The sequence below is a fragment of the Micromonospora sp. ATLC16 genome, assembly GCF_057196645.1.
The window spans coordinates 1-57671 of the sequence record NZ_JBXUOW010000007.1 but is presented as its reverse complement, the minus strand read 5'-3'; the positions used below and the strand labels follow the sequence as shown (position 1 = coordinate 57671).

At 70.1% G+C, this 57671-nt stretch carries 50 protein-coding genes; 33 read left to right on the top strand and 17 right to left on the bottom strand.

Going from position 1 to position 57671, the window contains the following annotated elements:
- The first annotated feature begins 32 nt into the window (after nucleotides 1–32).
- Nucleotides 33–890, top strand: a complete 858-nt coding sequence (locus tag AC2CHE_RS05110; RefSeq protein ID WP_484503724.1) for a DUF4253 domain-containing protein — start codon at nucleotides 33–35, stop codon at nucleotides 888–890.
- A 12-nt stretch (nucleotides 891–902) separates the two neighbouring features.
- On the opposite strand, the gene AC2CHE_RS05105 is transcribed toward AC2CHE_RS05110, so the two are convergent.
- Nucleotides 903–1715 (bottom strand): endonuclease/exonuclease/phosphatase family protein, encoded by an 813-nt coding sequence (locus AC2CHE_RS05105; RefSeq protein WP_484503723.1) that lies wholly within the window; start codon nucleotides 1713–1715, stop codon nucleotides 903–905.
- 98 nt (nucleotides 1716–1813) lie between these two features.
- Nucleotides 1814–3208: a short-chain fatty acyl-CoA regulator family protein gene (locus tag AC2CHE_RS05100; RefSeq protein ID WP_484503722.1), complete on the bottom strand. Its 1395-nt coding sequence runs from the start codon at nucleotides 3206–3208 to the stop codon at nucleotides 1814–1816.
- Between the two features lie 216 nt (nucleotides 3209–3424).
- On the opposite strand from AC2CHE_RS05100, the gene aceA reads away from it, so the two are divergent.
- Together aceA and aceB are read left to right on the top strand one after the other, a co-directional pair.
- Nucleotides 3425–4696 carry an isocitrate lyase gene (gene aceA, locus AC2CHE_RS05095; RefSeq protein WP_484503721.1) on the top strand — a complete coding sequence of 424 codons (1272 nt, stop codon included), beginning with the start codon at nucleotides 3425–3427 and terminating at the stop codon, nucleotides 4694–4696.
- Nucleotides 4693–6303 carry a malate synthase A gene (gene aceB, locus AC2CHE_RS05090; RefSeq protein WP_484503720.1) on the top strand — a complete coding sequence of 537 codons (1611 nt, stop codon included), beginning with the start codon at nucleotides 4693–4695 and terminating at the stop codon, nucleotides 6301–6303. The genes aceA and aceB overlap by 4 nt, the downstream gene beginning before the upstream one ends.
- A gap of 231 nt (nucleotides 6304–6534) precedes the next feature.
- On the opposite strand, the gene sthA is transcribed toward aceB, so the two are convergent.
- Both sthA and AC2CHE_RS05080 read right to left on the bottom strand, forming a co-directional pair.
- The gene (gene sthA / locus AC2CHE_RS05085; protein WP_484503719.1) at nucleotides 6535–7938 is read right to left on the bottom strand and encodes a Si-specific NAD(P)(+) transhydrogenase; all 1404 of its coding nucleotides are present in this window, start codon (nucleotides 7936–7938) and stop codon (nucleotides 6535–6537) included.
- A gap of 344 nt (nucleotides 7939–8282) precedes the next feature.
- Nucleotides 8283–9242 (bottom strand): TIGR03557 family F420-dependent LLM class oxidoreductase, encoded by a 960-nt coding sequence (locus AC2CHE_RS05080; RefSeq protein ID WP_484503718.1) that lies wholly within the window; start codon nucleotides 9240–9242, stop codon nucleotides 8283–8285.
- Nucleotides 9243–9304: 62 nt separating this feature from the next.
- Here AC2CHE_RS05080 and AC2CHE_RS05075 point away from each other — a divergent pair, with 62 nt between their 5' ends.
- A complete protein-coding gene (locus AC2CHE_RS05075; protein WP_484503717.1) occupies nucleotides 9305–9433 on the top strand; it encodes a hypothetical protein in 129 nt (42 codons plus the stop codon).
- A 103-nt stretch (nucleotides 9434–9536) separates the two neighbouring features.
- Nucleotides 9537–11789, top strand: a complete 2253-nt coding sequence (locus AC2CHE_RS05070; protein WP_484503716.1) for a catalase — start codon at nucleotides 9537–9539, stop codon at nucleotides 11787–11789.
- A 404-nt stretch (nucleotides 11790–12193) separates the two neighbouring features.
- On the opposite strand, the gene AC2CHE_RS05065 is transcribed toward AC2CHE_RS05070, so the two are convergent.
- The 3 genes from AC2CHE_RS05065 to AC2CHE_RS05055 form a co-directional block, all read right to left on the bottom strand.
- Nucleotides 12194–13420: a multidrug effflux MFS transporter gene (locus tag AC2CHE_RS05065; protein ID WP_484503774.1), complete on the bottom strand. Its 1227-nt coding sequence runs from the start codon at nucleotides 13418–13420 to the stop codon at nucleotides 12194–12196.
- 273 nt (nucleotides 13421–13693) lie between these two features.
- A complete protein-coding gene (locus tag AC2CHE_RS05060) occupies nucleotides 13694–15379 on the bottom strand; it encodes a sodium:solute symporter family protein (RefSeq protein WP_484503715.1) in 1686 nt (561 codons plus the stop codon).
- Nucleotides 15376–15729 carry a DUF4212 domain-containing protein gene (locus AC2CHE_RS05055; protein WP_484503714.1) on the bottom strand — a complete coding sequence of 118 codons (354 nt, stop codon included), beginning with the start codon at nucleotides 15727–15729 and terminating at the stop codon, nucleotides 15376–15378. Before AC2CHE_RS05055 ends, AC2CHE_RS05060 begins: the two co-directional genes overlap by 4 nt.
- Nucleotides 15730–16122: 393 nt before the next feature.
- On the opposite strand from AC2CHE_RS05055, the gene AC2CHE_RS05050 reads away from it, so the two are divergent.
- From AC2CHE_RS05050 to AC2CHE_RS05010, 9 genes are all read left to right on the top strand, one after another.
- On the top strand, nucleotides 16123–16536 hold the full coding sequence (locus tag AC2CHE_RS05050; protein WP_484503713.1) for a hypothetical protein: 414 nt from the start codon (nucleotides 16123–16125) through the stop codon (nucleotides 16534–16536).
- Nucleotides 16537–17053: 517 nt separating this feature from the next.
- Entirely contained in the window at nucleotides 17054–17563 is a 510-nt protein-coding gene (locus tag AC2CHE_RS05045; RefSeq protein ID WP_484503712.1) for a sigma-70 family RNA polymerase sigma factor, read from the top strand.
- Nucleotides 17563–18336, top strand: a complete 774-nt coding sequence (locus tag AC2CHE_RS05040) for an RICIN domain-containing protein (protein ID WP_484503711.1) — start codon at nucleotides 17563–17565, stop codon at nucleotides 18334–18336. Before AC2CHE_RS05045 ends, AC2CHE_RS05040 begins: the two co-directional genes overlap by 1 nt.
- Before the next feature lie 222 nt (nucleotides 18337–18558).
- Nucleotides 18559–19320 (top strand): DeoR/GlpR family DNA-binding transcription regulator, encoded by a 762-nt coding sequence (locus AC2CHE_RS05035; RefSeq protein WP_484503710.1) that lies wholly within the window; start codon nucleotides 18559–18561, stop codon nucleotides 19318–19320.
- 56 nt (nucleotides 19321–19376) lie between these two features.
- On the top strand, nucleotides 19377–20744 hold the full coding sequence (locus AC2CHE_RS05030; protein ID WP_484503709.1) for an ABC transporter substrate-binding protein: 1368 nt from the start codon (nucleotides 19377–19379) through the stop codon (nucleotides 20742–20744).
- Between the two features lie 59 nt (nucleotides 20745–20803).
- The gene (locus AC2CHE_RS05025) at nucleotides 20804–21736 is read left to right on the top strand and encodes a carbohydrate ABC transporter permease (RefSeq protein ID WP_484503708.1); all 933 of its coding nucleotides are present in this window, start codon (nucleotides 20804–20806) and stop codon (nucleotides 21734–21736) included.
- Entirely contained in the window at nucleotides 21733–22575 is an 843-nt protein-coding gene (locus AC2CHE_RS05020; protein ID WP_484503707.1) for a carbohydrate ABC transporter permease, read from the top strand. The genes AC2CHE_RS05025 and AC2CHE_RS05020 overlap by 4 nt, the downstream gene beginning before the upstream one ends.
- Nucleotides 22572–23558 carry a zinc-dependent alcohol dehydrogenase family protein gene (locus tag AC2CHE_RS05015; protein WP_484503706.1) on the top strand — a complete coding sequence of 329 codons (987 nt, stop codon included), beginning with the start codon at nucleotides 22572–22574 and terminating at the stop codon, nucleotides 23556–23558. Before AC2CHE_RS05020 ends, AC2CHE_RS05015 begins: the two co-directional genes overlap by 4 nt.
- A gap of 143 nt (nucleotides 23559–23701) precedes the next feature.
- Entirely contained in the window at nucleotides 23702–26497 is a 2796-nt protein-coding gene (locus tag AC2CHE_RS05010; RefSeq protein WP_484503705.1) for a DEAD/DEAH box helicase, read from the top strand.
- Nucleotides 26498–26550: 53 nt separating this feature from the next.
- On the opposite strand, the gene AC2CHE_RS05005 is transcribed toward AC2CHE_RS05010, so the two are convergent.
- From AC2CHE_RS05005 to AC2CHE_RS04980, 6 genes are all read right to left on the bottom strand, one after another.
- A complete protein-coding gene (locus tag AC2CHE_RS05005) occupies nucleotides 26551–26772 on the bottom strand; it encodes a hypothetical protein (RefSeq protein ID WP_484503704.1) in 222 nt (73 codons plus the stop codon).
- Complete coding sequence (locus AC2CHE_RS05000) at nucleotides 26769–27959, bottom strand: helix-turn-helix domain-containing protein (protein WP_484503703.1); 1191 nt, start codon at nucleotides 27957–27959, stop codon at nucleotides 26769–26771. The genes AC2CHE_RS05005 and AC2CHE_RS05000 overlap by 4 nt, the downstream gene beginning before the upstream one ends.
- A gap of 82 nt (nucleotides 27960–28041) precedes the next feature.
- A complete protein-coding gene (locus tag AC2CHE_RS04995; protein WP_484503702.1) occupies nucleotides 28042–29157 on the bottom strand; it encodes a helix-turn-helix domain-containing protein in 1116 nt (371 codons plus the stop codon).
- 258 nt (nucleotides 29158–29415) lie between these two features.
- A complete protein-coding gene (locus tag AC2CHE_RS04990; RefSeq protein ID WP_484503701.1) occupies nucleotides 29416–29940 on the bottom strand; it encodes a hypothetical protein in 525 nt (174 codons plus the stop codon).
- Nucleotides 29941–30078: 138 nt separating this feature from the next.
- The gene (locus AC2CHE_RS04985) at nucleotides 30079–30885 is read right to left on the bottom strand and encodes an SDR family NAD(P)-dependent oxidoreductase (protein ID WP_484503700.1); all 807 of its coding nucleotides are present in this window, start codon (nucleotides 30883–30885) and stop codon (nucleotides 30079–30081) included.
- Nucleotides 30882–31730 (bottom strand): fumarylacetoacetate hydrolase family protein, encoded by an 849-nt coding sequence (locus AC2CHE_RS04980; RefSeq protein ID WP_484503699.1) that lies wholly within the window; start codon nucleotides 31728–31730, stop codon nucleotides 30882–30884. Before AC2CHE_RS04980 ends, AC2CHE_RS04985 begins: the two co-directional genes overlap by 4 nt.
- 239 nt (nucleotides 31731–31969) lie before the next feature.
- Here AC2CHE_RS04980 and AC2CHE_RS04975 point away from each other — a divergent pair, with 239 nt between their 5' ends.
- The 7 genes from AC2CHE_RS04975 to AC2CHE_RS04945 all read left to right on the top strand — a co-directional run bounded on the left by AC2CHE_RS04975 (nucleotide 31970) and on the right by AC2CHE_RS04945 (nucleotide 38804).
- Nucleotides 31970–32434, top strand: coding sequence for a universal stress protein (locus tag AC2CHE_RS04975; RefSeq protein ID WP_484503698.1), 465 nt, complete (start codon nucleotides 31970–31972; stop codon nucleotides 32432–32434).
- A gap of 43 nt (nucleotides 32435–32477) precedes the next feature.
- Nucleotides 32478–33098, top strand: a complete 621-nt coding sequence (locus AC2CHE_RS04970) for a M23 family metallopeptidase (RefSeq protein WP_484503697.1) — start codon at nucleotides 32478–32480, stop codon at nucleotides 33096–33098.
- A gap of 270 nt (nucleotides 33099–33368) precedes the next feature.
- Complete coding sequence (locus tag AC2CHE_RS04965; protein ID WP_484503696.1) at nucleotides 33369–34904, top strand: ABC transporter substrate-binding protein; 1536 nt, start codon at nucleotides 33369–33371, stop codon at nucleotides 34902–34904.
- Nucleotides 34905–34922: 18 nt separating this feature from the next.
- Nucleotides 34923–35867: an ABC transporter permease gene (locus AC2CHE_RS04960; protein ID WP_484503695.1), complete on the top strand. Its 945-nt coding sequence runs from the start codon at nucleotides 34923–34925 to the stop codon at nucleotides 35865–35867.
- Nucleotides 35864–36754: an ABC transporter permease gene (locus tag AC2CHE_RS04955; RefSeq protein WP_484503694.1), complete on the top strand. Its 891-nt coding sequence runs from the start codon at nucleotides 35864–35866 to the stop codon at nucleotides 36752–36754. Before AC2CHE_RS04960 ends, AC2CHE_RS04955 begins: the two co-directional genes overlap by 4 nt.
- Complete coding sequence (locus tag AC2CHE_RS04950; protein WP_484503693.1) at nucleotides 36751–37734, top strand: ABC transporter ATP-binding protein; 984 nt, start codon at nucleotides 36751–36753, stop codon at nucleotides 37732–37734. Before AC2CHE_RS04955 ends, AC2CHE_RS04950 begins: the two co-directional genes overlap by 4 nt.
- A complete protein-coding gene (locus tag AC2CHE_RS04945; RefSeq protein ID WP_484503692.1) occupies nucleotides 37731–38804 on the top strand; it encodes an ABC transporter ATP-binding protein in 1074 nt (357 codons plus the stop codon). The genes AC2CHE_RS04950 and AC2CHE_RS04945 overlap by 4 nt, the downstream gene beginning before the upstream one ends.
- Before the next feature lie 110 nt (nucleotides 38805–38914).
- Here AC2CHE_RS04945 and AC2CHE_RS04940 read toward each other — a convergent pair whose 3' ends face one another.
- The gene (locus tag AC2CHE_RS04940; RefSeq protein WP_484503691.1) at nucleotides 38915–39940 is read right to left on the bottom strand and encodes a LacI family DNA-binding transcriptional regulator; all 1026 of its coding nucleotides are present in this window, start codon (nucleotides 39938–39940) and stop codon (nucleotides 38915–38917) included.
- 12 nt (nucleotides 39941–39952) lie between these two features.
- Complete coding sequence (locus AC2CHE_RS04935; protein WP_484503690.1) at nucleotides 39953–40135, bottom strand: hypothetical protein; 183 nt, start codon at nucleotides 40133–40135, stop codon at nucleotides 39953–39955.
- 86 nt (nucleotides 40136–40221) lie between these two features.
- Between AC2CHE_RS04935 and AC2CHE_RS04930 the strand changes: the two genes are divergently transcribed.
- Nucleotides 40222–41373, top strand: coding sequence for a serine hydrolase domain-containing protein (locus AC2CHE_RS04930; RefSeq protein ID WP_484503689.1), 1152 nt, complete (start codon nucleotides 40222–40224; stop codon nucleotides 41371–41373).
- Between the two features lie 77 nt (nucleotides 41374–41450).
- Nucleotides 41451–42251 (top strand): inositol monophosphatase family protein, encoded by an 801-nt coding sequence (locus tag AC2CHE_RS04925; protein WP_484503688.1) that lies wholly within the window; start codon nucleotides 41451–41453, stop codon nucleotides 42249–42251.
- Nucleotides 42252–42275: 24 nt separating this feature from the next.
- Here AC2CHE_RS04925 and AC2CHE_RS04920 read toward each other — a convergent pair whose 3' ends face one another.
- Complete coding sequence (locus AC2CHE_RS04920; protein ID WP_484503687.1) at nucleotides 42276–42737, bottom strand: VOC family protein; 462 nt, start codon at nucleotides 42735–42737, stop codon at nucleotides 42276–42278.
- A 609-nt stretch (nucleotides 42738–43346) separates the two neighbouring features.
- On the opposite strand from AC2CHE_RS04920, the gene AC2CHE_RS04915 reads away from it, so the two are divergent.
- The 4 genes from AC2CHE_RS04915 to AC2CHE_RS04900 all read left to right on the top strand — a co-directional run bounded on the left by AC2CHE_RS04915 (nucleotide 43347) and on the right by AC2CHE_RS04900 (nucleotide 48422).
- Nucleotides 43347–44414 (top strand): sugar ABC transporter substrate-binding protein, encoded by a 1068-nt coding sequence (locus AC2CHE_RS04915; protein WP_484503686.1) that lies wholly within the window; start codon nucleotides 43347–43349, stop codon nucleotides 44412–44414.
- On the top strand, nucleotides 44411–45952 hold the full coding sequence (locus tag AC2CHE_RS04910; protein ID WP_484503685.1) for a sugar ABC transporter ATP-binding protein: 1542 nt from the start codon (nucleotides 44411–44413) through the stop codon (nucleotides 45950–45952). Before AC2CHE_RS04915 ends, AC2CHE_RS04910 begins: the two co-directional genes overlap by 4 nt.
- Nucleotides 45945–46988, top strand: a complete 1044-nt coding sequence (locus tag AC2CHE_RS04905) for an ABC transporter permease (protein WP_484503684.1) — start codon at nucleotides 45945–45947, stop codon at nucleotides 46986–46988. The genes AC2CHE_RS04910 and AC2CHE_RS04905 overlap by 8 nt, the downstream gene beginning before the upstream one ends.
- Nucleotides 46989–47063: 75 nt before the next feature.
- The gene (locus AC2CHE_RS04900; RefSeq protein ID WP_484503683.1) at nucleotides 47064–48422 is read left to right on the top strand and encodes an enolase C-terminal domain-like protein; all 1359 of its coding nucleotides are present in this window, start codon (nucleotides 47064–47066) and stop codon (nucleotides 48420–48422) included.
- 235 nt (nucleotides 48423–48657) lie between these two features.
- Here the strand turns inward: AC2CHE_RS04900 and AC2CHE_RS04895 are convergent, their stop codons facing one another.
- A complete protein-coding gene (locus AC2CHE_RS04895; RefSeq protein ID WP_484503682.1) occupies nucleotides 48658–49353 on the bottom strand; it encodes a FadR/GntR family transcriptional regulator in 696 nt (231 codons plus the stop codon).
- A 169-nt stretch (nucleotides 49354–49522) separates the two neighbouring features.
- Between AC2CHE_RS04895 and AC2CHE_RS04890 the strand changes: the two genes are divergently transcribed.
- From AC2CHE_RS04890 to mmsB, 6 genes are all read left to right on the top strand, one after another.
- Nucleotides 49523–49675: an L-rhamnose mutarotase gene (locus tag AC2CHE_RS04890; protein WP_484503681.1), complete on the top strand. Its 153-nt coding sequence runs from the start codon at nucleotides 49523–49525 to the stop codon at nucleotides 49673–49675.
- A 284-nt stretch (nucleotides 49676–49959) separates the two neighbouring features.
- Nucleotides 49960–52962, top strand: coding sequence for a glycoside hydrolase family 95 protein (locus AC2CHE_RS04885; protein ID WP_484503680.1), 3003 nt, complete (start codon nucleotides 49960–49962; stop codon nucleotides 52960–52962).
- Nucleotides 52963–53113: 151 nt separating this feature from the next.
- The gene (locus tag AC2CHE_RS04880) at nucleotides 53114–53302 is read left to right on the top strand and encodes a hypothetical protein (RefSeq protein WP_484503679.1); all 189 of its coding nucleotides are present in this window, start codon (nucleotides 53114–53116) and stop codon (nucleotides 53300–53302) included.
- Nucleotides 53303–53590: 288 nt separating this feature from the next.
- Nucleotides 53591–54721: a multiple monosaccharide ABC transporter substrate-binding protein gene (gene chvE, locus AC2CHE_RS04875; protein ID WP_484503678.1), complete on the top strand. Its 1131-nt coding sequence runs from the start codon at nucleotides 53591–53593 to the stop codon at nucleotides 54719–54721.
- Nucleotides 54722–54801: 80 nt separating this feature from the next.
- Nucleotides 54802–56349, top strand: coding sequence for a multiple monosaccharide ABC transporter ATP-binding protein (gene mmsA / locus AC2CHE_RS04870; protein ID WP_484503677.1), 1548 nt, complete (start codon nucleotides 54802–54804; stop codon nucleotides 56347–56349).
- On the top strand, nucleotides 56346–57593 hold the full coding sequence (gene mmsB / locus AC2CHE_RS04865) for a multiple monosaccharide ABC transporter permease (protein WP_484503676.1): 1248 nt from the start codon (nucleotides 56346–56348) through the stop codon (nucleotides 57591–57593). The genes mmsA and mmsB overlap by 4 nt, the downstream gene beginning before the upstream one ends.
- The last annotated feature ends 78 nt before the right edge of the window (nucleotides 57594–57671 follow it).

Sequence of the window (57671 nt, the reverse complement as noted above, 5' to 3'; positions counted from 1 at the left end):
ATTGTCGGATGTGGCCGCTATCCTCACGGGTCGTGACAGCACAGCTGAACGAGATGCCGGCGGACCTGTTGGAGCTGTTCGTGGCCGCTGCTGCGCGCTCCCGGACGCTGTCGGTGCCGCTGCCGCCCGGCCGGACGATCCGCGGCGACGGAGGTGACGCCGACCGGCCTACGCTGTGGCTCAGCGACGACCCGGCCCCGGCCGGTCTCTGGTCGCGGTTGCACGCGGCACACCCGCAGTCGGGGCTGTGGCCGCTGCTGCTGGACGGCTACGACGGTGCGCCGACGCGCCCCTGGGACGACGGCGAGTTCTGGCCCGACCGGGTGTCGGTGCCCACCGAGCATGATCCGGAGCGGCTGCTCGCCGCCTGGTGGGCCGGCCAGACGACCCCCTACGCCGGCGACGACCAGCTGTCCAACGACCGGCGGGCCGCCGTCACCGCCCCGTACGGGCGGGACTGGCCGGGGCTGGCGCCGCCCGGCGAGCCGTGGACGACGCCGGAGCGGCACGCGGACCACTGGGCCGAGCAGCTGTCGCTTGCCCAACCGGCGATGCGCCTCGGCCTGGTCCCCGCCGAGCGGGGCAGCGACGCCCTGGCCGTCCTCGGCTGGCAGGGCGCGGTCAACCACACGAACGATCCCGGCCGGCTGTCGGCTGTGCTGCGCAGCTGGGAGGACCGCTTCGGGGTCCGGGTGATCGGGGTCGGCTTCGCCGAGCTGTACCTGAGCGTCGCCGCGCCGCCGAAGGAGACCACCGAGGCGCTGCGGGTGGCCGCCGAGCATTTCGCCTTCTGCCCCGACAACGTCCGGCAGGGGCAGCGGCCGTGCACCCTGGCCGCGTACGCCGAACGGATCGTCGCCGCGCCGACCTGGGCGTTCTGGTGGGACTGACCCGGTTGGGCCTCAGTGGGCGGGGTCGCCGCGACCGGGCAGCGTGAGCGTCACCAGAAAGGCCGCGTGGTCGGTGGTCCGTTCCATGCTGACCGACCGGGTCGACCCGATCCGCAGGTCCGCCGTGGCCATGAACTGCTGCACCCCGCCGTCGTGCCGGTGGCGGTAGTCCTCCGGTACGCAGGACCGCACGTCGGGTGTGCCGCCCTGCCGCAGGTTGAGGTCGCCGCTGACCACCGTGGGCTGGTAGCGGTTGTCGGCGTGCAGCTGCGGGATCGCCGTGCCGACCAGGTGCGCGCACTGGGCGAGGGCCAGGGTCGAGCTGGTGTACGCCAGGTGGGTGGTGCAGGCGAAGAAGCGGGTGCGGGCCTCGACGCAGAGCCAGGCCCGCTGCTCGGGGTCGGCCGGGTCCTGCGCCGGGTAGATCCCGGCGTGCACCTCGTGCTGGCCGGCGGGCGCCGCGATGTGCGTCAGCACCCCGACGCCGTACTGCTGCCCGTTGACGCAGCGGTACGGCTCGCCGGTGCGGCCGTTCCGCGCCGGCTGGAAGGCGGCCACCACCGTGCCGGCGTGCACCTCCGTCATCACCCGTTCCAGGGCGTCCACGTCGCCGGAGCAGATCTCGTTGAGGGTGACGACGTCGGGGGCTTCGGCCCGGATCACCTCGGCGGCCCGGGCCACCGAGCGACCCGTGTAGCACCCGGTGGCCATGCCGCTGTTGCACAGGTTCAGCTGGAGCACCCGCAGCGGTGCCGCCGTGACCGGTGCGGCGACCGAGCAGCCGGCCAGCAGTAGGGCGACCGAGACCAGGGCGACGGCGGCCACCAGTGGCCGGGTACCTGTCGGACGAGAAACCATGCACCAGCCCTGGGGTCGCGGAGGGGCTGAAAGTGTATCCGTACCGTCGGGCGGCGGATCGGGGGTCAGGTCCGCAACGGGTACGGGATGAAGGTGCTGCGGTTCTCGTCCACGTCCAGTTGCCGGCTGATCGGCGGTGCGGCCCGCTGTGGGCAGGTCATCCGTTCGCAGGTCTTGCAGCCCGGCCCGATCGGGGTCGCCGCCTCGGCCGCGTGCAGGTCCATCCCGGTGGAGTAGACCAGCCGGCTGGCGTGCCGCAGCTCGCAGCCCAGCCCGATGGCGTACACCTTGCCGGGTTGGCCGTAGCCGCCGTGGTGGCGGGTGATGGTGCGGGCGATCCACAGGTAACGCTGCCCGTCCGGCATGGCGGCGACCTGGGTCACCACCCGTCCCGGTGCGCCGAACGCGTCGTAAACCGTCCACAGCGGACAGGTGCCGCCGGTGCGTGAGAACGGGAAGCCGGTGGCCGACTGGCGTTTGGACATGTTGCCGGCCCGGTCGACCCGGACGAAGGAGAACGGCACGCCGCGCGCCCGGGGCCGCTGCAACGTGCTGAGCCGGTGGCAGACGGTCTCCCAGCCGATCGCGTAGTGCTGGGTGAGCAGGTCGATGTCGTACCGGCGCTGCTCGGCGGCGGCCAGGAAGTGTTCGTACGGCAGGATCAGCGCCGCCGCGAAGTAGTTGGCCAGGCCGACCCGGGTGAGGATCTGGGTCTGCACGTCGTCGAACTCCTCCGACTCGACGATCTCGTCGATCACGTCGGCGAACTCCAGCAACGCGATCTGCGCCGCCATCCGCATCGCCTCCTGCCCGGCGCGCAGCGACGTGGACAGGTGCAGGGTGCGGTTCTGCGGGCGGTACCGGTGCAGCTCGCCACCGAGTGCGGCGGCGTCGTCGCGGGTGACGTGTACGCCGTGCCGCTGCGCCAGCCGGTCGCGCAGCAGGGCGCGGACCTCGCCGCGACGCAGCGCCATCCGTCCGGCCAGTCGCTCGGCCTCCTCGTCGAGATCCGGTACGTAGTTCTGCCGTCGGTAGAAGAACTCGGTGACCTGGTCGTGCGGGCTACGACCGATCCGCTCACGGTCGCCGACCAGTTCGGCGAGCTGCTCGTCGGCCTGCTGGTAGCGACGGTGCAGCTCGATGACCGCCGCGGCGACCTCCGGCAGCCGGTTGGCCAGTTCGGTGAGTTCGGTCAGCCCGGCGCGTCCGGGCAGCGCCTCACGCAGCCCGGCGACCAGCCGGGGGGTGTCGTGCGCGGCGAACACCGTCGGGTCGACGCCGAACAGTTCGGTGATGCGCAACAGCACCGGGACGGTCAGCGGCCGGCTGTCGTGCTCGATCTGGTTGAGATAGCTCGGGGAAATGCTGAGGTGCCGGGCCAGTTCCGTCTGACTCAGCCCACGCTCCTCGCGCATCCGGCGTAGCCGGGCCCCGGCGAAAGTTCTGGCGATGGCACTCACCTCCCTGGTCCGGCGACGCGATCCGGCCACATTAGCACTGCTGCGAATGGGCGCTTTCACAACTTCGCAGAATCGCCCGGTGACTTTTCAATAATTGGCTTTTTCCGTCCCTCGACCACTTTGGCCTGCCGTGTGACCGTGGGCAGCACACCCGGCGACCCGGCGTCTCGCGCAGCGTCACCAGGTGACGACGGAATTCGAAGGGAATGAGCAACGATGGTTACCGCGGTCGAGCATTTGCAGCACGAATGGGACACCAACCCCCGCTGGCGGGGTGTGCGGCGCAGCTATCACGCTGAGGACGTGGTGCGGTTGCGCGGCGCGATCCAGGAGGAACACACCCTGGCCCGGCACGGCGCGAACCGGCTGTGGCGGCTGCTGAACAGCGAGGACTACATCCACGCGCTCGGTGCCCTCACCGGCAACCAGGCCGTGCAGATGGTCCGGGCCGGGCTCAAGGCGATCTACCTCTCCGGCTGGCAGGTGGCCGCCGACGCGAACCTGGCCGGGCACACCTACCCCGATCAGAGCCTCTACCCGGCCAACTCGGTGCCCGCGGTGGTGCGTCGGATCAACAACGCCCTGCTGCGCGCCGCGCAGATCACCACCGCCGAGGGGGACACCTCCGGCATCGACTGGTTGGCGCCGATCGTCGCCGACGCCGAGGCCGGCTTCGGTGGCGTGCTCAACGCGTACGAGCTGATGAACGGGATGATCGCGGCCGGGGCCGCCGGGGTGCACTGGGAGGACCAGCTCGCCAGCGAGAAGAAGTGCGGTCACCTCGGCGGCAAGGTGCTCATCCCCACCGGCCAGCACATCCGCACCCTGGAGGCGGCACGGTTGGCCGCCGACGTGGCGGGTGTGCCGTCGGTCGTCATCGCCCGCACCGACGCCCAGGCCGCCACGCTGCTCACCACCGACGTCGACGAGCGGGACCAGCCGTTCGTCACCGGCGAGCGCACCGCGGAGGGCTTCTACCGGGTCCGCAACGGCGTCGAGCCGTGCATCGCCCGTGGCCTGGCGTACGCGCCGCACGCCGACCTGCTCTGGATGGAGACCAGCACGCCGGACCTGGAGGTCGCCCGGCGCTTCGCCGAGGCGATCAAGGAGCAGTACCCGGACCAGCTGCTCGCCTACAACTGCTCGCCGTCGTTCAACTGGCGCAAGCACCTCGACGACGCGACCATCGCCAAGTTCCAGCGGGAGCTCGGCCACATGGGATACAAGTTCCAGTTCATCACCCTGGCCGGCTTCCACGCCCTCAACTACTCGATGTTCGACCTGGCCCGGGGCTACGCGGCCGACGGCATGTCGGCGTACGTTTCGCTCCAGGAGCGGGAGTTCGCGGCCGAGCCGGCCGGCTACACCGCGGTCAAGCACCAGCGCGAGGTGGGTACCGGTTACTTCGACCTGATCAGCACGGTGCTCAACCCGGCCGCCGAGACCACCGCGCTGCGTGGCTCCACTGAGGAGGAGCAGTTCGCATGAGACACGAGATCATCGGCCCGATGGCCGAACGCTTCGACGAGGTCCTCACCGGTGAGGCGCTGGACTTCCTGGTCGCGCTGGACAGCGAGTTCGCCGCTCGCCGGGTGGCCCTGCTGGACACCCGCCGCGCCCGCCGCGACCGCTACGCCACCGGCCAGCTGCCCGACTTCCTGCCGGAGACCGCCGCCGTCCGCGACGACCCGGCCTGGCAGGTGGCAGCGCCCGCGCCCGGTCTGGAGGACCGGCGAGTCGAGATCACCGGGCCCCCGGACCGCAAGATGACCATCAACGCGTTGAACTCCGGCGCCAAGGTGTGGCTCGCCGACTTCGAGGACGCCACCGCGCCGACCTGGCACAACGTCATCGGTGGTCAGCTCAACCTGATCGACGCACTGGAACGCCGGATCGACTTCACCGACGCGCGTGGCAAGCGGTACGCGCTCGGCGGGGAGTTGGCCACGATCGTGGTCCGGCCGCGCGGCTGGCACCTGGTGGAGAAGGGGATCGTGGTGGACGGGCGGCCGATCTCGGCCAGCCTGGTCGACTTCGGGCTGTACCTGTTCCACTGCGCCCGCCGGCAGCTCGACGCCGGCAAGGGCCCGTACTTCTACCTGCCGAAGCTGGAGAGCCACCGCGAGGCGCGGCTGTGGAACGACATCTTCGTCTTCGCCCAGCGCTACCTCGGGCTGCCGCAGGGCACCATCCGGGCCACCACGCTGATCGAGACGATCACCGCCGCGTTCGAGATGGAGGAGATCCTCTACGAGCTGCGCGAGCACTCGGCGGGCCTGAACGCCGGGCGCTGGGACTACATCTTCAGCATTATCAAGAACTTCGGTCAGTGGCCGGACTTCGTCCTGCCGGACCGTGCCGAGGTGACGATGACCGTGCCGTTCATGCGCGCGTACACCGAACTGCTGGTGCGCACCTGCCACCGGCGTGGCGCGCACGCGATCGGCGGGATGGCCGCCTTCGTCCCGGCCCGCGACCCGCAGGTCAACGAAATCGCGTTGAGCAGGGTGCGGGCGGACAAGCAGCGCGAGGCCGGCGACGGCTTCGACGGGTCCTGGGTGGCCCACCCCGGCCTGGTGGCGACCTGCCGGGAGGTCTTCGACGGGGTGCTGGGCGACCGCCCGAACCAGCTGGACCGGCGCCGTGACGAGGTGACGGTCACCGCCGCCGAACTGCTCTCGGTGGACAAGACGCCGGGACAGGTCACCGAGGCGGGGGTGCGGGCCAACGTGGCCGTGGCGCTGGGCTACATCGACGCCTGGCTCGGTGGCGCGGGCGCGGTGGCGCTGTGGAACCTGATGGAGGACGCTGCCACGGCCGAGATCGCCCGGTGCCAGTTGTGGCAGTGGCTGCACCACGGCACCCCGCTGGCCGGCGGGGGATCGGTGACCGAGGAACTGGTCCGCTCGATGCTCGCCGAGGAGCTGGCCACGGTGACCGAGGGGCGTGAGAAGGCGGAGCGGGAACGCGCCGAGCAGGCCGCGCGGATCGTCGAGGAGACCGCCCTCGGCGAGCACCTGCCGTCGTTCTTCACCACCAGCGCGTACGCCCGGCACCTGAGGCCCACCCGGGAGCCGGCCCTGGCAGCTGTCTAGGCCGGTCGCGGTCCCTGGCCGGCTGCGGGCCGGACCAGGGACCGCGACGGGCACCCGCCAGGCAGCAGCCGCGCGCCGGCCGACTACGTCCGCATAGAGTTCGCCCAGCTCAGTCGCTGCTGCGTTGGTTGAAGCAGAGAAAAGTACGGAGAGGGGGAGCGGCCGGATCCGCATGGCTGTCACGCCGAGTGATTGTTACGGATCGTGCCCGCTGTTGCTGAGGGTGAGGAGTCAGCCGTCGATCCGGGTGATGTTGCGGATCTTGTTGGACGCGTCCAGGGCGGCCACCTTGTACGCCTCGGCCAGCGTCGGGTAGTTGAACACCGTGTCGACCAGGTATTCCACCGTGCCGCCGCAGCCCATCACCGTCTGCCCGATGTGGACGATCTCGGTGGCGCCGGTGCCGAAGACGTGCACGCCGAGCAACCGGCCGTCCTCCGGCGAGACGAGCAGCTTCAACATGCCGTACGAGTCACCCACGATCTGGCCGCGCGCCAGCTCGCGGTAGCGGGCGATGCCCACCTCGAACGGCGTCGCGCTGTCGGTCAGCTCCTCCTCGGTCTTCCCGACGAAGCTGATCTCCGGGATGGTGTAGATGCCGATCGGCTGCAACTCGTGCATCGGGCGGTCCGGCTCGCCGCAGGCGTGCTGCGCGGCCAACCGTCCCTGCTCCATCGACGTCGAGGCCAGCGCCGGGAAACCGATCACGTCGCCGACGGCGTAGATGTTCTCCACCGCGGTGCGGTAGTTCGCGTCGACCTCGATGCGGCCGCGCCGGTCCGCGGTCAACCCCGCCGCGGCCAGGTCCAGCCCGTCGGTCTGGCCCTGCCGGCCGGCCGAGTACATGACCGTGTCCGCGACGATCTTCTTGCCGCTCTTGAGGACGCACAACGCGGCGGTCTGGTGCTTCTCGACCGAGGCCACCTCCTCGCCGAAGCGGAACGTGACGGACAGGTCGCGCAGGTGGTACTTCAGCGACTCGACCACCTCCTCGTCGCAGAAGTCGAGCATCCGCTCCCGGCGTTCGACCACGGTGACCTTCGTGCCGAGCGCGGCGAACATCGAGGCGTATTCCATGCCGATCACGCCCGCGCCGACCACGACCATGCTGCGTGGTACGGCCTGGAGGTTGATGACACCGTCGGAGTCCACGATGGTCCGCTCGTCGAAGTCGACGCTGTCGGGGCGCGCCGGCCGGGTGCCGGCGGCGATGACGGCCTTGTCGAAGGTGACCTTCGACTCGCGACCGGAGTCGCCGTCGACCCAGATCGAGTGGGCGTCGGCGAACCGGCCGGTGCCGGTGATGATCGCGACCCGGTTGCGAGCCAGTTGGTTACGGATGACGTCGGTCTGCCGGTTGATGACGTGCTGGGTCCGGGCGGCCAGATCGCTGACCGTGATCTCGTCCTTGACCCGGTAGCTGCTGCCGTAGAGGTCTCGCTGGCTGAGGCCGGTCAGGTAGAGCACGGCCTCACGTAGGGTCTTGGACGGCACGGTGCCCGTGTTGATGCACACTCCGCCGAGCATGTCGCGCCGCTCCACCAGACCGACCCGCCGGCCCAGCTTCGCGGCGGCGATGGCGGCCTTCTGACCGCTGGGCCCGGAGCCCAGCACCAACAGGTCGTAGTCATACACGATCACCAGCGTCGCAAGATGTCGCGGCCGGCGCCAGACCTGTCGCGTAGGCGGCAGGTGACGTTAACCAGGTTGGAACAAAGGCGGTGAGCCGCCGGGCACGACGCGGGCCGGCCCACGTCGTGCCCGGCGGCGCGGTGCCTCGGGCGTGGGGGACGGCCCCGGCCAGCGCGGCCGGCCCCATGCGGAAATCCGGGTCGATCCCGGCCACCCCCGTAGCAGGCTCGGCGGCACGGTGAGAGACATGCCTCTCCCCGGCTAACGACCACGATTGCCATTAGCGATACTTTGGGAGCAGATCACGTCACTGTCGGCAGTGTCAACGCCTGCCGGGTCGGCGCCGGTCAGCCGAGGTCGCGCAGTCGCGCGGAGAGGGTGCCCTGAAAGAAGTCGAGGAAGCCGTCGGGGTCGGGGCCGGCGTTCTGTAGCACGACGTGGTCGAAGCCCGCCTCGACGTACGTCCGGACCGCCTGGACGTGCACGTCGGGGTCGGGGCCGACGGCGAACTGCTGCCGGATGTCGTCATCGGTGACGGTGCGCGACGCCGCGTCGAAGTTCACCGGGTTCGGCAGTTCGCTCATCACCTTCCAGCCGGTGACCGCCCAGCGGCTGGTCTCCCAGGCCGCCCGCACGGCCTGCTGCTCGTCGGGAGCCCAGGCGAGCGGGACCTCGGCGTAGCGGGGGCCCTGTCCGCCGAGTCGCTGGTAGGTCTGCACGAGGTCGGCCTCGGGCTCGGTGGCGAACAGCCCGTCGCCGAGTTCCGCGGCGATGGTCACGGACGCCTCGCCGCTGGCGGCGACGGCGATGACGGGCGGCTCCTCCGGCAGGTCGAACACCCGGGCGTCGTCCAACTGGAGGTGCTTCCCCTCGTACGACCGGTAGCCGCCGGACCAGAGCAGTCGGATGATCTCCAGTGCCTCGCGGAGTCGCTCGTGTCGCCCCCGTGCGCTGGGGAAGCCCTGGCCGACCACGTGTTCGTTCAGGCGCTCGCCCGCACCGACGCCGAGGGTGAACCGGTTGTCGGAGACCAGGGCGAGGGTGGCGGCGGCCTGGGCGATGATCGCCGGGTGGTAGCGCACGCTCGGGCAGGTGACCCCGGTCGCCAGTTGGATCCGGTCGGTCCGGGCGGCGATCGCTCCGAGCACGGTCCAGGTGAACGACGAGTGGCCCTGGCTGTCCAGCCAGGGATGGAAGTGGTCGCTCATCTCGACGAAGTCGAACCCGACCTGCTCGGCGCGCACCGCCTGCCGAATGATCTCGTTCGGTCCGAAGCCCTCGCTGGACAGCTTGTATCCGATTCGCATCAGATCTCCCGATCATGAACCCAGCCCTGTATCTGCCACCTTGCACCAGTGCGCGCTGTCCTGTGACGGGAACGGGAGAGTGTTTCTGTCTCGACTGTCTGGTGGCCGCCCGCGACGACACGGCGTTGCCGTCGTTCGACGACTACCACCCGCCGATGAAGGCGTACTACGAGCAGCTGCGGCCAGAGTGATCGAAGATACCCACATCCGCGCCATTCGCTCCGTTTTGCTCGGTCTGCCCCGGGTACCGCCCTGGTCATCTGGCTCTCGTGCCCCAGGGAGGTATCTGTCAAGATGAATGCCCGCAACCCCGCCGAGGCGGTAAGGAATGTCGTGGGTGCCGCGGCGGAGAAGGTGACCGACGCCCTCACCCCGCAGGTGCCCGGCGCGCCGGGTAGCGCCCCGCCGCCGCGTGACGAGCCGACCACGCCGCACGAGCCGCAGCCGCCCAAACCCGAGCAGGGTGCCCCGCAGACCCGTACCCCGACCGGCACCGAGACCGGCGCGCCGGCCACCGCAAACGGCCAGCAGGGCGCCTTCCTCACCACCGCGCAGGGCACCCGGCTACGGGACACCGACCACTCTCTCAAGGCCGGCCCGCGCGGACCCCTCCTGCTGCAGGACCACCACCTGCGGGAGAAGATCACCCACTTCGACCACGAGCGGATCCCCGAGCGGGTGGTGCATGCCCGCGGGGCGGGCGCGCACGGCGAGTTCACGGCGTACGGCACCGCCGAGGCGGTCACCCGGGCGGGCTTCCTGGCCAAGGGCCGGACCACCGAGGTCTTCGTCCGCTTCTCCACGGTGCTCGGTTCCCGTGGCTCTGCCGACACCGTCCGCGACACTCGGGGCTTCGCCACGAAGTTCTACACCGACGAGGGCACCTTCGACCTGGTCGGCAACAACATGCCGGTCTTCTTCATCCAGGACGCCATCAAGTTCCCCGACATCATCCACGCCGGCAAGCCGCACCCCGACCGTGAGATTCCGCAGGCCCAGAGCGCGCACGACACCTTCTGGGACTTCGTCTCGCTGCACACCGAGGCCCAGCACCACACCATGTGGAACATGTCCGACCGGGGCATTCCCCGCTCCTACCGGACGATGGAGGGCTTCGGCGTCCACACCTTCCGGCTGGTCGACGCCGCGGGTGAGACGGTGCTGGCCAAGTTCCACTGGAAGCCGAAGCTGGGCGTGCACTCCCTGGTCTGGGAGGAGGCCCAACTGCTCGGCGGCATCGACCCGGACTTCCACCGGCGTGACCTCTACGACGCCATCGAGGCCGGCGCGTTCCCCGAGTGGGAACTCGGCCTCCAGATCTTTCCGGACACGCCCGAGGAGACCTTCGCCGGCATCGACCTGCTCGATCCCACGAAGATCGTGCCGGAGGAACTCGCAGCGGTGCAGCCGGTCGGCAAGCTCACGCTGAACCGCACCCCGACGAACTTCTTCGCCGAGACCGAGCAGGTCGCCTTCCACGTGGGGCACCTGCCGCCGGGCATCGACGTCACCAACGACCCGCTGCTCCAGGGACGGCTCTTCTCGTACGTCGACACGCAGTTGACCCGCCTGGGCGGGCCGAACTTCGCCCAGATCCCGATCAACCGGCCACACGCCCCGGTCAACGACATGCTGCGCGACGGCTTCCACCAGCAGGCCGTCCATGCGGGCGTGGCACCGTACCGGCCGAACTCCCTGGACGGCGGCAACCCGTTCCCGGCCGGCGAGGGCGACAACGCGTTCGTGGACGTGCCGGTGCAGGTCGCGGCGGCACCCAAGGTACGCGCCAACCCCGCCTCGTTCGACGACCACTTCAGCCAGGCCCGCCTGTTCTGGCTGAGCATGTCCCCGGTCGAGCAGGAACACATCGTCCGGGCGTACACCTTCGAGCTGGGCAAGTGCTACCACCAGGCGATCAAGGAACGTCAGCTCCAATGCCTGGCCAACATCGACCCGGTGCTCTGCGCCCAGGTCGCCACCGGTCTCGGTCTGCCCGCGCCGGAGCCGACCGTGCCGGTTGCCGACGTCGAGCCCAGCCCCGCGCTGTCCCAGGTGGGCCGGCAGTGGCCGGCCGACGGCCGGATGGTGGGCATCGTCGTCGACCCCGAGGCAGACCTCGACAGCGTCCGTGCGGTCCGTGCGGCCATCTTCGCCGCCGACATGGTGCCGCTGCTGATCGCGCCACACGGCGGAACGATCGGCGACCTGCCCGCGCAACGCAGCTTCGCCACCGGCCGCTCGGTCGAACTCGACGCGCTCCTGCTCGCCTCGGCGCCCGCACCGGCCCCGGACGCGTCGCCGGCCCGCGAGGCCAGGGCCGGCTCGACCGCCATCGACCCCCGGGTGCTGCTGATGGTGGAGGAGTGCTGGCGGCACGCCAAGGCCATCGGCGCCTGGGGGACCGGCGTCACCGTGCTCGAACAGGCCGGTGTCACCGGCTCGCCGGGCGTGGTCACCGCCGACTCCGCCAGTGAGGTTCTGACCGCCGTCCAGCAGCTGATGCCCCACCACCGCGTCTGGCACCGCTTCCCCGCCCCCATCGCCTGACCCCCCCGCCGAAAAGATCTTGGTCCGTGAGCGCCCTCCCGGGGGCCCTCACGGACCAAGATTCATTCGTCCACCCCCGGGATCAGCCGACCACGCGAGGCTCGTGGCCGGTGAGGTCGGGCAGCGATCATTCCGCGATCACCGTGCCGGTCGCGTCACAACCGACAAGCGTCGGCGGGTCGATGGCCCTGTTGGCTACGTACCGGAAGACAAACAAGCCTTCCGTGAGCATCGCCGGCCGGACCGTCCCGGCGGGAAGCAGCATCCGTCGACCACGCGTACGTCGAATGGGTGGAGGCAAGGCGCCAGCAGCCGGTCCAGCGCTGCCTCCCGGGCCGTTGTCGGCCACTGGTCGGTCACGGTGGTGCCCGGCCTGAGCTTCTCCAGGGTGTGGCCCGCCGTCGTCAGTGGGTCGCGACGGCCATCGCCTCCACCGGATCCGGCACGGCCAGGTGGCCGGGGCGGACCACCACGACGAGCACGAGCAGGGCCGCGACCATCCCGCCGGCGATCACCAGCGCCATCGCCACGGCACCGGTGCCGAGCACACCCACCAGCGGAGCGGCCACCGCCCCGATGCCGAACTGCACCGCGCCGAGCAGCGCGGACGCGGTGCCGGCCGCCTCGCCGTGCCGGGTCAGGGCCAGCGCGGGAGCGTTCGGCAGCGCCAGGCCGGCCGCCGCGAGCACCGCCCACAGCGACGCGAGCAGGGCCGGCAGCCCGCCGATCCCGGTCGCGGCGAGGGCGAGCAGCAGCACGCTGGCGGCGGAGCCCACGATCAGGGCGGCCACCAGGATCCGCTGCGGGGACCAGCGCCGCAGCAGCCGTACGTTGCCCTGGGTGGCCGCGATCAGCCCGACCGCCCCGGCTCCGAAGGCCAGCCCGAACTGCTGCTCGTCGAGCCCGTACCGTTCCTGCAGGACGAACGAGGAGCCGCCGACGTAGGCGAACAGCGCCGCCATGGCCAGCCCGGCCACCAGCACCAGCCCGACGAAGGCGCGGTCACGCAGCAGCGAGCCGTAGAGCTGGACGGTGGGCAGCACACCGGCGCGTTGGCGCCGCAGCGGTGGCAGCGTCTCCGGCAGGCCCCGCATCGCGATCAGCAGCAGCAGTACGCCGAAGACCGCGAGGGCGGCGAACACGCCGCGCCACTGCGCCCACCGCAGCAGTTCACTGCCGAGGGTCGGCGCGAGGATCGGCGCGGCGCCCATCACGAGCAACAGGCGGGACAGCAGTTGCGCGAAGGCCGCGCCGCTGAACAGGTCGCGCACCACGGCCATGGCGATCACGACGGCCGCCGCCGCGCCCAGGCCCTGGACCACCCGCAGCGCGCCGAGCACGGTGATGTTCGGGGCGAGGGCGCAGCTCACGGACGCCACGATGTGCAGTGCGGTGCCGGCGATCAGCGGTGTCCGCCGACCGACGGCGTCGGACAGCGGACCGATCAGCAGTTGTCCGAGGGCGAGGCCGACCAGCGTGCCGGTGAGCGTCAGCTGGACCGCCGCCGAGGTGGTGCCGAAGTCGTCGACGATCGAGGGCAACGCCGGAAGGTACATGTCGATGGTCAGTGGGCCTACCGCGATCAGCGAGCCGAGGACGAGGATGAGACGGAGGCGCTGACGGCGGCTCATCAGGTCGCCCGGCATCGGCGCGGCGTTGTCGACGCCGCTCACCGGTGGCTCCACCGCCCGTGAGACGGTGCGGGACGTGGCGCGATGCTCATACCTGGCTGCAACCCACCTCCGGTGAGCTGATTCCCACTCGATCCAGAGGTAAGCCACCTCACACCTGCGGCCCACCCGTCGGACCGGCGGATCAGACCCATCGGGTACGGCCCACGGCCGGTCGCCGGCCCCAACGTCGATGGTGGGACCGGCGGCCGGTGTTTCTCGATGGGAGGTGGGTCAGGCGGCGTCCGCGGCGGTGCCGGCGGTCACCTCCCGCCGGGCGGCCGGGTAGCGGATGTTCTCCACCATCTCGACGATCTCGTCCGGCGGTGGCGCCGTCATCTTCGACACCACGACGGTGACGACGATGTTGACGATCGCGCCGACGGTGCCGATGCCCTCCGGACTGATGTCGAAGATGTGCGGGTTGGCCGCGGTGCCGAACACCGGCAGCGTGTAGATCATGTAGCTGGCGGTGAACAGCAGGCCGGTCACCATGCCGGCCGCCGCGCCGGTGGCGTTACATCGTTTCCAGAAGATGCCGAGCACGATGGCCGGGAAGAAGGTCGACGCGGCCAGGCCGAAGGCGAAGGCGACCACCTGCGCCACGAACGCGGGCGGGTTGATGCCGGCGTAGATGGCGATCAGCACCGCGAGGCCCATGGCGATCCGACCGGCGAGCAGGCGCTGCTTGTCGGTGGAGTCCCGCTTGACCCGGCGGAAGTACAGGTCGTGCGAGAACGACGACGAGATCACCAGCAGCAGGCCGGCAGCCGTGGACATCGCGGCGGCCATGCCGCCGGCCGCCACCAGACCCACGATCGGGGCCGGCAGACCGGCGATCTCGGGACTGGCGAGGACCAGGATGTCGTTGTTGACGATCAGGTCGGCGCCGGAGGTCGGGCTGTTGCTGACCGTGTTGATGGTCGTCGCGCCGTCGCTGACCGTGACCAGTCCGGTCGCTGCCCAGTTCTCGATCCAGCTGGGCAGCGCGTCGGCCGAGACCCCGTTGACGTCTTGGAGGAGGTTCAGCTTGGTGAAGGCGCCCACCGCCGGGGCGGTGGTGTAGAGCAGGGCGATGAAGAACAGCGCCCAGAATGCCGAGTAGCGGGCACCCCGTACGGTCTTCGTCGTGTAGAAGCGGACGATGACGTGCGGTAGACCGGCGGTGCCGATCATCAGCGCCATCGTCACCAGGAACACGTCGATCTGTGGCCGGGCCGCGAACGCCTCGGTGTACTGGTTCAACCCCATCTCGACGCTGATGGCGTCGAGTTCGGCGAGGATCTGCCCGAACGACACCTGTGGGATCGGGATTCCGGTCATCTGCTGCGCCACCGCGAAGGCGGGAATCAGATAGGCGACGATCAGCACCGTGTACTGCGCCACCTGGGTCCAGGTGATGCCCTTCATGCCGCCGAGCACCGCGTACAGACCGATGATCACGGCGGCGAGGATGACGCCCTGGGTCACGTCCAGCTTCAGGAACCGGCTGAAGACGATGCCGCCACCGCGCATCTGCCCGACCACGTAGGTGAAGGAGATGATGATCGCGGCCACCGCGGCGATGGTGCGTACGGTCTCCGAGTACCGGTCACCGACGAACTCGGGCACCGTGAACTTGCCCCACTTACGCAGGTAGGGGGCGATCAGCAGAGCCAGCAGCACGTAGCCGCCGGTCCAGCCCATCAGGTAGATGGTGCCGTCGGAGCCGAGGAACGCGATGAGGCCGGCCATCGAGATGAACGACGCGGCCGACATCCAGTCGGCCGCCACGGCCGCGCCGTTGGCGATGGTGGGGATGCCCTGGCCGGCGACGTAGAAGCCGGCGGTCTCCTTCACCCGGCTGCGCCAGGCGATGTAGAGGTAGACGGCGAACGAGCTGACGATGAAGACGAGGGTCCAGGTCTGGATCTGACTCATTTGTCAGCCCCCTCGGTCTCCTGCTCGTCAACGCCGAACTGGTTGTCGAGGCGATCCATCATCTTCGCGTATACGAAAATCAGAACCACAAAGACGTAGATCGATCCCTGCTGGGCGAACCAGAAACCGAGCGGGAATCCGGCGATGACGATGTTGTTGAGCGGTTCGACAAGCAGGATTCCGAAGCCGAACGAGACGATGAACCAGATGGTCAGGAGAATGACCATGAGCCGCAGATTGCGGCTCCAGTATTCTTTGCGCCAGCTGTTGTCCGGCGGGGAAGTCGGTGGTGGTGCCGCCGGTGGCGGTTCACCGCCACGGGTCTCCTTATCGGGGGTTACCTCGGTCATGTCTGGAGCCTCCTAGTCGGTATGGAACCGGTAGATCCGGCGAGGGGCCTGCGACACGGCGCCCGGTTGGTGGTGACGCGGTGCTGGTGCCGTGGCCCGACCCGCCCAGCCGCGTCGCCGTACTGCTCGACGTGGCTGTGCGGTCGGTCACACCTTTGGTCTGGGAAGCGAACGTGATGCAGCCTGGCCAGGCAAGAGTTGATCCGTCAGGTGCGGCATCGGGTCGCTGAGCGGTCCGTTGGACCCCGCGAACGGTCGAGTGGGCCGAACCGAAGCGCCGGATCATCCTGTTTCGCGGTTTTCGCGGGGCCGGCCTGTCCGCCCACCGACCCCGCCCGACCGCTCACCGATCGACCCGTTCGGTCAACGGCGCTGAGCGCCTAGCATCCGGACATGGCCGACACCGCATCCACCGCCGCCCCGGTTCGCCGGCGCGTCTTCCACGCCGGCAGTCTCGGCATGATCGTCGGCGGCGTGCTCGCGCTGGTCGGTTCGCTGCTGCCCTGGGTCATCACGCCGTTCGGTTCGCTCTCCGGCGCAGCCGGCCCTGGACTCTGGACGCTGAGCATGGCGTTCCTGGCCGTCGCCGGTGCCCTGCTGCCGTACCGCAAGGTGGCGATCGCACACAGCCTGATCCCCGGGCTGGTCGTCGCCGCCATCGTCGGATGGCAGTTGGCCCGCCTGGTCAGCCTCAGCGCCAGCACCGGCGCCTGGGGGCAGCTGATGCCCGGCATCGGCCTGATCATGGCCGGCGGCGGCGCGGTGGTCCTGATCCGCGCCGGCCTGCGCCTGGTCAAACTGAGCTGACGGCCGGTCACGCCGCGCCGACGGTGCTGCCCGGCCGGTCACGCCGCGCCGACGGTGCTGCCCGGCCGGCCGCGCCGCGCCGACGGTGCTGCCCGGCCGGCCGCGCCGGAGACACGAGATCCGACCGACCTGTGAAACCTTCCGCCGCCCGTACGCGTCATCCCGCTGAATCGACCGAGGATCGCCCGCCACCCGGCGGCTGGACCCGGCGCCGAACAGCTCGGGAGGAAACGTGTTGCTGGATTGGGGCTCGCCGCTGCGGGCCTGGCGGTGCTGACCGGTGCCGCCGTAGGCGTGTACACCATGGTCCCGGCAAACTCCGCGCGATCCGGCTTGATCATCAAGGAGTTGGGGGATGCCCCGCCGGCGAGTAGCTTCCGGTTCACCGACACCGGATCGGCACCCCGGCGGTAGGACGCGGTGCCGCCCCGCCGCCCCCGGGATCCGGTCCGGGGGGGGCGTCCGTCCGCCGTCGGCCGGGCCACGACCAGCAGCGACAGTACGGGTGGGAACATGAGTGAAACGCGACGCTGAGGAGTTCGACGCCTTCTACGCGGCTTCGGCGCAGCGGGTGCTGGGCCACCTGGCGGCGATGACCGGCGGCCGGGCCGAGGCCGAGGACGCGGTGGCGGAGGCGTACGCCAGGGCCTGGGACCGCTGGGCGTCGGTACGGGAGTGCGACAGCCCGGAGGCCTGGGTGCGCCGCGTCGCGTACCGGATCGCGGTGAGCGCGTGGCGCAAGACAGTGAACCGGTTGCGTGCCCACCGCCGGGAGATGGCCGGCCGGCAGGTCGAACCGACCTCGGTCGACCATGTGGCGGTGGTGTCGGCGCTGCGCCGCATCTCCGCCGAGCAGCGGCAGGTGGTGGTGCTGCACCACCTGGTCGGGCTCAGCGTGACCGAGATCGCGGCGGAGATCGGCAGCAACGTCAACACCGTCAAGACGCGGCTTGCCCGGGGACGCCGGGCCCTCGCCGTGCACCTGAGCGACGACGCATACGAGACCACCGGCGAGGGGAGGCAGTGATGGGTGGTGAGCCAGAACTAGACGAGACCCTGCGAGCGTTGGCCGGGCACGGCCGGCAGGGAAAGGTGCCGGCCGCCGTCGACATCCGCCGCCGGGGTGATCTTCGTCGTCGGCGCCGACGGGCCGGTACCGCCGCGCTGGGCGCCGTACTCGTCGGTCTGCTCGGGGCCGGCGTGGTCCTGGTCCGTCCCGCCGGGAACCCGGATTTACTGCCGATCGGGCCGGCCGGCCCGACGGCGGCGTCGGCCAGTCCCGACCCGGCCGGCCCGACGGGGGCGTCGGCCAGTCCCGACCCGGCCGGCACGTCCGGTCCGCCGAGCAACGATCCGCTGCTGTCTGGACGGCGGCAGGTGACGATAGTTCGGGCTGCCGAGCAGAGTGGCGGGCTGTCGCTGCTCGCCGACGGTCGCCTCGCCGAGGTCGACGGCGACGAGGGTCGGCAGCTGTTCGTGGTCACGCCGCAGGGACCCGACACCTATCTGGTCCGTGCCGCCGAGGGGGGCGACGAACCGACCGACACCTGCTGGGAGGTGCGGTCGTCGGGCAGCCAGCCGTTGCGGGTGGTCGCCGCCGCCTGTGCGCCGTCGGAGCCGAGGCAGCAGTTCGCCATCGTCCTGAACGGGCAACGCGGCGGCGAGCCGACGTACGCGATCAGCAGCCACTCGGCCTACCTGCAGAACTCACCGACCCGTGGCCTGATCCTGGAGGAGTTGGGCGACGCATCACTGACCACGCGGTTCCGGCTGGTCGACAACGGTGCCGCGCCGGGATGACCGGCCGGTGCCCGAGCGGGCAGCGCGGGTGCCGCTCGGGCGGCCGGTGCCAGCAAACGGGCAGCATAATTGTGGGGGTTTGCCGGCTATAGCCGTTATGGGTTGCCCGTTCGGCGGTGGAAGCCGGTCACCAAACCCACCGGATTGACCGGCAGGTGACCGGGGTCACCTGCCGTTCATCGGTGTTACAAAAAAGTACCCGAGTCGAACGGAGGTGTGCAGGTGGACGCGACGCAGCGCCGACAGCACATCCTTTCGCTGGCTCGCCGTCAGGGTGACGTCGACGTGCGTAAGATCGCCGCCGACCTGGCCGTGGCGCCGGAAACCGTCCGGCGCGACCTGAGCCTGCTGGCCCAGCAGGGGCTGGTGCGTCGCACCCACGGCGGGGCGTACCCGGTGGAGACGGCGCGTTTCGAGACGACCCTGGAGACCCGGGCCACCCGGATGGTCGTGGAGAAGCGACGGATCGCCGCCGCGGCGGTGGAACACCTCGGCGACGCCGAGTCGGTCTTCATCGACGAGGGCTACACCCCGCAACTGATCGCCGAGGCGCTGCCCACCCACCGCCCACTGACGGTGGTGACCTCCTCCCTGCACACCGCGGCGGCGCTGGCCACGTACCCGAGCCTCACCGTGCTCCTGCTCGGCGGGCGGGTCCGTGGTCGCACCCTGGCCACCGTCGACCACTGGGCCACCAAGATGCTCGCCGGCTTCGTCATCGACCTGGCCTACGTCGGGGCCAACGGCATCTCCCGCAAGCACGGGCTGACCACGCCCGACCCGGCGGTGGCCGCCGTGAAGGCCCAGGTGATGTCGGTGTCCCGGCGGGTGGTGTTCGCCGGGGTGCACACCAAGTTCGGTGGGCACAGTTTCTGCCGCTTCGCCGAGGTCGCGGACGTCGACACCATCGTCACGGACACGGCACTGCCGGCGTCCGAGGCGCACCGCTACTCACTGCTCGGTCCGGTGGTGCTGCGCGTCTGAGCGTCGCCGGTCCGACAAACCTTTCCCTCACCACACCACCACCATGGAGGTTCGCTGTGCCTGAAACACGAACTCCTCGTCAACGACGTGGGCGCGCCGCGCTCGCCGTCACGCTCGCCGTCACGCTGGTCTCCACCGCCTGTTCCGGGGCCGGCGGAGGTTCCTCCAGCGACGGCAGCGCCATCACCGTGCTGATGGTCGGCAACCCACAGATGGAGGATCTGGCCAAGATCACCGCCGACAACTTCACCGAGGACACCGGCATCGAGGTGCGCTTCACCATCCTGCCGGAGAACGAGCTGCGCGACCGGGTCACCCAGGACGTCGCCACCCAGGGCGGCCAGTACGACGTGGCCACGATCGGAGCGTACGAGGCGCCGATCTGGGCGCAGAACGACTGGCTGCACGAACTCAGTTCGTACGCGGACGCCGACGCCGCGTACGACAAGGGTGATCTGCTGGAGCCGATGCTCGCCTCGCTCTCCGGCACCGACGGCAAGCTCTACGCCGCCCCGTTCTACGGCGAGTCGTCGTTCCTGATGTACAACAAGGAACTCTTCGCCGCCGAGGGCCTGACCATGCCCGAGCGACCGACCTGGCAGCAGGTGGCCGAATTCGCCGAGCAGCTCGACGACGACGCCACTGGCGTCTCCGGCATCTGCCTGCGCGGGCTGCCCGGCTGGGGTGAGCTGTTCGCCCCGTTGACCACCGTGGTGAACACCTTCGGCGGCACCTGGTTCGAGCAGGACTGGACGCCGAAGGTGAACGCGCCCGAGTTCACCGAGGCGACCCAGTTCTACGTCGACCTGCTGCGCGAACACGGCCAGCCCGGCGCGCCGCAGTCCGGCTTCACCGAGTGCCTCAACACCTTCGGACAGGGCAAGGCGGCCATGTGGTACGACGCCACCTCCGCCGCCGGCACCCTGGAGGACCCCAACGCCAGCACCGTCGCCGGCAAGGTCGGCTACGCGTACGCGCCGGTCAGCAAGACCGAATCCTCCGGCTGGCTGTGGGCGTGGGCCCTGGCCATGCCGAAGACCACGAAGAACGCCGACGCCGCCTGGAAGTTCATCTCCTGGGCCACCGGCAAGGAGTACGAGAAGCTGGTCGGCTCGTCACTCGGCTGGTCCCGGGTGCCGGCGGGCAAGCGTCAGTCCACCTACGAGATCGCCGAGTACCGGCAGTCCGCCGAGGCGTTCGCCGACATCACGCTGAAGTCCATCCAGGAGGCCGACCCGGTCAGCCCCGGGGCGCAGCCGAGGCCCGCCCTCGGTGTGCAGTTCGTCGGCATCCCCGAGTTCGCCGACCTGGGTACGAAGGTGTCGCAGGAGGTGTCGGCCGCGATCGCCGGCCAGACCACCGTCGAACAGGCGCTCGCCGACGGCCAGCGGTTGGCCGAGGAAGCCGCCAGCAACCACCGGTAGCCGCCCGCCGGGGCCGGTCGACGACCGGCCGGCCCCGGCCCTGCCTCCGAGGCGGAACGATGACCATCACCAGCACCACCGGTGCGGACGCGCCCCCGCGACCCGCCGTCCGTCCCACCCGCCCCGACCGGCGGCACCGCTGGGCCCGCCGGGCCCCGCTGCTCCCCGCCCTGGTCTTCGCCATCGTGGTGACGCAACTGCCCTTCCTGTTCACCCTCTACCTGTCCACCCAGAGCTGGAACGCGCTGCGGCCGGGCAGTCAGGAATTCATCGGCCTGGCCAACTACGCCACGGTGCTCACCGACGGTCGACTGCGTGCCGCGCTGCTCAACACGGTGGTGCTCACCGCCTCGTCGGTGCTCGCCTCCGTACTGCTCGGCCTCGGCCTGGCCATCCTGCTCGACCGTAAGTTCCCCGGTCGGGGGGTCGTCCGCACCCTACTCATCACCCCGTTCCTGGTGATGCCGATGGCGGCGGCGCTGCTGTGGAAACACGCGATATACAACCCGTCCTACGGCCTGATCAACGGCATCCTCGGCGGCAGCACCGACTGGGTGTCGCAGTACCCGATGGTCTCCGTGGTTGCCGCGCTGGTCTGGCAGTGGACCCCGTTCATGATGCTGATCATCCTGGCCGGCTTGCAGAGCCAGTCCCTGGAAACCCTGGAGGCGGCCCGGGTCGACGGCGCCGGCCCGTGGCAGACCTTCACCCGGATCACCCTGCCCTACCTGCGGCCCTACCTCGAACTGGGTGCCCTGCTCGGCTCCATCTACCTGGTGCAGACCTTCGACGCGGTCTTCACCATCACCCAGGGCGGCCCGGGTCGGGCCACCACGAACCTGCCGTACGAGATCTACCTGACCACCTTCCGCAAGTTCGAGTACGGCGAGGCCGCCGCGGCCGGCGTCGTGGTGGTGATCGGCACCATCATCGTCGCCACCTTCGCGCTGCGGGTGATCTCCAGCCTGTTCCGGATGGAGGACGCACGATGACCCGTACCGCGAGTCCGGCCCGGCGCAGCGCGGGCCGCCCCGGGGCCGCGTGGACCGTCCTGGCCTGGCTGGCCGGGCTGCTGTTCTTCCTGCCGGTGGCCTGGATGGTGCTCACCGGCTTCAAACGCGAGGTCGACGCCGCCAGCAACCCGCCGTCCTGGTTCTTCACCCCGGTGCTGGACGGCTACCGGCAGGTCTTCGACCGGGACATCACCCCGTACCTGCTCAACTCGGTGATGGCCAGCGTGCTGTCCACCCTGCTGGTGCTCGTACTGGCCACCCCGGCGGCGTACGCGCTGTCGATCCGGCCGGTCGCACGCTGGCGCGACGTGCTGTTCTTCTTCATCAGCACCAAGATGTTGCCGGTGGTCGCCGCGCTGCTGCCGATCTACCTGCTGGTGCAGGACCTCGGCATGCTGGACAACGTCTGGACCCTGATCGTGCTCTACACCGCCATGAACCTGCCGCTCGCGGTGTGGATGATGCGGTCGTTCCTGCTGGAGGTTCCGGCGGCGCTGATCGAGGCGGCGGCGATGGACGGTGCCGACCTGCTCGTCACCATCCGGCGGATCCTGCTGCCGATCGTGGCGCCCGGCCTGGCCGCGACCGCGCTGATCTGCTTCATCTTCAGCTGGAACGAGTTCTTCTTCGCGGTCAACCTGACCGCCACCCGGGCCGGCACCTCGCCGATCTTCCTGGTCGGCTTCATCACGTCCGAAGGGCTGTTCCTGGCCCGGCTCTGCGCGGCGGCGACCATCGTGTCGCTACCGGTCGTGCTGGCCGGCTGGATCGCCCAGAAACAACTCGTCCGAGGACTCTCCATGGGGGCGGTCAAGTGAAGGCAGCAGTCATCGTCACGCCGGGTCAGATCAGCGTCGAGTCGGTACCAGACCCCACGCCCGGCCCTCGGGACGTGGTGGTCGAGGTCGCCGGATGCGGGATCTGCGGCACCGACCTGCACATCATGGACGGCGAGTTCGCGCCCGCGTACCCGATCGTGCCGGGCCACGAGTTCGCCGGCACCGTGGTCGAGGTGGGGCGGGACGTCACCGAGGTGGGGGTCGGCGACCCGGTGGCCGTGGATCCGTCGCTGCACTGCGGCGAGTGCTACCAGTGTCGCCGTGCGCGGGGCAACCTCTGTGAACGGTGGAACGCCATCGGGGTCACCGTCTCCGGCGGCGCGGCCGAGTACGCGCTCGCCCCGGTACGCAACTGCGTGGTGCTGCCGTCCGGCGTCGCCCCGGCCGACGCCGCGCTCATCGAACCGCTCTCCTGCGCGGTACGCGGCTTCGACGTGCTGCCCCGCCGGCTGGCCGACCACTATCTCATCTACGGCGCCGGCACCATGGGCCTGATGATGCTGGAGCTGGCGAAACGCTGCGGTGCGGCGTCCGTCAGCGTGGTCGACCTGAACCCCGACCGGCTCGCCACCGCCGTCCAGCTGGGCTGCTCGGCGAGCGCCGCCAACGCCGACGAACTGGACCGCCCGCGCGGCTGGGACGTCGTCATCGACTGCACCGGCGTCGAGGCGGCCATCGCCGACGGCCTGACCCGGGTCGCCCCCGCCGGCACCTTCCTCCAGTTCGGTGTCTCCGAGTACGCCACCCGGGTGCCGGTCGAGCCGTACCGCATCTACAACAAGGAGATCACCGTCACCGGCTCGATGGCCGTCCTGCACAGTTTCGACCGCGCCGCCGAGTTGTTCGCGGCCGGCGTGCTGGACCCGCAGGTCTTCATCAGCCATCGCTTCCCCCTGGCCGCCTACGCCGACGCCATGTCGCAGTTCCGCGCCGGCATCGGCCGCAAACTCCTCATCACCTGACCCCACCCACCTCATCGATCATGCAGTTGTGGCACCGGAAATACGGTTGATGCACCACTTTGACAGGTGCCACAACTGCATGGTCAGCGGCGTTCGGTGGATCGGGCAGGTGGCATGGTCAGCTGTGCGGCATGGTCGGGTGGGTGGCGGGGTACCGGGCCGGGGTGCGGATGGACAAGGCCGAGCGTGCAGAGTTCCGTCGGCTCGTGGCGGACTTCAGACGGTGGGGTCAACTCGCCCAGGATGTGCGGAACTGGCACCGGGCCGTCCAGCAGGGGGCCAGCGCCGCCGAAGGGGCCATGCGGGACCGCAGCGTCGTGGTCGACCGTTCCGGCCAGGGGGCGTGGCGTGTGCTCGCGTTGCGGGCGAACGACCGTGACGCCGTCGGGCGCCTCCAGGAGCGGGCCAGGCTTCCCGCGACGACAGCCGCCGACGACGCCCTGCTGCGTCTGCTCATCGATGACGCCCCTCGCGCCGTCGCCGACCTCGCACCCATGCTCGACGTACGCCGTTACCTCGCCGGGCCAGCCAGGAAGCAGTCAGCGGCCACCGCCGCGATGTTCCTACGTGACCGGCACGCGCAGGTCGTCGCCGCAGGTGGTCCGGAGCGCCTGGCGTACCTCGGCGTCCCCACCGCACCCGCAGAACCGGTCCCGGACAGCCTCCGCGACCTGCTCGACCCGTCCCTTCGCTTCGCGCTCCTCGCCGAGCGAAGCCGCCGGGAGCCCGAGCTGGTCGAGCGGACGGGGCAGGAGCACGGGCCCGCCGGGCGGGTGGCACCGCAGCGGGAGCCGGCCGGGTGGACCGGTCCGGAGCCGGAGCTGGTGGACCGGTCGGTCTTCGGCGGTCTGCCGGCGGCACTGGCCGCCATCGACAAGGTCGTGGCCGGCGAAGCCGCGTACCGGTCGGCGGCACGTGAAGCGGGTGAGAAGGTCAGGCATCGTGAGGTGCAGAGCATCCTGCGGGACATGCCGGTGGAGGCGTTACGAACCGTCACCCGCGACCGGTTCCGCCTCGGGCCGCTGGCCGACGCCGGAATCGTCACGGTGCAGGACGTGCTGCACCATGGCTCTTCGCTTCAGGCTCTTCCGGGCGTCGGGGAGACCTCGGCCCGTCGCCTGATCGGAGCGGCCCGCACCCTCTGGCAGACCACGTACGACGACACGCCGGTCCGCATCGAGGTCGACCACCGCCACCCGGAGACCACCCACCTGCTGCGGTGCCTCGCCGAGTGGGATGCGCGTCGCCGCACGCGTGGCGCGGCAGCCGACCTCGAACGCGCCGCCGAACTCGCGCCGCTGGGCGGCACCATCGACCGAAGCACCGCTCACCTGCTGGTGGTGCCGACCCGGGGGCTCGCCGCCAGCGGGCTGGGCGAGAGCATCGAGATCGTCAAACGGCGAGCCGACCTGCTCGTCAGGTCTTCCGCGCCCGGCCGGCGGAGTCTGCCCGCCGACCCGTGGGACGACTTCCTCGCCCGCCCAGCCGACTACTTCGCCATGCTCGCCGAGCTGGGATTCGCCAGCGGCGACGAGAACACGGTGCACGGCGACCTCCCAGACGAGATCATCCAGGCGGTACGCGACCAGGCACTCGACGGTGCCCACCTGACCGCGTCCCTGCGCGGTTACCAGAGCTTCGCCGCCCGCTTCGCCCTGGTCCAGCGCAAGGTCATCGTCGGGGACGAGATGGGCCTCGGTAAGACAGTCGAGGCGCTCGCGGTACTGGCGCACCTGCGCAGCAGGGGAAGTACGCATTTCCTGGTGGTGTGTCCCGCCGCCGTGGTGACCAACTGGGTCCGCGAGATCAGCGGCAAGTCGAGGCTACGTCCACACCGGGTGCACGGCCCGGAACGCGATGCCGCGGCCCGTGCCTGGCTGCGGGACGGGGGCGTGGCGGTCACCACCTACGAGACCCTCGCCTGGTGGGGGCCGCAGTTGCGGGAGGTCCCCGACCTGGCGTGTGTCGTGGTCGACGAGGCCCACTACGTCAAGAACCCACAGGCGCAGCGGTCGATCAGGACGAAGGAGATCGTCGCGCGCGCCGAACGGGCCATCCTGCTCACCGGTACGCCACTGGAGAACAAGGTCGACGAGTTCCGCAACCTCGCCTCCTACGTACGCCCCGATCTCACCGTCGACGCCACCGATCCGTCACCCGCGCGGTTCCGGCGGCAGATCGCACCCGCGTACCTGCGCCGCAACCAGGACGACGTGCTTGACGAACTGCCCGAACTCATCGAGGTCGAGGAGTGGCTGCCGATGTCCTCGGCGGACACCGCGCGTTACCGCGAGGCGGTCGAGCGGGGAAACTTCATGCAGATGCGCCAGGCGGCCATGCTTGAGGCGGCCGAGTCCACCAAGGTGCAGCGCCTCGTCGAGATCGTCCGGGAGGCGGCGGAGAACGAGCGCCGGATCATCGTCTTCTCCCATTTCCGGCAGGTCCTCGACGTGATCGCCCGTACCCTTCCCGGCCCGGTCTTCGGACCACTGACGGGGTCGGTGCCGGCCAACCACCGGCAGCGGATGGTGGACGAGTTCTCGGCCGCCCGGTACGGTGCCGTCCTGGTTGCCCAGATCGTGGCCGGTGGGGTCGGGCTCAACATCCAGTCCGCCTCCGTCGTCGTCATCTGTGAACCGCAGCTGAAACCCACCACCGAGGCGCAGGCCGTCGCCCGGGCACACCGGATGGGGCAGGTCCAGTCGGTGCAGGTGCACCGGCTGCTCTCCGAGGAGGGCGTCGACCAGCGGATCACCGAACTGCTGGCGGGCAAGCGCCGCATCTTCGACGACTTCGCCCGGGTCAGCGACACGGCCGCCGCGAGCCCCGAGGCGGTGGACCTGTCCGAGGCCGAACTCGTCCAGGAAGTGGTGGCCGCCGAGCGCCAACGCCTTCTCGCCCCCGCGCCCGATCTCCCGCCCCAGCACGCGCCGTCGTAACCCGTTGCCGAAGGATCTGTGGCAGTAAGAGCGTCAACCGCCCGGCGTGTCGACTACCGCGACCGCCACGGATCGGGAGTGTCACCGTTTCCGGTCCAGCGGGTCTGCCTGAGGGCGGTGAGGAGGTTGCGGGCGGCGGTGGCCACGGGACAGTCGGGGACGCGGCAGATCGGGCAGCGACCGTCGGAGCCCTGATGGTGGTCACGAAGCGTCCAGCGGGCGGTCAGGGTGAGCCGGTTGAGGATCTGCGCCAGGGTGAGCAATGGTGCGGTCATGCGCGGGTCACCCCGAGGGTGGCGGCCAGCGCGACGACCGTGGCCGGAGCGCCCGGATGGCGGACCGTGGCGGCGAGCACGTTCCGGGCGGCGGGTCGTTGGCGCACCTCGGCGGGTGCCGTCCGGTCGGCCTCCAGCAGCACCCGGGCCGCGTTCACCGGGTCGGCAACCTGAAGGTACGCACGCCCGGCGTCGATCAGGTGGGCGGCCCGATGCTCCGGTGGCAGCCACCGCCAGCCGTCCCGTCCGACCGCCTTCTCGTGTTGGGCGATCGCCTCGTCCGGCGTACCCAGATCGATCGCGACAGCGACCCGGGCGAGCGCCACGGCGGTCGGTCCGAAGCTGGTGTGATTATGATCGTTGCCGTCGCCGACCTCGACGGCCAGGTCGGCGGCCTCGTCGACGCGGGCGGCGGCCCGATCGTCACCGTGCCGGGCCGCTGCGAGCGCCGCCTGCACGAGCAGCGCACCGCAGAGCGACAACCGAGCCACGTCGAGGTCGGCCCGGCCGATCCGGTACGCCGCCGCCAGCGCCGCCGCGCCCGCCTCCCGCGCCCGACCGCCGGCTCGCAACACCTGGCCGAGCTGCACGGTGGCGGCGGCGACCAGCAGCGGATCACCGGTCGCGACCGTCATCGCCCGGTCGGCGGCGAGCCAGGCCAGCTCGGTCTCGTCGAGCTTCACCAGCAGCGAAGCGGTCACCCGGTACGCCTCCACCAGCAGCACCCGGCCCGCCTGCGGATCGTGGGCGTGGCCGCGCTGCGCCCCGGCCAGCAACTCCGGCAGCAGACCGATCAGCGCCGGGTACCGCGCATGCTGGAAACTGGTCCAGGCATGCGCGACGCCCCGCGCCAGCCGAGCCGCGTCCGGCGCGTCCCGGCGCGCCGCCGGCCGATCCAGAGCGATGTCGTACGCGGACAGTGCCGCTCGGATCAACTCCACGCCCTCGATGCGCGTGGCCACGTCGGCGGGCCGACTGTCCTGGCTGAGCAGCAACGCCTGATCGATCCGCAGCGCGGCGGCGATGTCCCGCAGCGTGGAAACCTTGTCCAGGGCCCGTACCCCGCGCTCGACCTTGTCCACCCAGCTCTTGGACTTGCCGAGCCGGTCGGCGAACACCTGCTGCGACATCCGCCGCCGCGCCCGCCAGTACGCCACCCGCCGCCCGATCGGCACCACATCCATCATCGCCACCTCCCTGAGCAGGCACTATGTGCCCTCGATCAGCATTCAGTGATCGGATGGTGGCGGTCGAGAGTGTGGGTGTCTGCTATCTACCTGCGGACATTGCGCGGACAGCCCCGTCGGCCTGATCAACGAGACTGGCAGTGTGGGTCGCCTGCCCGATGCTCCAGACCCACTCGTAGATGCTCTGCGCCTCGCTGGCGTCTCCGGTGTCCACGAGCGCGGCCGCCAGCCGCAGGAGGTAGGGCCCGGTCCAGGCAGCGCCAGCAGCCTCCGGCGGTAGTCCGGACAGACCCAACCGCAAATGTTCGATCGCCTGCACGTTCCAGCCGAGGAGCCGGTAGGCGAGGCCGCGCTGCATGGTCAGGTAGGCAGCTGAGTGGAAGTAGATCCACGGTGGCTCGCGGTCGGGCGCCTGGCGGGCTGCCTCCACCAACTCCGCAGCCTGATCGAGCAGGGCGGTCACGAAGTCCGCCTCGCCGATCAGCGCGTGACCACGGGCTTGTTGCTGGATGGCAATGGCACGTATGCCAGGGCTGGCCGGCTGTCGTGCCGCCGCCGCAGAAAGCCCGATCATCGGGTGCGAACGCCGCTCCGACCAGGCGAGATGTCCTCGCATGCTGAGCACCGTGGCGACCATGTCCGGATCACCCGCCTCAGTGCCCCACTCCAGGGCCGTGCCGTACCAACGGCTGGCGAGCCGAGGCCGGTCGCTGGCGGCGTACAGCCATCCACCGAACTGGGCCCACTGTGCGGCGAGGTCAACCACCTTCGGTCGCAGCTCCGAGGTTGCCTCCGCGACGAGTGTGGTGACCAGGTCCAGTTGGGTACGCATCGTCGGCAACAGTGGTGTGGAGCCGAGGGTGTCTTCCAGCCGACGATGCGCGGCGAGCAACTCGGCCAAGGTGTGCAGGGTCGCAGGGTCGACACGACGGGGATGCTGGGCGACATAGGACAAGCGCTCGGGGTCGCGCGGCGCGGGCGACGGATGCAGCATGCCGGACAGGACGCCGTCGGTGTCGAGCACATCGTCGAGTCGTGCGGCCAGGTCTACGGCTGGCCGTCGTCGACCCGTCTCCAGATCGTGCAGATGCCCTCGACTGGACAGGACGAGCGGAGCGAGCTGCCGTAGTGACATGCCCGCCAACAGGCGGAGCCTACGCAGTTCCCCACCGAACCGACCATCCGCGATGACTGCCATGGGCGATACCCCCGAACGTGACTATTCGGCACCGGCTTACCTCCTGCCGCCACTTCGGAAGGTACATCGATGCAGCCGCTGAGTAGCGTGGTGTGACCTCCGTCGAGCCCAGGTAGTGCTCGGTCTAGGCGAGCGCGCTCTGCTGATTTATGACACACCGGTGGGTGGTCGGGTGTGGCTGATCGTTAACTCCGTGCCCCGGAGCATCACGCCATCGGCGACGGGTCGTTGCTGGGTGGGAGCGGAGTGCTGGTGGACTCAGTCGACTCGGAGTGAACGGGTGATCGCTTCGGCGACTGCGGGGTTGCTGGATACGGCGATGAGGGTCACCTCCCGGTCGGGAACCACCACCACCTGCCGCGTCCGGCCATCCGGCAACACATCGCCGCCTCGGAGGACGGAGTGGCCGAACGCTTCGCCAGCCTCGGTCGCGAGCTGGGCCACCGGGTCGAGTTCGAGATTCGCGCGCCGAATCTCGGCGTAGTCGACGCGAGGTCTCGGCAACACGGCGCAGCCCGCGATCAGGTTGACGTCCACGATGTAGGTGTCGCGCATCGGCGTGCCGCATTCGGTGGCATTGCGCGGCCACCCTGCCGGCACCGAGATCCGTACGCCCTCGCTGGCGACCTCTTGCTCGCCGGCTGGACCGCGATCCCGGTTGGCCGCAGTCACCACCGTGGCGAGGGCGAGAACCGCCCCGATCACGACGGCGGCCACCACCATCCGTCGGCTCCGATCCCCGACGAGCCGGCCGACCGGGCTCGCCTGGCCGACGCCCTTCATGGCGAGTTAAACCTGCTGACCGAGAAGATCGAGTCGCTGCGGTCCAGCCGGGACCTGCTCGCCGGCGTCGTGGGAAGCCGTGGACCGTGCCTCTCTGTCCCGCTCGGCGTCGGCGTGGCGAGCCGCGGACCGGGCAGCTCAGGCCCTGCTCGGCGGCGTCGGCAGGCGTAGGCCGTGCATGCCGCCATCGACGGCGAGCACGCTGCCGGTGGTCGATGCGGACAGTGGACCGGCCAGGTACGCGACGGCGGCGGCGACCTCCTGCGGGGTGGTGAGGCGACCGGTGGGCTGGCGGGCCCGCAACGCGGCCAGTTCCGCCGCCGGATCGTCGGCGGCGTCGAGTAGCCGACGTACCCACGGGGTGTCCGCCGTGCCCGGGTTGACGCAGTTCACCCGGATGCCGGCGGTGACGTAGTCGGCGGCCATCGCCAGGGTGAGCGCCTGCACCGCACCCTTGCTGGCACTGTAGAGGGCCCGCTGCGGCAGCCCGAGCCAGGCGGCGATGGAACCGATGTTGACGATGGCGGCGTGCGCGGAGGCGCGCAGGTGCGGCAGCGCGGCCCGGGTCACCCGGACGATGCCGACCACGTTGACGTCGAGAACGTGGTGCCAGTCGTCGTCGCTGTCCGCCTCGATGGTGCCGACCGCGCCGATGGCGGCGTTGTTGACCAGGACATCCAAGCCGCCGAACGCGGCATGGGCGGCGGCGATCGCGGCCCGTACGGACGCGTCGTCGGTCACGTCGGCGGCCAGGCCGAGCAACGGCTCGGGTACGTGCTGCGGGTTCAGGTCCAGGCAGGCCACCCGGGCACCCCGCTCGGCGAGCAGGGTGGCCGTGGCCAGGCCGATGCCGGAGGCGCCGCCGGTGACCACCGCCGCCAACCCGGCGAACTCGCCCGAGCCGGTGGTGGGTCCGTCGGCGAACCCCGGGCTGTCGCCGGTCACGCCGGCGCCAGCGTCTGACGTTGCCGGCCCAGGCCGTCGATTTCCAACTCGACCACGTCCCCGGCGACCAGGTACGGCTTGGGTTCGGGCTGCCCGAGGGCGACGCCGGCCGGGGTGCCGGTGTTGATGACGTCGCCGGGGTAGAGCACCATGAACTGGCTGAGGTAGCGGACGATCTCGGCCACCGGGAAGACCATGTCCTTGGTGGTGCCGTCCTGCCGCAGCACGCCGTTGACCCAGAGCCGCAACCGCAGGTCCTGCGGATCGGGAACCTCGTCGGCGGTCACCAGCCACGGGCCGAGCGGGTTGAACGTCTCGCAGGACTTGCCCTTGTCCCACTGGCCGCCCCGGTCGAGCTGGAATTCCCGCTCCGAGACGTCGTGGGAGATGGCGTACCCGGCGACGCAGTCCAGTGCCGCCTCGGTCGACGGCAGATAACGCGCCTTGCGGCCGATGACCACGGCGAGTTCGACCTCCCAGTCCGTCCTGGTGCTGCCGCGGGGCACCAGCACGGGGTCGTCGGGACCGACCACCGTGTCCGCCGCCTTGAGGAAGACCACCGGCTCGGTGGGCAGGGCCGCCCCGGTCTCGGCGGCGTGGTCGCGGTAGTTCAGCCCGATGCAGACGATCTTTCCCGGCCGCAGCGGAGGACCGGTCCGCAGCCCGGTGGGGTCCATCGGAGACAGGTCGTGCGGGGAGATGCCGGCCAGTCGGGCCAGGCCGTCGGTGGCCAGGAAGGCGGGGTCCAGGTCGTCGGTCACGCCGCTGAGGTCACGTAGTTGGCCGGCCTCGTCGAGCAGTGCCGGCGTCTCCCGCCCCGGAGGACCCACTCGCAGCAGCTTCACCGTCACCCCCAGATACCGCGGCGCGAACGAGCCGCAAGACATGTGATGTCTACCAGGTGATCGTGACGCCTCACAAGTGCCTTGATCGACGGCGATCTTCCTCGGGGCCGGGCGGCTCGACCGTGTCGCAGGTCCTGCCCCGCCCAGGGCCGTCCGACCCGTCCGGAGGGGGCTCCGGCCGCTGGTCCGCTCCACGACCGGGCGCTGCACTGGAAGCAGGACGGAGAGGAGTGAGAACGATGACGTATCTGATTGTCGTAGGCGTCGATGGTTCGGACGGTGGGCGGCGTGCCCTGCGGTGGGCGGTCGGTGAGGCGGCCGAGCGCAACGGCACCGTGCAGGCGGTGACCGCCTGGCGGTGGGACGGCCTGGACGGTGGCGCCATGGTCGCTCCCAACCCGATCGAGGAGGAGAAGCGGGCCACCGCCCTGCTGGCCCGGCAGATCGGCGAGATCACTCGGGGCACGTCGGCGGCGCCGGTCTCCGCCGAGGTCGTCGAGGGCCGGCCGGCCGACGTGCTCACCGCCGCCGCCCGTCGCGCCGACCTGCTGGTGCTGGGCAGCCACGGGCACGGCCGGCTACGGCACACCGTGCTCGGCTCGGTCAGCGAGGAGTGCGTACGCAAGGCGACCTGTCCGGTGGTGGTGCTTCCGGTTCCGGTGCCGGCGCCGAGCGGTCCCGCCGTGCCGGCGGTGCCGGCCTGACGGGGAGCGACGGGGGTTGCCGGTCTCTGACATGCTCTGGGCCGTGACGACCGGCCACCCCCGTTCCCACCGCCGCGCCCGCCGGACCCGGCTCGGGCTCCTGTTCAGCCTCGGTGTCGTGATCGCCCTGGCCGTGGCGGCCGTGATCGTGCTGCGCCCGCCCGGGCCCCGCCCGCTGTTCCAGATGCCGGTCGCCTGCGGTGAGACCTGGCAGGTCGGCACCTACCCGGGGCACGGCGACTACGACGTGGACTTCTTCCCGCTCTCCGGCGACCCGTGGGGACAACCGGTGCTGGCCTCGTACGAGGGCACCGTCACCGTGGCCGGGATCAACGGATCGCTGGGTGGTCGTACTCCGGACGATCCGGACGGCCCTCGGGGTCGTGGCGGTGGCTACTGGGTGAAGATCGACCACGGTGGCCGGTGGGAGACCCAGTACCTGCACCTGCTGGAGCCACCGCTGGTGCAGGTCGGCCAGGAGGTCGCGCAGGGCCAGCAGATCGGTCGGATCGGCAGCACCGGCAACTCCGGTGCCCCGCACCTGCACTACGAGCAGCGGCGCGGTTGGCAGAAGGTGGAGACCTACTTCGACGGCGCCCCGTCGGGCATCACCCAGGACGACGCCGAGTACACGCTGCGGCTGATCAGCAACAACTGTCCGTAGCGCCGGTGCTGTCGTACCCACCTGATGGGGTACGTCCCATGGGTGTTCCGTACTACTACTGCTGGTGCTGATCGCCCGGGTCACAGCTTGACGGCGAACGTGCCCGCCCGCCGGTCCGTGCCCTGCCGGCCGGCGGGTTTGCGGTTAGCGTGAGCGAGCGGGGAGGCGGCGACCAGGGCAATTTGCCACGTTTTGTGTTGACATCGATCGGTCAGGGGATCAGACTCGCAAAATCTTTCGATTGCCGCGGAAGAATCCAGGGGGAGGACCATGTCCAGGACCAGATTCAGGTTGGCCGGCGCGACGATCGTCCTGATGCTCGCCGCCGTGGCGGGATGCAGTGGGGGCGAGGGCGTCGACGTCGACGGCAACGACACGGCGGGCGCCGGCGGCGTGCTCGACGCCGCGATCGGCGGCGAGCCCGACCAGCTCGATCCACACAAGACCTCCGCTTACTACAGCTTCCAGGTGCTGGAGAACGTCTTCGACACGCTCGTCGAGCCGGACGCCAACCTGGAGATGAAGCCCTCCGTGGCCACCGAGTGGACCACCAGCGAGGATCAGCTGACCTGGACGTTCACCCTCCGCGAGGGAGTGAAGTTCTCCGACGGTACGCCGCTGACCGCCGAGGACGTCGTGTACTCCTACAACCGGATCATCGACGAGAAGCTGAACAACGCCTACAAGTTCGGCACCGTGAAGTCGATCGAGGCCACCGACCCGAAGACCGTGGTGGTGACCCTCAACGCGCCGACCCCGAACCTGCTGGCCAACCTCGGTGGCTTCAAGGGCGTGGCGATCGTCCAGAAGGCCAACGTGGAATCCGGTGAGATCACCACCAAGCCGGTCGGCAGTGGACCGTTCGCCGTGGAGAACTACAGCTCCGGCGACAGCATCCGGCTGGTCCGCAATGACAACTACTGGGGTGAGAAGCCCAAGCTGGACGGCGTCCGGTTCACCTTCGTCAGCGACCCCACCGTCGCCCTGCAGAACCTGCGCGGCGGTGAGGTGCACTGGACCGACAACCTGCCACCGCAGCAGGTGCCGGGGCTGCTCGACGGGGACGACCCGACGGTGCAGTCGGTGCCGTCGACCGACTACTGGTACCTCGCGCTCAACCAGGGCCGCAAGCCGTACGACGACGTCAACGTCCGCCGGGCCATCGCCTTCGCGCTGGACCGTGAGGCGATCACCAAGGCGGCCAAGTTCGGGCTGGCCACGGTCAACCAGACGGCGATCCCGCAGAACAGCGCCTTCTACTACGAGTACGCGCCGTACACCCACGACGTCAACCAGGCCAAGCAACTGCTCGACCAGGCCGGGGTGAGCGGTCTGACCATGGACCTCATGGCCACCAGCGAGTACCCGGAGACGGTCACCGCCGCCCAGGTCATCGCCTCGCAACTGAAGGCCGTCGGGATCACTGTCGAGATTCGTACGCTGGACTTCGCGCAGTGGCTCGACGAGCAGGGCGCCGGCAAGTTCGACGCGTTCATGCTCGGCTGGCTGGGCAACATCGACCCCGACGAGTTCTACTACGCCCAGCACCACAGCGACGGCACGTTCAACTTCCACAAGTACGCCAACCCGAACGTCGACCGGCTGCTCGACCAGGCCCGGACCGAGACCGACCAGGCCGCCCGCAAGCAGCAGTACGAGCAGGTGGCCAAGCAGATCGTCGACGACGCCAGCTACATCTACCTCTACAACCCCGATGTGGCACAGGGCTGGTCCAAGCAGGTCAGCGGCTACGAGGTACGCACGGACCGGGCGATCCGGTTCCGCGACGTGGCTCTCGCCCGGTGACCCGGCGGGGGATATCAGGTGGCCCGCTTCGTCATCCGTCGGCTGTTGCAGTCGGCAGTCGTGCTGCTCGGCGTGACCCTCGTGGTGTTCCTGCTGCTCCAACTGGTGCCGGGTGACCCGGTCCGGGTCGCCCTCGGCACCCGTTTCGACCCGCAGACCTACGAGGCGCTGCGGGCCCGGGCGGGGCTGGACCAGCCACTCGTGGTGCAGTATTTCGACTACCTGCGGCGGGCACTGACCGGCGACCTCGGGGTGAGCTTCCGCAGTGGACGGCCGGTCACCGCGATCGTGCTGGAGCGGCTGCCGGCGACCCTGTCGCTGGCGGTCACCGCGGTGGTGTTCGCCATGGCGGTCGCCTTCCCCCTGGGGATCGTCTCGGCCGTCCGCAGCGGCTCGCTTGTCGACCATGCGGCCCGGGTGTTCAGCCAGTTCGGTGTCTCGGTGCCGGATTTCTGGATGGGAATCATGGGCATCCTGCTCTTCTCCGGGGTGCTCGGGTGGCTGCCGCCGTCGGGGTACGTCGCGCTCACCGAGGATCCGGGGCGCTGGGCGTCCCACGTGGCGTTGCCCGCCGCCACGGTCGGCCTGGTGACCGCCTCTATCCTCACCCGGTTCATCCGTTCGTCCATGCTGGAGGTGCTCTCCGAGGACTACGTGCGCACCGCCGCGGCTAAGGGACTGCGTACCCGGGTGGTGGTGTTGCGGCACGTGCTGCGCAACGCCCTCATTCCGGTGGTGACCGTGGTGGCGGTGCAGTTGGCCAGCCTGCTCGGCGGGGTGATCGTGATCGAGGTGCTGTTCGCCTGGCCCGGCATCGGGCGGCTCACCTACGACGCCGTCGCGGCCCGGGACTATCCGGTGCTGCAAGGGGCGGTGCTGCTGGTCGCGGCGCTGTTCCTCCTGGTCAACCTGTTGGTCGACATCCTCTATGCCCGTCTCGACCCGAGGATCACGGTCAAATGAGCGAGCAGACGATCAACCATGAGGGGCAGTTGCGCCGGGTGCTCGCCGCGCTGCGGCGCGATCCGCTCGCCCTGACCGGCAGCCTGGTGTTGGTGGTGCTGGTCGTGGTCGGCGTGGGGGGCTCCTGGCTGGCGCCGTCGGGGATCAACGAGGTGAACGTCGACCAGATGCTTCAGTCGCCGAGTTGGGCACACCCGTTCGGCACCGACGAGTTGGGCCGTGACGTGCTCAGCCGGGTCATGGTCGCCGCCCGGGTGTCGTTGCAGGTCGGCCTGGTCAGCGTCGGCATCGCACTGGTGGTGGGTGCGACCCTCGGTCTGTTCGCCGGCTACTACCGGGGCTGGCTCGACAATGTGCTGATGCGCTGCATGGACGTGCTGTTCGCGTTCCCGGTGCTGCTGCTGGCGGTGGCGATCGTGGCGGTGCTCGGCCCGGGACTGGTCACCGCGATGGTGGCGATCGGCGTGGTCTACACGCCGATCTTCGCCCGGGTGACCCGGGCCGGCGTGCTCTCGGTGCGGGAACAGGTCTTCGTCCGGGCCGCCGTCTCGGTTGGCGCGTCCGACCTGCGGATCATGCGGCGGCACGTGCTGCCGAACATCGCGGCACCGCTGATCGTGCAGACGTCGCTCTCCCTGGCCTTCGCGATTCTCTCCGAGGCGGCGCTGTCCTTCCTCGGCCTCGGTGTCCAGCCACCCGATCCGGCCTGGGGCCGGATGCTGTTCGACGGGCGTGGGTTCGTCACCGACGCCTGGTGGCTGGGCTTCTTCCCCGGTGCGGCGATCTTCCTCACCGTCCTGGCCTTCAACCTGGTCGGTGACGCGCTGCGGGACGTGCTGGATCCCCGCCAGCTCACCGTCAGCGAAGCCAGGAGGAGCACCGCATGAAGCCGGTACTGGCCGTCGAGGACCTGACCGTCACCATCGGCACCCGGCGTGGACCGGCCCACGCGGTCGCCGGGGTCGACTGGGCGGTGCGGCCGGGGGAGACCCTGGCGCTGGTCGGCGAGTCCGGCAGCGGCAAGAGCATGAGCGTGCTCGCCGCCACCGGGCTGGCCCCCCGCACCGCGCGGGTGACCGGGCGGGTGCACCTGCACGACACGGAACTCACCGGGCTGACCGAGGAACGTCGGCGGCGACTGCGTGGGCGGCACATCGGGTTCGTCTTCCAGGATCCGATGACCTCGCTCAACCCGGTGCTCACCGTCGGCCGGCAGGTCACCGAGGCCGCCGAGGAGCATCTCGGGCTGACCCGGCGGGCCGCCCGGTCCCGCGCCGTCGAGCTGCTGGAGATGGTCGGCATCCCGTCAGCGGGGCAGCGGGTGGACGCGTACCCGCACCAGTTCTCCGGCGGCATGCGCCAGCGGGTGGTGATCGCCATGGCGTTGGCCTGCGAGCCGGACCTGCTGATCGCCGACGAGCCGACCACTGCCCTCGACGTCACCACCCAGGCGCAGATCGTCGAGCTGGTCGCCGACCTGCAACGACGCCTCGGCACCGCGGTCGTCTGGATCACCCACGACCTGGGTGTGGTCGCCGGCATCGCCGACACCGTGGCGGTCATGTACGCCGGCCGGATCCTCGAACAGGGGCCGGTCGACGCCGTGTTCGGCACGCCGTCGCACCCGTACACAGCGGCACTGCTGGCCGCCCGCCCGGATCCGGCGGCCGGCAGCGCGGAACTGGTCACCATCGCCGGTGCGCCGCCCAGCCCGTTGGACCTGCCGGCGGGCTGCGCATTCTGGCCCCGCTGCCCGGTGCGGGGTGACGCCCGCTGCGAGCACGAACTGCCGCCGCTGGTACCGGTCTCGGCCGGGCACCAGGTCCGCACCTTCTATCCGCAGTCGAGCGACGGGGAGCGCCGATGAGCGAGCGGCAGCGAGCGGATCATCAGCTCGGCGTGGTCGTGCCGGCCGACGGTACGGCGCACGGTGGGGTGCCGAAGCAGCGGGAACCGGGCGAGGTGGTGGCCGAACTCGACGATCTGGCGGTGTGGTTCCCGACACCGGCCGGTGTCGTGCGCGCCGTCGACGGCGTGTCGTTGCGGGTACGGCGGGGGGAGACGTTGGGGCTGGTCGGCGAGTCCGGCAGCGGCAAGTCCACCACCGGGCTGGCCCTGCTCCGGCTGGTGGATCCCACCTCCGGCACGGTCCGGGTGGGCGGCCAGGACGTCACCCGGTGGTCCCGGCGACGACTGCGGGCGCTGCGTCGCCGGGTGGCCATGGTGTTCCAGGACCCGCAGGCGTCCCTGGATCCCCGGCTCACCATCGGGGCGAGCATCGCCGAGCCACTTGTCGTGCACCGGCTCACCGACGGCGGCGCCGCCCGTCGCCGCCGGGTCGACGAACTGCTCGACATGGTCGGATTGCGCGGCGACCTGGCCGACCGGCATCCACACGAACTCTCCGGCGGGCAACGGCAGCGGGTCGGCATCGCCCGTGCCCTGGCCGGCGAACCGGATCTGATCGTGCTGGACGAGCCGATCGCCTCGCTCGACCTGAGCGTGCAGGCGCAGATCATGAACCTGCTCCGCCGGCTGCAACGGGACCTGGGCCTGACCTACCTCTTCATCGCCCACGACCTGGCCGCGGTGGAGCACATGAGCGACCGGATGGCGGTGATGTATCTGGGGCGGATCGTGGAGAGCGGCACCCCGGCGCAGATCTGGCGCGACCCGGCCCACCCGTACACCGCCGCGCTGCTGTCCGCGGTGCCGGTCGCCGACCCGCAGGTCGAGCGGGACCGCCGCCGGATCATCCTCAGCGGTGACATTCCCAGCCCGGTGGACCCGCCGGGTGGCTGCCGATTCCGCACCCGCTGCCCGCAGGCACGACCGGAGTGCGCCGAGACCGATCCGGTACTGGCCGAGGTCGATCCCGACCACCGGGCGGCGTGCCTGTTCGCCAAGGAGGCCGTGCGCGCCATGCGGTCGGCGTGACCCCGGTGCCCGCCGGCGTTGGGCGGGTCAGGGTTGCCGCAGCGGCCGGAACACGGCCCGCACCTCGGCGGTGAAGAGTAGGGCCCGTGCCGGCAGGGGACGGCCCGGGTTCAGCCGGCGGGCGCGGCTACGGACCGCCGGCGGCACAGCGGCATCGGGACGAGCGACGCGGCACCGTCGCCACCGTCGAGCAGCACCTCCACCGCGCGGCGGCCCATCTGTTCGTGCGGCAGGGCCGCGGTGGACAGTCCCGGCCGCAGCCACGCGGCGATCGGGTCGTCGTCGAAGGAGATCACCGAAAGGTCGCCGGGAATGCCGAGACCGGCATCGCCGAGCGCCTGGTAGGCACCGAAGGCGAGCCGGTCGTTCATGCAGATCACGGCACTGGGTCGGGTCGGGCGGTCCAGTAGCGTACGTATGGCGGCGTAGCCGTGCTCCGGCAGCCACTCCGGGCAGAACTCCTCGGCGAGCAGCGAGACACCGGCGGCGGCGAGAATGCCCCGGATACCGCGAAGCCGCGCGTCGGCCGCCAGGGATATCTCCGGGTCGCGTTCCTTCTGTCGGTTGCGGCCGATCAGGGCGATCCGGTCCCGGTGGCCGTTGGCGAGCAGCGTGCCGGCGACCATCGCGGCGGCTTCCTCGTCGTCGGGCAGCACGCAGGGCAACGACTCCGGACTGGTCGCGTTGAGCAGCACCACCGAGCCGCCGAGGATGGCCGGCGGCACCGCCAGGCGGCGGGTCGTCATGGCCGCATAGATCACGCCGTCGACCTGGCGGTCGAGGATCGCCTCGATGGCGTAGCGCTCGAACGTCGCATCACCCTGGGTCTCGGTGATCAGCAGGACGTGGTCGCGCTCGCGGGCAGCGTCCAGCGCGCCGCGGATGAGGCCACCGGCGAAGCGGGTGGTGGCGACGATGTCGGAGACGAACGCGATGGTGGCGGTCTTGCGGGTCCGCAGGCTACGGGCGGCCACGTTGGGCCGGTAGCCGAGTTCCTCGGCGGCCGCGAAGACCCGCTGGTGCGCCTCGGCGGAGAGCCGGGTGCCCTCGCGACCGTTGAGCACCATCGACGCGGCGGTCTTGGACAGGCCGGCCCGTCGCGCCACGTCGGCCAGTGTCGCTCTCTCACGACCCATTGCGTCCTCCGATCACGGCGGTCCGTCCCGACACCGCCGTCGACCCATCATGATGCGTCGAGTCGCGTCCGTGGTCACCGACGGTGTGGTCCAGCCTGGCAGGGCGGCCGGCAGCAACACCTGGTGGGTGCCCTCGGTGCCTTCCAGGGCAGTGGGAACCGATCTGGTGCTGCTCTGCGCTGGCTCGTTGCTCATCCTCACGCCTACCCTGATCGTGTTCCTGATCTTCCAGCGACAGTTCATCAAGGCCCTGCTGCAGGGCCCCGTGAAGGGATGGCGGGTTGAGCGACACCCAGATCCACGGTGACGTCGACGACGGCTTCGGCCGGGTCGCCGACGTTTTTCGGGACAACTTCACTTACCGGCAGGAGGTGGGCGCCGCGGTCGCCGTCTACCTGCGCGGCCGCAAGGTCGTCGACCTGCACGGTGGGCTGGCCGACGCCCGGTCGGGACGTCCCTGGACCGCGGACACGCCCGCCGTCGTCTTCTCCTGCACCAAGGGGATCATGGCGATCTGTGCGTACCTGCTGGTGCAGGAGGGGCGGCTGGACCTCGACGCGCCGGTCACCCGCTACTGGCCGGAGTTCGGCCAGCACGGCAAGGCGGAGATCCCGGTCCGCTGGCTGCTCACCCACCAGTCCGGCCTGCCGGCGCTGGACAAGCACTTCACCCGCGAGGAGGTGCTGGCCTGGGAGCCGGTGATCAAGGCGATCGAGGCGCAGACTCCCTTGTGGAAGCCGGGCACCGCGCACAGCTACCACGCGATCACCTACGGCTGGCTGATCGGCGAGGTGATCCGGCGGATCACCGGCGAGCTGCCCGGCGCCTACTTCTCCCGCGTCCTCGGCGGGCCGCTCGGTCTGCGTACCTGGATCGGACTGCCGGCCGCCGAACGCGACGCGGTCGCCTGGATGCTGGCACCGATCGGCGAACCCGTCCCGGCCGGCGACCCGGTCGCCGAGCGGGGCATCACCATGGGCGGTGCCTTCGCCTTCCCCGCCGACGAGAACGGTCTGGTCAGCTTCAACGACCCGGCCATACAGGCGGCCCAGATCCCCGGCGCGGGCGCGGTGAGCACGGCCGAGAGCCTGGCCCGCCTCTACGCCGCCTGCGTCTCCGAGGTGCGTGCCGCGCGGCTGCTCAGCCCCGCGTCCGTCGACGACGCGGTCACGGTTCGGGTCAGCGGGCAACAGGTCTACGGGTTGCCCGACGCGGGACACCGCTGGGGCACCGGCTTCCTGGTGCACTCGGTGCCCCGCCCGATGCTCGGCGTACGCAGCTTCGGCCACGACGGCGCGGGTGGGCACCTGGCCTTCGGCGACGACGCTCACCAGGTCGGCTTCGGCTACGTGGTCAACCAGATGGGCGGCTTCGACGACGAGCGGGCCAACCTGCTCTCCGCAGCGGTCCGGGACTGCCTGGGCGACAGCTGACCGACGCGGTGGCCCCGGCGAAGCCGCTCGACAGAGCCGGGGCACACCCGCGACCGGGATCGACGTACGGTGAGCGGATGTCGCTTGTCGATGCTGATCTCGCGATCCGAGCGGCGCAGGCCGGTGCCGAGGTCGTGCGCTCGCACTACGGGACATCCGTGGACCATTTCGCGAAGTCGGGTGGGGACTTCGCGACCACTGCCGACATCGAGGCTGAGCAGGCCATCCTCGGCGTGCTGCGGTCCGCGCGACCCGACGACGCCGTGCTGGCCGAGGAGAGTGGACGCAGCGGCTCAGACGGGAACGGGCGCATCTGGCTCGTCGATCCGCTGTGCGGGACGCTGAACTTCGCCGTACACACCACGCTGGTCTCGGTGAACGTGGCCCTGCGGGTCGACGCGGAGGTTGTGGTGGCGGCCGCCGTGGACCCGTTCACGCAGGAGGTCTTCTGGACCGACGGCACCGGCGTCCGGGTGCGGCATTCGGGCGTTGACCGACAAATGACGCCGTCGGCCGACTCCGGGCTGGTGGACGTCAACCTCGACCCGCCCTTTCCGAACGAGCGGTTGTTCCGGGCGGTCCGGCTGCTGGCCCAGGAGGGTTTCGTCGAGCGGTTTCGGCCACGGGTGGTGTCGACCACGTTGGCGTTGGCCTGGGTCGCGGCCGGTCGGCGCGCCGCGTACGTCACGGACGGCCGACTGCGCGACAACGTGCACTCCGCGGCCGGCATCGCGCTCTGCGAGGCGGCCGGCTGCGTGGTGACCGGCATCGACGGTCGGCCGTGGCACAGCGGCCTGGGCGGGCTTGTCGCGGCGGCCGACGCGGATACGCACGCCGGTCTGCTGGCGCTCATCGCGCAGCAGCGAGAGCCGGCGTAGGGCCGGGAGCGTCGATCCGCCGAATCAGTCGAGGCAGAACTCGTTGCCCTCGGGGTCGGTCAGCACGATGAAGCCGGCCTCGAGTGGCGGCGCGGGCTCGACCCGGCGCAGCTGCCTGGCGCCCAATGCGACCAGCCGATCGCACTCGGACTGCAACGCTGCCATCCGTTCCGCGCCGGTGAGCCCGGGCGCGGCCCGTACGTCGAGGTGCACCCGGTTCTTCACGACCTTGTCCTCCGGCACCTGCTGGAAGAACAGTCGCGGGCCGAGCCCCTCCGGGTCCTCGATGGCCGACCTGGAGTTGCGCTGCTCCGGCGGTACGCCGATCCGGGCGAGGAAGTCGTCCCATGCGGCCAGCGCGTCGGCACCGTCGGGGAGGTCGACTCCAGGCGGACCGGGATGCACGTAGCCCAACGCGTCCCGCCAGAACGTGGACAGCGCCGTCGGATCGTGGGCGTCGAAGGTGACCTGGATGTGGCGGCTCATCGGCTGCTCCAATCGGTTCGCGTCGCAGGCCGACCAATGTGCCAGGCAGGACCGACAATTCGGGGCGCGACCGTGGTGCCACCGACGGCTCAGTTTCTCCTGATCGCGTCCGCAACAAGCTAGCAATCTCAGCGACATCGATGTTAGCGTTCCCAGCTAGCGCCTCCGCACCCGGAAGAGTGGCCATCATTGCGCAGATGTGATAGCCAACATCGGCAGCCGAGAGCCGCTCGGTGGCTGTCGCGCGCCGGGCCGGTCGGCCGCCCGCGAGTCACTGAGGCGGCGGGTCACCGTGCTGACAGGCCGCCGGCGCAATCGATCTGATGTCTGTGCCGAACAGTTGTCACGGCTCGTGGTGGGTTAACGCGATCTCGGGCGTTGACGTCACATGTCTGGAAGCCCTAACGTCTGATGTCTGAGTCACGTGAACTCCACCACCCGCCACCGTGTCTTGGAGGGATCGCCATGTCCCGTACCCGGTTCTCTGCGGCGGACCATCGCCCCCACATGAACCCCTTCGCACATCACGTCCGACGAGTGTGCCGTCGCGGCCCGACCCGGTCGCGACACTCGCGCTCGACGTGACGCCCCGGATATGGAGGAACGACCATGAAAAGCAAGGCACTGACGAGCGTGGGGCTGACGTTGCTGCTCGGCGCGTCGGCCACCTTCGCGGCCGGCTGCGGTGACGGCGCGGCCGACGGGACCGGATCGGGCGGCTCGCAGGTCGTCGGGGTCGACTACCCCCGCTCCGACACGGACTTCTGGAACTCCTACATCAAGTACGTCCCGCAGTTCGCCGACGAGTTGGGCGTCGAGATCAAGACGACGAACTCGCAGAACGACATCGCCAACCTGATCTCGAACACCCAGACCTTCATCAGCCAGGGTGTCAAGGGTGTGGTGATGGCGCCGCAGGACACCGCCGCCATCGCGCCGACCCTGTCCCAGCTGGACAGCAAGAAGATCCCGGTGGTCACCATCGACACCCGGCCGGACACCGGCAACGTGTTCATGGTCGTCCGCGCCGACAACCGCGCCTACGGCATCAAGGCGTGCCAGTTCCTCGGCACCAAGCTCGGCGGCAGGGGCAAGGTCGTGATGCTCCAGGGCGGCCTCGACTCGATCAACGGTCGGGATCGTACCGAGGCGTTCAACGAGTGCATGCAGCAGCAGTTCCCCGAGATCACCGTCTTCGGTGAGGCCACCGACTGGAAGGCCGACGTGGCGGCGTCGAAGCTACAGACCCGGTTCGCGTCGGACCCGGACATCAAGGGCATCTACATGCAGGCCTCCTTCGCCCTGTCCGGCACCCTTCAGATCCTCAAGCAGCGCGGTCTCCAGGTGCCGCCGAGCGATCCGAAGCACGTCTTCGTGGTCTCCAACGACGGCATTCCCGAGGAGTTGAGGAACATCGGCGAAGGGCTGATCGACGCCACGGTCAGCCAGCCGGCCGACCTCTACGCCAAGTACGGGCTGGAGTACGTGCAGGCGGCGATCGAGGGTAAGACGTTCCAGCCCGGCCCGACCGAGCACGGCAGCAACATCATCCAGGTGCGCGACGGCCTGCTGGAGGATCAGTTGCCGGCGCCGCTGGTGACGCTTGACGGTGCGCCGATCGAGGGGGAGCCCACCCTGAAGTTCGACGACCAGTCGCTGTGGGGCAACAACGCATGAGCGTCACCCCGAGTGGGCCGACCGACGGGCTGGGCGATGCCGACCAGCCCGTCGTGGAGGCCGTGCACATCACCAAACGGTTCGGGTCGACGGTGGCGCTGGCCGACGCCGGGATCGTGGTCCGCCGTGGCGAGACCCACGCCCTGGTCGGGCGCAACGGCGCCGGCAAATCCACACTGGTCGGCATTCTCACCGGTCTGCAAGCCGCGGACGACGGCGCGGTGGCCTTCGACGGGCGTCCGGCACCGCCCCTCGGTGACCGCGACGCCTGGCGCAGGCGGGTGGCCTGCGTCTACCAGAAGTCCACAATCATCGGCAGCCTCACCGTGGCGGAGAACCTCTTCCTCAACCGGCACGCCCGCGACCGGGCCGGGTTGATCCGCTGGTCGCGGCTGCGCCGCGCGGCCGAGCAGTTGCTGGCCGACTGGTCGGTGGAAGTCGACGTACGCCAGCCCGCGTCGACGCTCTCCGTCGAGCAGCGGCAGTTCGTCGAGATCGCCCGGGCGCTCTCCTTCGGTGCCCGGTTCATCATCCTCGACGAGCCAACCGCGCAGCTCGACGGTGCTGGCATCAATCGGCTGTTCACCCGGATTCGGCAGCTGCGGGCGCAGGGCGTGACCTTCCTGTTCATCAGCCACCACCTTCAGGAGATCTACGAGATCTGCGACCAGGTGACGGTCTTCCGCGACGCCCGGCACATCGTCACCGCTCCGGTGGCGCAGTTGAGCCGGCCCGCATTGGTGGCCGCGATGACCGGCGAGGACGTGACCATGCCCGAGGCCGACCACCGGCCGCTGCTCGCCGACGCGCCGGTGCTGCTCGCCGTACGCGACCTGGTCACCACCTCCGGTGCCGAGCTGTCCCTGGAGGCCCGGGCGGGCGAGGTGGTCGGCATAGCGGGTGGCGGTGGCAGCGGCAAGGTCGAGGTGGCCGAGGCGATCGTCGGCCTGGCCCGGCCGGCGGGCGGGACGGTCGTCGTCGACGGGCGTGCGCTGCGGCCCGGCAGCGTGCCCGACGCCCTCGACGCGGGGGTCGGGCTGGTGCCGCAGGACCGGCACCGCGAGGGGCTGGTGCCGCTGCTGTCCATCGCCGAGAACGTCACCATGACGGTGCCGGACCGGATCGGTCGACGGGGCATCATCTCACCGGCCCGGCGTGACGCCGTTGCCCGGGACAGCATCGCCGACCTGGCGATCAAGGCCGCTGGGCCGCAGGTGCCGGTATCCGAGCTGTCCGGGGGCAACCAGCAGAAGGTGGTCATGGGTCGGGCGCTGGCCAGCGATCCGAAACTGCTGGTGCTGATCACACCGACCGCCGGGGTGGACGTGCGCTCCAAGCAGACCCTGCTCGGTGTGGTCGAGGAGGTACGCCGCCGCGGTACCAGCGTGCTGGTCGCCTCCGACGAACCCGACGACCTACGGATCTGTGATCGCGTTCTGGTGATGTTCCAGGGCCGGGTGGTCCGCGAGATGGCCCACGGCTGGAGCGACAACGAGCTGGTAGCCGCCATGGAAGGGGTGGATCTCCACCATGTCTGAGACGCTCTCCACCACCGCGCGGCCGGCCGCCACGCCGCCACCGCCACCCCGGGCTGCCTCATCGCGGAGCCTGGCCATCGCCCGGCTGCGGGACCTGGCGCTGGTGCCGGCGATCATCGCGGTCGCGATCGTCGGGTCCGTCGTGAGCCCGGTCTTCCTCAGCACCGACAACATCATCAACGTGCTGCAGAGCATGTCGGAGATCGCCATCGTGGTCCTCGCCCAGACCATCGTGCTGATCACCGGCAAGATGGACCTGTCGCTGGAGTCCACCTTCGGCCTCGCACCGGGCATCGCCGCCTGGCTGGTGGTCGATCCCGCGTTGACCCGGGGTCTCGGTCTCGACGTGCTACCGGATGCCTCGGCCGTCCCGGTCGTGCTGCTCGTCGGCGCCCTCGTCGGCGCCTTCAACGGGCTGCTCATCGTCCGCTTCGGCCTCAACGGCTTCGTGGTCACGCTGGGCATGCTGATCGTCCTGCGTGGCCTGCTCACCGGCATCTCCGGTGGCCAGACCTTCTTCATGCTGCCCGAGTCGATGACCTATCTCGGCTCCGCAACCTGGGTCGGCGTGCCGGCCTCGATCTGGCTGTCGCTGCTGCTGTTCGCCGCCGGGATCGTCGTTCTCGGCTACACCCGGGCGGGTCGGGCGTTGTACGCGATCGGCGGCAACGCCGACGCGGCCCGGGCGGCGGGTATCCGCACCGACCGGGTGCTCTGGTTGGCGCTCATCGTGGCCAGTGTGCTCGCGGCGCTCGCCGGTCTGCTGATCAGCGGGCGGCTTGCGGCGGTGCCGTCGGCCCAGGGCAGCGGCGCCATCTTTCAGGTCTTCGCGGCGGCGGTGATCGGTGGCGTCAGCCTCAACGGCGGTAAGGGCAGCGTCTTCGGCGCCTTCACCGGCGTCCTGCTGCTGTTCATGATCATAAATGTGTTGACTCTGGCCGGCGTGCCGGCACAGTGGACCAACTTCCTCAACGGCACCGTCATCCTGGTGGCGCTGGTGGTCTCCCGCATCACCGGAGGCAAGGCACAGACGTGAGAGACGGCCCGCCCGTGTGCCGGGCCCGAGTTCCTTACGGCCCAGCTCGGTCAGCGCTTCGCGAGGCAGGCAACCATGCCCACCTGCTCGATCCCTCAGGAGTTACTGGTGAGTGAGCGCATCTCGTCCGTAGAGACCATCGACGTACGGTTCCCCACCTCCCGGCATCGCGACGGGTCGGACGCGATGAACCCGTTCCCCGACTACTCCGCCGCGTACGTGGTGCTGCGGACCTCGGCCGATGCCGAGGGACACGGGCTGGTCTTCACCGTGGGCCGGGGCACCGACCTCCAGGTCGCGGCGGTGCAGGCACTCGCTCCGATGGTGGTCGGCCAGCCGGTCGACGAGCTGGTCGCCGATCCGGGGGCGCTGGCCCGCCGGCTCGTCGGCGACAGCCAGATCCGCTGGCTCGGTCCGGAGAAGGGGGTCGTGCACATGGCCGCCGGCGGCCTGGTCAACGCGGTGTGGGACCTCGCGGCCCGGCGGGCGGAAAAGCCACTGTGGAAGCTGCTCGCCGACCTGACTCCGGAGCAGTTGGTCGCCCAGGTCGACTTCCGCTACCTGCGTGACGCCCTCACCGAGGACGAGGCGGAGGCGTTGCTGCGGGCCGCCGAGGGCGGGCGGGCCGAGCGCGAGCGGAGGCTGCGGGCCGAGGGCTACCCGGCGTACACCACCACCCCCGGCTGGCTGGGCTACGACGACGAGAAGCTGGCCCGGCTCTGCCGGGAGGCGGTCGAGGCCGGCTACCGGCTGATCAAGCTCAAGGTGGGCGGGAACCTGACCGACGACGTACGCCGGATGGGCATCGCGCGACGGGCCGTCGGCCCGGACATCCGGATCGCGGTCGACGCGAACCAGATCTGGGGTGTGCCCGAGGCGATCCGTTGGATGCGGGAGTTGGCCGAGTTCGACCCGTACTGGATCGAGGAACCGACGTCGCCGGACGACGTGCTCGGGCACGGTGCCGTCCGCAAGGCTCTCGCCCCGGTCAAGGTGGCCACCGGCGAGCACGTGCACAACGCGGTCATGTTCAAGCAGTTGCTTCAGGCCGACGCCGTCGACGTGGTGCAGATCGACGCCTGTCGCGTCGCCGGGGTCAACGAGAACCTGGCGATCCTGCTGCTCGCCGCGAAGTTCGGGGTGCCGGTCTGCCCACACGCCGGGGGAGTGGGGCTGTGCGAACTGGTGCAGCACCTGGCCATGTTCGATTTCGTCGCGCTGAGCGGCACCACCGAGAACCGCGCCATCGAGTACGTCGACCACCTGCACGAGCACTTCGCCGATCCGGTACGTGTCAGTGGCGGACGGTACCTCGCGCCCGACGCGCCCGGCATGAGCGCCCGGATCCTGCCCGACTCGCTGGCGCGGTACCGCTTCCCGGGCGGCCCCGCGTGGGCGGACGCACCGATGATGGCGGGAGCGCCGACGGCATGATCACTGTTGCGGCCGGGGCGCCTGGCACCGTACTGGTGCCGGCGGGGTCGCTGCCGTCCCGATGGGGTTGCCGAGTTCATCGGCCAGGCCGCCGTTCGGCGCGGGCCATCTGATGTCTGGCTCGGCTTGGTCGGCGTGCCTGCTCCGATCGGGCTCTCCGAGGGGTCGCCGGGCACTGGCGGTGGCCCTGCCGTCGAGGACCGCGCCCGGGCCGACACGGGCTCCGCGCGGGCGCCTACCCGTCCGCCGCCTTCGTGGCCAGCACCGTACGCAGCCACGCCTCCGAGGTGTTGACGTGCAGCAGGGCGCTGGCCTGTGCCAGCAACTGGTCACGCGCGCGCAGCGCGAGGTAGATCGTGTGGTGCTCCTCGATGGTCTGGTGCGCCGCGTTGCCCTCTATCAGTCCGCGCCACACCCGGGCCCGCAGCGTACGACCGGAGAGCCCGTCCAGCAGCGAGGTGAGGGTCTCGTTGCCGGTGGTGGCGGTGACGGTGTGGTGGAAGGCGGTGTCGAACTGGACGAGCTTCTCGGCGTCATCGGCCGCCGCCCGCATGTCCTCCAGGATCCGACCCAGTTCGTCGAGATCGGCGTCGGTCATCCGCAACGCCGCCAGGCCGGTCGCCATCGGCTCCAGCATCCGGCGTACCTCCATGACCTCCAGGAGGGTGTCGTCGCGCAGCAACTCCACCGCGACGCCGAGCCCTTGCAGCAACAGCCGGGGGGCGAGGCTTGTCACGTACGTTCCGTCGCCGCGCCGCACGTCGAGCACCCGAGCCGATTCGAGCACCTTGACCGCTTCCCGGACGCCACTTCGGGAGAGCCCCATCTGGGCGGCCAGCTGCGGCTCCGGTGGCAACCGTGCCCCCGGGGGCAGCTCACCGCTCTGGATCATGCTCCGGATCTTCGCGATCGCGTCGTCGGTCAGTGCCATGCACGCCCCCTTCGGACCGGTCAGCCGGCCGCCGGCCTGAACCCGGTGCCCGTGACAGGCACCGGCGACCATCACCACTATAAAGACATCGGACGTTTGCCGGCGACGCTGGCCGCTCGCCGTGCGGCTGCCGGGACCAGGATGATCCGACCTCACCGGAGGGTGTGACGTGCGACGCTACGGCATGGTGATCCGGCTCAGGCCGGAGCGCCGGGACACCTACCTACGGCTGCACGCCGCGGTCTGGCCCGGTGTCGAGCAGACGCTGCGCGAGGGCGGCGGGCCGTTGGCACCGATTCGTCCGGTCGGCCGGTACATCTGATGAATATTGTCTGAGTGGTTCTCTCGCTCGTGGTGCGATCCGGTATGACCGGGCGACCCGGCGGGTGCGACAGCACCTTGCCCAGGATCGCGTAGCGCCTGATAAGAGCGGCGTCTGTTCGATCGCTGGACGACATGCGCCTCCGGGCCCGCACAAATCGACCGTTGCCTATCGCGCGACCTGGCGATAACATTCGCGAAACACATCAGACGTATGAGCCGTTCTGGGCCTGCCGGCGATCAGCGAGGCTTCGCCTGGCCGGATCGGTCACGGTTGGAGGATCGATGTCAGACCTGACTCGACGGCAGGCTCTCAAGATCGGCGCGGCGGGTGCCGGTGGCGCCCTGCTGCCGCTGCCGTGGACCGCCACGGCCCGAGCGGACTCGACGGCACCGGCGCAGGTGTTGGCCGCCGGTGACCTGGCGCTCTGGTACGACGAGGCCGCCGGCACCGACTGGCTGCGGGCGCTGCCGATCGGCAACGGCCGGCTCGGCGCCATGGTCTTCGGCAATGTCGACGCGGAGCGGTTGCAGCTCAACGAGGACACCGTCTGGGCCGGCGGACCGCACGACCCGAGCAACCCCCGTGGCCAGGGCGCGTTGGCCGAGATCCGGCGTCTGGTCTTCGCCAACCAGTGGACCCAGGCCCAGAACCTGATCAACCAGAACATGCTCGGCAACCCCGGCGGGCAGTTGGCGTACCAGACCGTCGGCAACCTTCGGCTGGCCTTCCCGACCTCGGGCGGGGCGTCGCAGTACGAGCGGCAACTGGACCTCACCACCGCGACGACCGGCGTGTCGTACGTGATGAACGGCGTGCGGTACCAGCGCGAGACGTTCGCCAGCGCGCCGGACCAGGTCATCGCGATGCGGCTGACCGCCGACCGGGCCGGCTCGATCACCTTCACCGCCACGTTCGACAGTCCGCAGCGGACCTCCGTCTCCAGCCCGGACGGCACCACCATCGCCCTGGACGGTGTCTCCGGCAACCAGGAGGGTGTCAATGGCGCGGTGCGCTTCCTGGCGCTGGCCAACGCCACCGTCAGCGGCGGCACCGTGAGCAGTTCCGGTGGCACGTTGCGGGTCACCGGTGCCACCAGCGTGACCCTGCTGGTCTCGATCGGCTCCAGCTACGTCAACTACCGCAACGTCGGCGGCGACTACCAGGGCATCGCGCGGCGGCACCTCACCGCCGCGCGGGACAGCAGCTACGACCAGCTGCGCGCTCGGCACGTCGCCGACTACCAGGCGTTGTTCGGGCGGGTCAGTCTCGACCTGGGTCGCACCTCCGCCGCAGATCAACCGACCGACGTACGGATCGCGCAGCACAACAACGTCAACGATCCGCAGTTCTCCGCGCTGCTGTTCCAGTTCGGTAGGTACCTGCTGATCTCGTCCTCCCGGCCGGGCACCCAGCCGGCCAATCTCCAGGGCATCTGGAACGACTCCCTCACGCCGGCCTGGGACTCGAAGTACACCATCAACGCCAACCTGCCGATGAACTACTGGCCGGCCAACACCACGAACCTGTCCGAGTGCCACGCACCGGTCTTCGACATGGTCAGGGAACTCGCGGTGGCCGGGGCCCGCACCGCGCAGGTGCAGTACGGCGCGGGCGGCTGGGTCACCCACCACAACACCGACGCCTGGCGAGCCACCTCCGTGGTAGACGGGGCCTTCTGGGGCATGTGGCAGACCGGTGGGGCCTGGCTGGCCACCCTGATCTGGGACCACTACCTGTTCACCGGGGACATCGAGTTCCTCCGGGCGAACTACCCGGCGATGAAGGGTGCGGCGCAGTTCTTCCTCGACACGCTGGTTACCGAGCCGAGCCTCGGCTACCTGGTCACCAACCCGTCGAACTCCCCGGAGATCGGTCACCACGCCGACGCCAGCGTGTGCGCGGGGCCCACCATGGACAATCAGATCCTGCGCGACCTGTTCGACGGGTGCGCCCGGGCGAGCGAGATCCTCAACACCGACGCCACCTTCCGGGCGCAGGTCCGGGCCACCCGGGACCGGCTCGCGCCGAACCGCATCGGATCGCGCGGCAACATCATGGAGTGGCTCTACGACTGGATCGAGACCGAGCGGAACCACCGCCACATCTCGCACCTCTACGGACTGGCTCCCAGCAACCAGATCACCCGCCGTGGCACCCCCGCGCTGTTCGAGGCGGCCCGGCGCACCCTGGAGATCCGGGGTGACGACGGCACCGGTTGGTCGCTCGCCTGGAAAATCAACTTCTGGGCCCGGATGGAGGAAGGCAACCGGGCCCACGACCTGATCCGCTTCCTCGCCACCCCGGCCCGGCTCGCGCCGAACATGTTCGACCTGCACCCGCCGTTCCAGATCGACGGCAACTTCGGCGCCACCGCCGGCATCGCGGAGATGCTGCTGCACAGCCACGTCGGCGAGCTGAACATCCTGCCGGCCCTGCCGGCAGCCTGGCCCAGCGGTCAGGTCAGCGGCCTGCGCGGTCGGGGCGGTCACACCGTCGGCATCACCTGGAGCAACGGCCAGGCCACCGAGATCCTCGTCCGGCCGGACCGGGCCGGCACCGTCCGGCTGCGGGGCCGGATGTTCACCGGTAACCACACCGTGGTCGACACCGCCGACGACACCCCCGCCCGGACCACGAAGGTCGAGAGCGACCTGATCGAGGTCAGCGTCGCGGCGGGGCGCACCTACCGGGCCACCGGGTCCGGCGGCACGCCCACCACGCCGCCGCTGGAGCAGAGCTTCACCAACGTCAGCACCACCAACGACGACAACACCGGCGCCGGCAACTTCGACGGCAACGGGGCCACCCTCTCCGCGCAGGCCCTGGCCCAGGCCGGGGTCACGCCGGGCAGCACGCTGAGCCACAACGGGGTCACCTTCCGCTGGCCCAACGTCGCACCGGGCGGTGCGGACAACGCCATCGCCTCCGGGCAGTCGATCGGTCTGACCGGCACCGGCCGTACGCTCGGCTTCCTCGCCACCGGCACCTACGGGGCCGTGTCGGGTACCGCTGCGGTGGTGTACGCCGACGGTACCCGGCAGACGTTCACGCTCAGCACCCCCGACTGGTACGGCGGCCCACACACCGGTGGCACCGCGGCCGTCGTGACGGGGTACCAGAACCGGCCCGGCAACCAGCGGCACAACACCGTCGCCTGCGTCTACTACGTCGGGGTGGCGTTGCAGAACAAGCCGGTGGCCCGAGTTGAGCTGCCGAACATCAGCGCACGTCCGGCGGCCAACGTACCCTCCATGCACATCTTCGCCATCGCGATCGGCAGCTGATGGTCGGGGGCGGGTCTCCCGACTCGCCTCCGGGCGGCAACCGACCGGGCTCGCCGGCAACGACATCCCCGTCGTGACCGGCGGGCCCGGTGCGCTCAGCGCGGTGCCAGCCACCCGTCACTCACTTCCGTCGGGCCAGCAGCCACGCAGGATGCTCCGGCCGTCGTACGTCGGGCCGCAGGCCGCGTGGTGGTCGGGCAGCGTGGACGCCTCGTTGCCGTACTCGGTGTGGTGCAGCAACTCGGCGATGACGAACCAACCGGGTACGGACCGGCGGTCGGCGCGGACGGTGGCGGTGCTGTTGGTGCGGGTGTGGTCGATGTCCCGGTGGTTGCGCTAGGTGTGCCCGGAACGTCGGGGCGGGCTTTTCGCCGACGCGGGCTTGCCGTATTCTCTGACGTCGATGAGCGCCACTCGGTTGCCTCCCGCGACGCCCTGGTCGCACCCGGTGATCACCGCCCTGACGTGCGACAACTCGGCCGGATGGAGGAGTGGGGCCTTCGTTACGAGACCGTGACCGCAGTGTTTCCGAACAGGTGTTGACCTAGGCAATGTGAGCGCTAACACTTGCCCCAAGTGTGACCCGCGCAGCCGGTGCGACGGTGCGAGTTCCAGATTGGGGAAGCCAGTGAACAGAAGAGTCCTGGCCGCTCTCGGCAGCGCCGTCCTGGCGCTGAGCATGGCGGCCTGTAGCGGCGAGGGCGCCGGCAGCGGCGGAAACGACAGCGACCAGCCCGGCGACCTGACGGTCGGCGTCTCGATGCCGACCCAGACCTCCGAGCGGTGGATTGCGGACGGCAACTCCGTCAAGGAGAAGCTCGAGGCCAAGGGCTACCAGGTCGATCTCCAGTACGCCGGTGACGACATTCCCACGCAGTCCCAGCAGGTCGACCAGATGATCACTCGGGGTGCCGACGTGCTCATCGTCGCGGCGATCGACGGCACGGCGCTGAGCGGGCAGTTGCAGGCGGCAGCCGACGCGGACATCCCGGTCATCGCTTACGACCGGCTCATCCGGGACAGCCCGAACGTCGACTTCTACGTCAGCTTCGACAACTACAAGGTCGGCGTCGCCCAGGCGACCGCCCTGCTGGTCGGCCTCGGCGTGCAGACCAAGGACGGCGCGAAGGGTGAGGCGAAGGGCCCGTTCAACATCGAGCTGTTCGCCGGGTCGCTCGACGACAACAACGCCCACTTCTTCTTCGACGGCGCGATGGACACGCTGAAGCCGTTCATCGACGACGGCACCCTGAAGGTGACCTCCGGGCAGACCAGCATCGAGCAGGTGGCGATCCTGCGGTGGCAGCAGGAGGCCGCGCAGAAGCGGATGGAGGACCTGCTGACCTCCAGCTACAACGGCGGCACCAAGATCGACGGCGTGCTGTCGCCGTACGACGGCCTGTCGCGGGGCATCATCACCGCCCTGCAGAACGCCGGCTACAAGGGTGCGGACTTCCCGGTGGTGACCGGCCAGGACGCCGAGATCGCCTCGGTGAAGCTGATCGACGACGGGGTGCAGAATTCCACCATCTTCAAGGACACCCGGCTGCTGGCCGAGCAGGCCGTGATCGCCGCTGAGGCGTTCCTGACCGACAAGACGCCGGAGGCCAACGACACCGAGACGTACAACAACGGTGTCAAGGTCGTCCCGTCGTACCTGCTGCCGGTGCAGACGGTGTACAAGGACGACATCAAGCCGGTTCTGATCGACTCGGGCTACTTCACCGCCGAGGAGGTCGCCGCCGGCCAGGCCGGCTGACGGCGCCGCCGGGCTCGGCGGCGCAACCGCGGCCGAGCCCGGCACCACCCTCGAAACCCACGACGATCTGGAGGCTCAGGATGGTGAACACGGACGACAACATCCTCGAGATGCGTCGCATCACCAAGACCTTCCCGGGCGTGGCTGCGCTCCAGGACGTCACACTCGCCGTACGCCGTGGGGAGATCCACGCCATCTGCGGCGAGAACGGCGCCGGCAAGTCCACCCTGATGAAGGTGCTCTCCGGGGTCTACCCCTCCGGCAGCTACGACGGGGAGATCCTCCTCGATGGCAAACCGGTGCACTTCCGCGGCATCCGCGACAGCGAGCAGCGGGGCATCGTCATCATCCACCAGGAACTCGCTCTGGTGCCCTACCTGTCGATCGCCGAGAACATCTACCTGGGCAACGAACAGCGTGGACCCGGCGGGCTGATCGACTGGAACCGCACCAACGCCGAGGCGGCGAAACTGCTCGCCTCGGTCGGGCTGGCCGAGAACCCGATGACGCCGGTGGTGCAGCTCGGCGTGGGCAAGCAGCAACTGGTGGAGATCGCCAAGGCCATCTCCAAGAAGGTCCGGCTGCTCATCCTCGACGAGCCGACGGCCGCGCTCAACGACGTCGACTCGGCCCATCTGCTCGACCTGATGCGACGCCTGCGTGACGAGGGCATCACCTGCATCATGATCTCGCACAAGCTGAATGAGATCACCGCCGTCGCCGACTCCACCACGGTGCTGCGGGACGGGCGGACGGTGGAGCGGCTCGAGATGGCCTCCGGCGAGGTGACCCAGGAGCGGATCATCCGGGGGATGGTGGGCCGCGACATCGACAGCTTCTACCCCGACCGGGTCTCCACGCCGGGGGAGGAGGTGCTGCGCATCGAGGACTGGTCGGTGCGACACCCAACCCAGGACCGCCTGGTCGTCGACGGCGCGAACCTCGACGTGCGCGCCGGTGAGGTGGTCGGGATCGCCGGACTCATGGGCGCCGGTCGTACCGAACTGGCGATGAGTGTCTTCGGGCGCTCGTACGGGCGGGACATCACCGGCCGGCTGTTCGTGCACGGCCGGGAGATAAGGGCGCGTACCGTCGCGGAGGCCATCCGCAACGGCATCGCGTACGCGACGGAGGACCGCAAGCGCTTCGGCTTGAACCTCATCGAGGACATCCGGCGCAACATCTCGGCTGCCGGGCTGCGCCGGCTCGCCCGGCTGGGCTGGGTGAACGACAACGAGGAGATCAAGGTCGCCGAGTCCAGTCGGCGCGACATGAACATCAAGGCACCGAGCGTCATGTCGGTCGTGGGCAAACTCTCCGGCGGCAACCAGCAGAAGGTCGTGCTGTCGAAGTGGCTGTTCACCGACCCGGAGGTGCTGATCCTGGACGAGCCGACCCGAGGCATCGACGTCGGGGCGAAGTTCGAGATCTACACGATCATCAACCGGTTGGTGGCCGACGGTAAGGCCGTCATCATGATCTCCTCCGAACTGCCGGAGTTGCTCGGCATGTGTGACCGCATCTACACGTTGTCGGCCGGACGCATCACCGGCGAGGTGCCGGTCGCCGAGGCGACCCAGGAAAAGCTCATGGAACTCATGGCGAAGGACAAGGAAAGCGTCGGATGACCAGCACCAAGCCCTCCTCGACCGATCGGAAGTCGGCCGAGAGCGCTTCCGCCGCCGAACTGCACGTCGGCACCAGCGACCCACGTACGCTGATCATGAACAATCTGCGGCAGAGCGGCATCTTCGTCGCCCTCGTCGTCATCGTGGCCCTGTTCGCGTTCCTGACCGACGGTCTCTCGCTGAGCCCGGGCAACATCACCAACATCGTCCTCCAGTATTCGTACATCCTGGTGCTCGCCATCGGCATGGTCATCGTGATCATCGGCGGGCACATCGATCTCTCGGTCGGCTCGGTGGTGGCGCTGACCGGCGCGGTCTCCGCCGTGGTCGTGATCCGGCAGGGACAGCCGTGGTGGGTCGGCGTGCTGGCCGCCCTGGCGGTGGGGCTCGCGGTCGGCGCCTGGCACGGCTTCTGGGTGGCCTACGTCGGCATCCCGGCCTTCATCGTGACCCTCGCCGGCATGTTGCTGTTCCGCGGCCTCACCCTGCGGGTGCTGGAAAACATCTCGCTGTCGCCGTTCCCGGCCGAGTACAACCGGATCGCGGCCGGATTCCTCAACGGACTCATCGGTGGTGACGGCTACGACGCCTTCACCCTGCTCATCGGCGGCATCGCGGTAGCCGGCTACGTGGTGAGTGGCTTCCGTACCCGGGCGGCCCGCGTCCGCTACCAGCAGCCCGTCGAGTCCTTCGCGTTGTTCGTCGCGCGGATGGCGCTGGTCGGCGCCGTGGTGATGTGGTTCGCCTGGCAACTGGCCCACGCGCGTGGCCTGCCGATCGTGCTGATCATCCTGGCCGCCCTGGTGCTCGTCTACGGACTGCTCACCCGGCGTACCGTCTTCGGACGTCAGGTCTACGCGATCGGTGGCAACCTGTCCGCGGCGATGCTGTCGGGCGTCAAGGTCCGCACGGTGAACTTCTGGATCTTCGTGAACATGGGCTTCCTGTCCGCGGTGGCCGGCATCATCTTCTCCTCACGATCCAACGGCGCCCAGCCCGCGGCGGGCAACATGTTCGAGCTCGATGCGATCGCCGCCGCGTTCATCGGCGGCGCGGCGGTCACCGGCGGTGTCGGTACGGTCGTCGGCGCGATGGTGGGCGGGCTCATCATGGCGGTGATGAGCAACGGGATGCAGCTGATGGGTGTGGACCAGTCGTTGCAGTCGGTGGTCAAGGGCCTCGTTCTGCTGGTCGCCGTGGCCTTCGACGTCTACAACAAGCGCCGCGCCGGCGCGAGCCGCTGAGTCGGGGGGGGGCGGGGGGGGGGGGGCGGCGCGGGGGCGGGGGGGGGGGGGGGGGGGGGGGGGGGGGGGGGGCGGGTC

Coding starts and splice junctions, on each gene's coding strand:
- aceA (WP_484503721.1), top strand. CDS start 3,425: ATGGTTACCGCGGTCGAGCATTTGCAGCACGAATGGGACACCAACCCC.
- aceB (WP_484503720.1), top strand. CDS start 4,693: ATGAGACACGAGATCATCGGCCCGATGGCCGAACGCTTCGACGAGGTC.
- AC2CHE_RS05080 (WP_484503718.1), bottom strand. CDS start 9,242: ATGCGAATCGGATACAAGCTGTCCAGCGAGGGCTTCGGACCGAACGAG.
- AC2CHE_RS05070 (WP_484503716.1), top strand. CDS start 9,537: ATGAATGCCCGCAACCCCGCCGAGGCGGTAAGGAATGTCGTGGGTGCC.
- AC2CHE_RS05065 (WP_484503774.1), bottom strand. CDS start 13,420: ATGAGCCGCCGTCAGCGCCTCCGTCTCATCCTCGTCCTCGGCTCGCTG.
- AC2CHE_RS05060 (WP_484503715.1), bottom strand. CDS start 15,379: ATGAGTCAGATCCAGACCTGGACCCTCGTCTTCATCGTCAGCTCGTTC.
- AC2CHE_RS05055 (WP_484503714.1), bottom strand. CDS start 15,729: ATGACCGAGGTAACCCCCGATAAGGAGACCCGTGGCGGTGAACCGCCA.
- AC2CHE_RS05050 (WP_484503713.1), top strand. CDS start 16,123: ATGGCCGACACCGCATCCACCGCCGCCCCGGTTCGCCGGCGCGTCTTC.
- AC2CHE_RS05040 (WP_484503711.1), top strand. CDS start 17,563: ATGGGTGGTGAGCCAGAACTAGACGAGACCCTGCGAGCGTTGGCCGGG.
- AC2CHE_RS05025 (WP_484503708.1), top strand. CDS start 20,804: ATGACCATCACCAGCACCACCGGTGCGGACGCGCCCCCGCGACCCGCC.
- AC2CHE_RS05020 (WP_484503707.1), top strand. CDS start 21,733: ATGACCCGTACCGCGAGTCCGGCCCGGCGCAGCGCGGGCCGCCCCGGG.
- AC2CHE_RS05005 (WP_484503704.1), bottom strand. CDS start 26,772: ATGACCGCACCATTGCTCACCCTGGCGCAGATCCTCAACCGGCTCACC.
- AC2CHE_RS05000 (WP_484503703.1), bottom strand. CDS start 27,959: ATGATGGATGTGGTGCCGATCGGGCGGCGGGTGGCGTACTGGCGGGCG.
- AC2CHE_RS04995 (WP_484503702.1), bottom strand. CDS start 29,157: ATGGCAGTCATCGCGGATGGTCGGTTCGGTGGGGAACTGCGTAGGCTC.
- AC2CHE_RS04990 (WP_484503701.1), bottom strand. CDS start 29,940: ATGAAGGGCGTCGGCCAGGCGAGCCCGGTCGGCCGGCTCGTCGGGGAT.
- AC2CHE_RS04975 (WP_484503698.1), top strand. CDS start 31,970: ATGACGTATCTGATTGTCGTAGGCGTCGATGGTTCGGACGGTGGGCGG.
- AC2CHE_RS04965 (WP_484503696.1), top strand. CDS start 33,369: ATGTCCAGGACCAGATTCAGGTTGGCCGGCGCGACGATCGTCCTGATG.
- AC2CHE_RS04955 (WP_484503694.1), top strand. CDS start 35,864: ATGAGCGAGCAGACGATCAACCATGAGGGGCAGTTGCGCCGGGTGCTC.
- AC2CHE_RS04950 (WP_484503693.1), top strand. CDS start 36,751: ATGAAGCCGGTACTGGCCGTCGAGGACCTGACCGTCACCATCGGCACC.
- AC2CHE_RS04945 (WP_484503692.1), top strand. CDS start 37,731: ATGAGCGAGCGGCAGCGAGCGGATCATCAGCTCGGCGTGGTCGTGCCG.
- AC2CHE_RS04940 (WP_484503691.1), bottom strand. CDS start 39,940: ATGGGTCGTGAGAGAGCGACACTGGCCGACGTGGCGCGACGGGCCGGC.
- AC2CHE_RS04935 (WP_484503690.1), bottom strand. CDS start 40,135: ATGAGCAACGAGCCAGCGCAGAGCAGCACCAGATCGGTTCCCACTGCC.
- AC2CHE_RS04925 (WP_484503688.1), top strand. CDS start 41,451: ATGTCGCTTGTCGATGCTGATCTCGCGATCCGAGCGGCGCAGGCCGGT.
- AC2CHE_RS04920 (WP_484503687.1), bottom strand. CDS start 42,737: ATGAGCCGCCACATCCAGGTCACCTTCGACGCCCACGATCCGACGGCG.
- AC2CHE_RS04915 (WP_484503686.1), top strand. CDS start 43,347: ATGAAAAGCAAGGCACTGACGAGCGTGGGGCTGACGTTGCTGCTCGGC.
- AC2CHE_RS04910 (WP_484503685.1), top strand. CDS start 44,411: ATGAGCGTCACCCCGAGTGGGCCGACCGACGGGCTGGGCGATGCCGAC.
- AC2CHE_RS04905 (WP_484503684.1), top strand. CDS start 45,945: ATGTCTGAGACGCTCTCCACCACCGCGCGGCCGGCCGCCACGCCGCCA.
- AC2CHE_RS04900 (WP_484503683.1), top strand. CDS start 47,064: ATGCCCACCTGCTCGATCCCTCAGGAGTTACTGGTGAGTGAGCGCATC.
- AC2CHE_RS04895 (WP_484503682.1), bottom strand. CDS start 49,353: ATGGCACTGACCGACGACGCGATCGCGAAGATCCGGAGCATGATCCAG.
- AC2CHE_RS04885 (WP_484503680.1), top strand. CDS start 49,960: ATGTCAGACCTGACTCGACGGCAGGCTCTCAAGATCGGCGCGGCGGGT.
- AC2CHE_RS04880 (WP_484503679.1), top strand. CDS start 53,114: ATGCTCCGGCCGTCGTACGTCGGGCCGCAGGCCGCGTGGTGGTCGGGC.
- mmsA (WP_484503677.1), top strand. CDS start 54,802: ATGGTGAACACGGACGACAACATCCTCGAGATGCGTCGCATCACCAAG.
- mmsB (WP_484503676.1), top strand. CDS start 56,346: ATGACCAGCACCAAGCCCTCCTCGACCGATCGGAAGTCGGCCGAGAGC.